Consider the following 54299-nt stretch of genomic DNA (forward strand, 5'->3'; position numbering starts at 1 on the left):
GTTGTAGAGTAAGTCTCGTGCCTAGCCGGGAACTTGGAGCGGTCGCCAATCGAGTCGAATTCGTCGATAAACAGAAGGCATGGCGCACTTGCCTTTGCAGCCGAGAAAGCTTGATACATAGCCTTCAGCATGTCGCCAAGGTCGCCGTCTTTATAGCTTTGCCACTTTGAAATAGACGCGGCTTCCAGATGCATCTCGCATTCTGCCGCAAGGGCTGCTGCAAATCTCGTTTTTCCAGTGCCTGGCGGGCCATACAGCAGGCATCCTTTGTCGACCTCGGACCATTGCAACCGTCCGTCGCGCCATTCTTGGATGTCTTTTTTCAATTCTCGTGCCCAGACGCCAGCGTCACCAAAGCCTTTGGAGATTTCCAGGTGCTTGACCTCGTCGCGGACCGGACGCTGGTGACTTTCATTCGAGAGCCGCAGGGCTGCTCTTTGAGCGGGTTGGCCGATCCGATAGATGGCTTCCATTCTTTCAGAAGGTTGCTGTGCAATCAGCGCGGCGTGATCATCGGAAACCTCCCCGCAGCCTCGAAGCCGTCCAAGTGCTCGAAGGTGGCGGCGGTCACACACGTTAAGGCGGTCCCGCAGTGTTGCCGCCAGCTCGAAATCTTCATGAATGGTTGAGCCTTCTTGTACGAAGATGATCAGCTTCTCTGATTTGAGGTGTTCGGTAGGGTCGATTTCCCAGCCACGCCTGCTCTTAGCTGCTGGATGCATGCAGTAGCGGACCTTGTCATCTTTAAAGATGATCTTGGCTGCTTCGTTCACGTCCACGAGCCGCCAGTTACTTGGCACTGTTAGTAGCGCAACGCAGGACGGCTCTGAAATTGGGCCGATGTTTCGCCGAAGGACGCTTACGAGAGCGCAGTAGGCCAGATACACCCGTGCGGACTTACGTGCGATGGCCGCGTTGTCGCGTTTCGCTCTAAGGAAGCTTGCTGATCGTGAACCCTTCAGCAGCCGCGATACCTCCTGAAGCTTGAAGATGTACTGGTCCAAATTGTTGGCTAAGGCCGTATCCATCGGGGGTTCCCTACACAGTGCCAAGGTCAGATGTCCAAAAGGCCTTCGTCGAAACGGTACCATCGGCTTAGCGTTCTCCCCAGCCGCCGCTTTCGATCGAGATAGAAGAGTTCACTGGTAACTCCCGGGCCATTTTTGATGTGTGGGTGCCCCGACATCTCCCCGATGAGGCAGGGAACCGCGCGGCTCGCAAGAATGCAGTTTCGGATAATGACTGCGTCGTTGGCCCCCGCGAACGAACCGGGGGCAGCGAGATTTTCCAAATCAGCAAGAAGTGACCGCAGTCGCGGGATAATTACGTCGGGCGGTGTGCCAAGCCATTTGTCATTCATTCGCGTTGCCTCTGATTCGCCATTGGAAGACCGTCAGAGAATAGAAGACTGATTCGTGACTCAAAATCAAAGGAAAATGACTGAAAATGCCATCAAACTGACTTACAGCGAATAATGTTGACATTTTCTAGTTTGGTCGTTTTCTCGGCCCTATGAACCCCGTATTTCCTTTGCTCCGAGCTGCTCGGTGTCTACTTGGCTGGAGCCATCTGGACGTGAGCGAGAAGTTCGACATAAAAGCGAAGACGATCCAGCTGATCGAACGAGGCAATTATAAACGCTTGCCGCGCGAGGCCTTGAGCTTGAAAGGTCATTATCAGACTGCGGGCGTGGAGTTCACATCGGCCGGTGTAGGATATGGCGAAGGGGTCCGCTGGCGCTCGCCCGGAACCCTTCTGGAGGACGGAAAGCCCGATTATTTTGGAAGTCGCATCGTTCGAGCGGCCCGTGGTCTTGCCGACCTCTCACAGCGAGACCTCGCTCAGGTTTCCGACGTAAGCCAAAGCTTCATCGCCCGGCTTGAAAATAACAAGTACGGGGCTGTCAACGAAGAAGCTCTTCGCAAGTTGATGGCAGGTCTCAGAGAGAGAAATGTCGAGATGACACCCGAGGCGGCCGGATCAGGCGCAGGAGTTCGTTGGATCGCTGATCCGGATTCACTCGTAATCCATGAATCAGAATAGCCATATCTCTGTAAATGTTTCCATTCCGATAGAGTCGCCCTATAGGGACTCAGAACTCTCTATGCTGCTTGCATGCTACCGGTACGCGTACCGAGCACTAAGCCGCTGTAATATCGATAAAATGTTGAATCGGTACGACCGGTACGCTTATAAAAGTGCTCTATCCTGCTGAGCTACGGGACCACTCCGTGTCATGCATACAAAAGGCTTGACGCGAAGCCAAGCCTTTTTGAAGTTCTTATCGAGCATAGATTTCACGCGCCCAAACGCTGTTCGGCAAGGCGGACCCAGTAGGAGATGCCGTGGCCCATGATTTCGTCGTTGAAATCATAGGCCGGGTTGTGAAGGCCCGCGCTGTCGCCGTTGCCGATGAAGATGAAAGCGCCGGGACGGGCGTTCAGCATGTAAGAGAAATCCTCGCCTCCCATCATTGGATCGATTTCAGAATTGACGTTCGCCGCGCCCGCTATGTCGGTCGCGATGGCGATCGCATGGGTGGTCTCCGTGTCGTGATTGACGGTGACGGGATAGTTGCGGTGGAAGCCGATATCGGCCTCTGCGCCATGGGCGGCGACCAGACCGTTTATAATCTGCTTGAGGCGCGTTTCCGCCAGATCGCGGACTTCGGCGTCGAGCGTGCGGACCGTGCCGGCGATCTGTGCGTCGTTCGGAATGACGTTGTGGGCAAAACCCGCGTTGAACTTGGTGACCGAGACAACAACCGAACGCAGGGGATCGGCGCTCCGCGAGGCGATCATCTGCAGGTTGGTGACGATCTGCGCGCCGATCGCGATCGGGTCGATCGTCCGGTGCGGCTGGGCCGCATGGCCGCCACGGCCCTTGATGGTCACCGTGAATTCGTCCGTCGCCGCCATGATCGGGCCTTTGCGGATGGCGAACTGACCGACGGAAAGGCCGGGCAGATTATGCATCCCATAGACCTCCTCGATATTAAAGCGCTCCATCATGCCGTCCTGGACCATCAGGTTACCGCCACCGCCGCCCTCTTCGGCCGGTTGGAAAATCACCGCGACGTTGCCGTTGAAGTTGCGCGTTTCTGCAAGATATTTGGCGGCTCCGAGTAGCATCGCCGTGTGCCCATCATGCCCACAGGCGTGCATCTTGCCCGGCGTCGTCGAGGCCCAGGGCTTGCCGGTGATCTCCGTCAGCGGCAGGGCGTCCATGTCGGCGCGCAGGCCGATCGCACGACTGCCTTTTCCCTTGCCCTTGATCAGGCCGACGACGCCGGTGCGGCCGATGCCGGTCACAATTTCGTCAACGCCGAATTCCTTGAGCTTGCCGGCAACGAAAGCCGCCGTGTTTTCGACCGCGAAAAGAAGCTCCGGCCGTGCATGGATGTGGCGGCGCCATTCGGTCGCTTCGGCTTGCAATTCAGCGGCTCTGTTCAAAATCGGCATACATAACTTCCTGTACGAAATTGGATTGTCCGGCGGCTTGCGGGATGTTGCGCCGCGAAAATAACTTATTCAATGACCTTTGCCATGTCATGGCCATATAAGCTAAATAGGTGAAGCTTTCGAGATTTCCGGACATCTTAGGGACGAACCGTGTCAACGCGCCAGAATCGTTTGATTTCATTCGCAGCCGCAGCCGCCGCTTCTCTTGTCCTTTCGGTCCCGCTGGCGCAGGCCAATCCGCAAATCCTCGTCGATGTTCAGAGCGGCCGGGTGCTGGAGCATGAAGAAGCCTTCCGCAAATGGTATCCGGCGTCGCTGACAAAGCTGATGACGGTCTATACGGTTTTCGACGCAATCCGTGCCGGCGAGATCAGCCTCGATACGCCGATCGTCATCAGCAAGCAGGCGGCAGCCCAGCCAGCCGCGAAAATGTATTACAAGCCAGGGCAGAAGCTGACGCTAGACAGCGCGCTGAAGATCCTGATGATCAAGTCGGCGAATGACGTCGCGGTTGCCGTGGCAGAGGCCGTCGCCGGTACCCAGGATGCCTTTGTCCTACGCATGAATTCCGAGGCAGCAAAGCTCGGCATGTCGGATTCGCATTTCGTCAATCCGAACGGCCTGCCGGGTAAGGGCCAATATACGACGGCGCGCGATCTCGCAGTCCTGACCGTGGTGCTGCGGCGCGATTTCCCGCAATATGCGGGTTATTTCGCGCTTGAAGGTTTCTCCAATGGCAAGACGAACACGCCGAACATCAACCTGTTGATCGGCCGTTTTGCCGGTGCTGACGGTATGAAGACCGGCTTTATCTGTGCCTCGGGATTCAATCAGATCGGCTCGGCGACCCGTAACGGCCGCACCCTGATTTCCGTCGTTCTCGGAACAGACAGTCTTGCAGCTCGCGCGGATGCGACGGCGAACCTGTTGCAGAAGGGCTTTGTGACGCAGTTTCCGGCAACCGATACCTTGGGTTCGTTGAAGCCATATGGACCGGGGCAGGATCAGGTCACCGACATAAGCGCCGATATCTGCAGCGCAAAAGGTGCCAAGGTGCGCAGCGAAACGCGCGACGAGGTCGGCCGCATGAAAGTGCAGTCGCCCTATATCCTGGAAATGGACCATGAGCCACGCTACGTCTTTGCCGGCCTCATCCCCGGCCAGGATGTTCCGCCGGACAAGATGGCGAAGGCTGACGCAATCGGCGACCTTGCTAATGTGCCGGTGCCGCTGCCGCGTCCGACCTCCTTCTAAGGTAAAGCCAGATGAGGATTCATGACAAAATCCCGGTCACTATCCTGACCGGCTTTCTTGGCGCCGGTAAGTCGACCCTCTTGAACCGGGTCCTGAAGGATCCGGCGATGAAGGATGCCGCCGTCATCATCAACGAATTCGGCGATGTCGGCATCGACCATCTGCTCGTCGAAAGCTCGGGCGATGCGATCATCGAGCTTTCGGACGGCTGCCTTTGCTGCACGGTGCGCGGTGAACTCGTCGATACGCTGGCAAATCTGATGGATGCGGTGCAGACTGGCCGGGTCAAGCCCGTGAAGCGTGTCGTGATCGAAACCACCGGCCTCGCTGATCCGGCGCCGGTCATGCAGGCGATTATGGGCAACCCGGTCATCGCCACCAATTTCGAACTCGACGGTGTCGTGACGGTCATCGATGCGGTCAATGGGCTGCAGACGCTCGACAATCACGAGGAGGCACGCAAGCAAGCCGCAGTCGCTGATCGCTTGATCGTATCGAAAAGGTCGATGGCGATCGCTGAGCTATTGTCCGCGCTGAAAACGCGGCTGCGCCAGCTTAATCCACGAGCGGCGCTCTTGGATGCAGATAGCGCGCAAGCCGGCAGCGTGGAGATGCTCGTAAACGGCCTGTACGATCCGGCGACGAAGATTGCCGATGTCCGCCGATGGCTTCGCGATGAGGATGAGCATGACGCCCATCACCATCATGACCACCACCAACACGCCCACCATGATCATGACCACCAGGACCCGCATGATGTGAGCCGTCACGACACCTCGATCCGATCGTTCTCGATCGTCGAAGACAAGCCGATCGAGCCGATGGCGCTGGAAATGTTCATCGACCTGTTGCGCTCCGCGCATGGCGAAAAGCTGTTGCGCATGAAGGCGATCATTGCAGTCTCAGACCGGCCGGAGAGACCCTTGGTCCTGCATGGCGTGCAGAATATCTTTCACCCGCCGATGCGTCTTCCGGCTTGGCCGGATCCGGCCGACCGGCGCACGCGCATGGTGCTGATTACCAAGGATCTGCCGGAGGATTTCGTGAAGACTCTCTTCGACGCTTTCCTCGGAAAACCGCGCATCGATACCCCGGATCGCACAGCACTCAACGATAATCCGCTCGCCATTCCCGGCATGAAGATTTGAGATTATCCCTTGCGGATCAGGAAACGGTGGCCGGTTTCGGTCTTCACCGTTTCCAGCAGTTCGTGGCCGTCTTCCTTACAGAAATGGGGAATGTCGATTCCCGCCAGCGGGTCGGTCGTTTCGACACGGAGCAGCGCGCCGCTTGCCATGGAGGAAAGCTTACGGCGGGTTTTCAGCACGGGCAGGGGGCATTTCAGGCCGCGCAGGTCATAGGAAACGGCGTCCAAGCCGCTTAGTTCCTGGCCCAGAATTTCCAGAACGGCTTCTTGGCGGCTTCGGCCGTTTCCTGCGGAGGAGGTTCCGGTGCGAAGGCCAGAGGATTCTGCGTGGGAACGGGAACATTGGCAGGCACAGCCGCTGCAACTGCCGTCGCGTTGTTCTCAGCGGGTGCAGCTGTCGGTGCCGGCGTTGCGGAGGCGGTAGCCGTGGGATTTGCCACGGGCGCAGCCCGCTTCGACATCATTTCTTCGAGTTCGGCCACGTTGACCATGCGTCCCGCTTCCAGCGAGGTGCCGGTCGGGGCATAAGCGAGTTCGCGGCCCTTGCGCTGCTTGGCGACGACGGCCTTCCGCTCGGCTTCGGTCGGGTCGTACCAAGCCATACCGTCGAATTTCTTTTCAGCCCTGGCGAAGTCGGCCGCGTATATCTTGTTATAGGAGGCAAGGGCTGACGCCAGTGCCGGAGGCGTGGACATCGCTGGGCACTGGCCCGCCGGATTCAAAGCGCCGCTGCCGTCAGCTAGCTGCTGGTTGAAGACATATTTCTTCTCGCAGACATTCACGTCCGGCGGACGCTTGGTGATCTCGAAATTGTCGTAACCGACCTTCAGCATCTTCCAGAAGTCATAGTTCTGGTTCAGGCGATGCTTGAACATATTTTCTGCCGTCATGCGGAAGGGAAAAGCCTGCAACTGAACCGTTGTCTGGCCGCCCTTGAAGGCATCGCGCGCGAAAGCATAGATCTCCAGAACCTGCTCGTCGGTCATCGAATAGCAGCCGGAAGACGAGCATGCGCCGTGGATCATCAGGTCGGAGCCTGTTCGGCCGTTGACGGCGTCGTAACGGTTTGGAAAGCCCGTGTTGATCGCCAGATAATATTTGGAGTTCGGGTTCAGGTTGGTCCTTGTCAGGTTGTAGAAACCTTCAGGCGCCTGCCGGTCGCCAGTCTTGACCTTCGGGCCTAGCCGGCCGGACCACGCGCAGATCTTGTAATCCGCGATCTTGTCGAAGCGGTTGTCCGTCTTTGCCTTCCAAACTTCGAGAGCACCCTCTTCCTTGAAGATACGGACCATGATCGGGGAATTGCGGTCCATGCCTTTCGCCCTCATATCCGCGAGGATACGCGCCGGCAAAGGCTGCTCGACCTTGTTCTTGACCTTCGACAGATCAGTATGGGTGACGTCCAAAGCGTCGTTGCAGCCGGCAAGAGCCAGCGCCATCAGCGAAACATAGGCAAAATGACGAATGCGCATTCCCAACAAGCCCATTAAATCGATACGACCCGATCCGCGTCCATGGAGTTCGGGTGTTCCCAGAATCATAGGCGGCTTATACTTCACAATTCCTTACCAGCCTATGACTTGCCCAAGGATATCCCGCAAGCGCGACTGTTACAGATAACATTATTGTGGCCAAGGTTTGGCCGCAATCCGGTCACGTATGTTGTGGGAGTTATGCGAGGTTCCGGCCCATGGCGAGGAATTTCTGCCTGCGATCGCTGCGCAGTTGTTCGCCGGAACGCGGCGAAAGTTCGGCAAGGGCGCTGGCGATGACATCGCCGGCGGCGGCGATGACGCTATCCGGATCGCGATGAGCGCCGCCGAGCGGTTCGGGAATGATGCCGTCGATGATGCCAAGCGACTTCAGGTCTTCAGCCGTGATCTTCATGTTGGTTGCTGCTTCCCTGGCGCGGGTGGAATCGCGCCAGAGAATAGAGGCTGCACCTTCCGGCGAAATTACGCTGTAGATCGAATGCTCGAGCATATAGACCTTGTTGCCGGTGGCGATCGCGATTGCGCCGCCGGAGCCGCCTTCGCCAATGATGACGGAGATAATCGGCACTTTCACGCCAAGGCACATTTCAGTTGAGCGGGCGATTGCTTCCGCCTGGCCGCGCTCTTCGGCGCCCACGCCCGGATAGGCGCCTGCGGTATCGACAAGCGTGATTACGGGAAGGCTGAAACGATCTGCCATTTCGAGAATGCGGATCGCCTTGCGGTAACCTTCCGGGCGGGCACTGCCGAAATTGTGCTTCAGGCGGCTCTTGGTGTCGCTGCCTTTCTCCTGGCCGATGACGGCAATCGGCTGGCCGCGAAAGCGTGCAAGGCCTGCCTGGATCGCCGCGTCCTCGGAGAACTTGCGGTCGCCGGCGAGCGGCGTGAATTCCTGGAAGAGCTTCTTTGCATAATCGACGAAGTGCGGGCGCTGCGGATGGCGCGCAACCTGCGTTTTCTGCCAGGCATTGAGCTTGGAATAGATATCGACCATCGCTTCGCGCACGCGAACTTCCAGCCTGCCGACCTCATCGGACGTATCGATGCTCTCGTCTTCGGAAGCGAGCTTCTTCAGTTCGATGATCTTGCCTTCGAGGTCGGAGATCGGCTTTTCGAAGTCGAGATAGTTGTGCATGAGGTGCGTTTCCGTTCCTTGTGCCCGGGGCATTCTTGCTGGCCTTGCCCCATGTCGCCGGTCCTATTCGTGCTTTTTCGCCTGTTTGGCAAGGGGGTGATGCGTCTGAACCAGTTGCTGCAGCCTTTCTTCAAGGACATGCGTGTAGATCTGTGTCGTAGAAATGTCGGAATGTCCGAGGAGTTCCTGAACCACACGAAGGTCGGCGCCGTTGGCAAGCAGATGGCTGGCAAAGGCGTGGCGCATGACGTGCGGCGAGATCAGGGACGGCGTCAATCCGGCACGGATTGCGAGGTTTTTCAAGTCACGCGCGAAGACCTGACGGGGCAGATAGCCTTCCTTGGAGGCTGCCGGAAAAAGCCATGGACTATCAACCGGATCCTTCGCCTTCGCGGTCACTTCCGCAAGCAACCGGCCATAGGCCTTGAGTGCCGCGATGGCCGATTGAGACAGCGGTACGAGCCGCTCCTTGTTGCCCTTGCCGCGAATGATCAGAAAACGGCCCTCCTGATCGAGGACGCGTGCCGGCAGCGAAACGAGTTCGCTGACGCGCATTCCTGTCGCATAAAGCAGTTCCAGCAGCGCCAGCATCCGCCGGCGCTGTAATTGGCCATCCGCGGGGTCGTCGGCCTCGGTCTCTGCACGGGTCAACAGCTGCGTCACCTCGTCGACACCCATTGTTTTTGGCAGAGCTCGCGCCTTCTTGGGAGCATCGAGGACACCTGTCGGGTCGTCGACCCGCAGGCCTTCGGCATACAGGAACTTGTAGAATTGCCGCATGGCTGCCAACCGGCGGGCTTGGGACGAAGACTTGAAACCGCGTTTTGAGAGCGAGGAGAGGTAGGCAGCGAGATCGCCGGAGGCTGCTTCGGTCAGCCGCACGCTTTTGCCGTTCAGGAATGCATGGAGATCATCGAGATCACGTTCATAGGATTGCAGCGTGTTTACGGCTGCACCTCGCTCCGCACTCATCATCTCGAGAAAGGCTTCCACGTGGGCGCGGCTCAAATCCCTCATCAGATCACTTCTTCGCCGGTTTGATCGTGCCGGTTGCCGGCGGATTGATCCGTTCCGACGGGACTCGGATCGTCACGTCGCGAGGCTGCGGCTCCACGAATGTCACAAGCGCCACCATGCCGCCATAGATCGCCCCGGCGATGATCGCCAGGACAGCCAGTAGACGGAAGAGGGTTGGCATTTCTTAACTCCATGAGCTCTGCCTCTTTTATGAAGAAGCGGGTTTGCGTGCAAGAAGCGGCTTTTGGACGATGTTTCCCTGGTCCGCGACTTGACGCTACACCCGCATTTGTCGATACCGTTTGCAAACAAAGTGTGAATGGACCGATGAGTGACCCAGTTCTGAAAGTGGGAGACAGCCTGAAAGACAGAGCTCGTGCCGCGCTCGGGTCCCGCAATCTGATCCTGGTTGGCCTCATGGGGGCCGGCAAATCCTCCGTCGGCCGTCTCGTCGCCCATCAGTTAGGCGTTCCCTTCATCGACAGCGACGTGGAGATCGAGCGCGTCTCGCGGATGACGATCTCGGAGCTTTTCGCAGCTTACGGCGAAGAGGAGTTCCGCGCGCTGGAAACGCGCGTGATGAAGCGGCTGCTGAAGAATGGTCCGCGCGTGATTTCCACCGGCGGCGGCGCTTTTGTCAATGAGCAGACGCGCAAGCACATCAAGAAGAGCGGCCTCTCCGTATGGCTGAAGGCCGATCTCGATGTGCTGTGGGAGCGGGTCAACAAGCGCGATACGCGCCCCCTCCTGAAGACCGAAAATCCGAAGCAAACGCTCAAAAACCTGATGAACGCGCGGTACCCGATTTATGCCGAAGCCGACATCACCGTGCTGTCGCGCGATGTGCGCAAGGAAATCATGGCCGACGAAGTCCTGAAAGCCATGATCGAAGCCCAAACCGAAAGTGCCGTTTCATGAATGCGATCACCTCTTCCTCCGAACGAAAGGTTCATGTACCGCTCGGCGAGCGTGCCTACGACATACTGATCGGGCCGCGGCTGATCGAACGCGCCGGGGCGGAAATCGCATCGAGGCTGAAAGGCCGCAAAGCTGCGATCGTCACGGATGAGCATGTCGCGCCGCTCTATCTCGAAGCTCTGGTTAGAAGTCTCGAATGCTCGGGCATCGTATCCGCGCAGCTTGTGCTGCCCGCCGGTGAGAAGACGAAGAGCTTCGAGCATCTGATGACCGTCTGCGATAAGGTGCTGGAGGCGCGCGTCGAGCGGAACGACTATGTGATTGCGCTTGGCGGCGGCGTCATCGGCGATCTCGCTGGCTTTGCCGCTGGCATCGTGCGTCGCGGTGTGCGCTTCGTGCAGGTGCCGACATCCCTGCTTTCGCAGGTAGATTCCTCCGTCGGCGGCAAGACGGGCATCAACAGCCGACACGGCAAGAACCTTGTCGGCGTCTTCCACCAGCCGGATCTGGTCCTTGCCGATACGGATGTCTTAAACTCGCTCAGCGAGCGCGAATTCCGCGCCGGCTATGCCGAAGTCGCGAAATACGGTCTCATCGACAAACCGGATTTTTTCGCTTGGCTTGAAGCAAACTGGAGCGCCGTCTTTGCCGGCGGCTCTGCGCGTATCGACGCGATTGCCACAAGCTGTCAGGCGAAATCAGATGTCGTGGTCGCCGACGAGCGCGAGAACGGTCCGCGCGCGCTTCTCAATCTCGGCCATACTTTTGGGCACGCTCTGGAGGCGGCCACGGCCTATGACAGCACCCGCCTGGTGCACGGCGAGGGCGTTTCGATCGGCATGGTTCTCGCGCATGAATTTTCGGCGCGCATGAACCTTGCGAGCCCTGATGATGCGAAGCGCGTCGAAAAGCATTTGAAAGTGGTCGGCCTGCCTACGTGCATGTCCGACATTCCGGGCTCCCTTCCGCCGGCTGAAAAGCTGCTCGACGCGATGGCGCAGGACAAGAAGGTGAAGAACGGCAAGTTCACCTTCATCCTGACGCACGGCATTGGCCAGTCCTTCATCGCCGATGACGTCCCGGCTTCCGAAGTGTTGAGCTTTCTCAAGGAAAAGCAGCCGCAATGACGCTTGAAGGCACGCTGGCATTTCTTTCGGTTTACTGGCCGGAAATTGTTTCCATCGTGGCCCTCGTGCTCCTGTCCGCTTTCTTCTCCGGCTCGGAAACGGCACTGACGGCGGCTTCGCGCAGCCGCATGCATACGCTGGAGGTCAATGGCGAAAAACGGGCCGGCCTCGTGCGTCAGCTGATCGAGCAACGCGACCGGTTGATCGGCGCGCTGCTGATCGGCAACAATCTCGCAACCATTCTGTCTTCGTCTCTGGCGACCAGCATATTCCTCGGTCTCTTTGGGCGTCCAGGTGTAGGGCTCGCAACCCTTGCGATGACTGTAATCCTCGTCATCTTCGCGGAAGTACTGCCGAAGAGCTGGGCGATTTCGTCGCCGGACCGTTTTTCGCTGGGCGTCGCCCTGCCGGTAAAGCTCTTCGTTGCGGTCGTGGGCCCGGTCTCGTCTTTCGTCAATGCGCTTGTCCGCTGGATTCTGGCGTTCTTCGGCATTAATTTTTCACGCGAAACGTCGATGCTAACAGCCCATGAGGAACTGCGCGGCGCCGTCGATTTCCTGCATCGCGAGGGTGCAGTGGTGAAGGCTGACCGGGACCGATTTGGCGGGATACTTGATCTCAGCCAGCTCGAACTCTCCGACATCATGGTCCACCGGACGGCCATGCGGGCGATCAATGCCGACGATGCGCCGGAAGCAGTGGTTCGCACGATCCTAGAGAGTCCTTACACGCGCATGCCGCTCTGGCGCGGTTCGATCGACAACATCATCGGCGTTGTCCATGCAAAAGACCTGCTGCGCGCTCTCGCCGAGCCGAATGTGGAGGCGGAAAATCTCGACATCGTCAAGATCGCGCAGAAGCCATGGTTCGTGCCGGACAGCACCAATCTCGAAGACCAGCTCAATGCCTTCCTGCGCCGCAAGCAGCATTTCGCCGTGGTTGTCGACGAGTACGGCGAAGTGCAGGGCATCGTGACGCTCGAGGACATCCTCGAGGAAATCGTCGGCGATATTTCCGATGAGCACGATATCGACATGCAGGGCGTTCGCCAGGAATCGGACGGCTCGATCATTGTCGACGGGAGCGTGCCGATCCGGGACCTGAACCGCGCGCTCGATTGGCAGTTGCCCGACGAAGAGGCGACGACGATCGCCGGCCTCGTCATCCATGAATCGATGACGATCCCGGAAGAGCGGCAGGCCTTCACTTTTTACGGCAAGCGTTTCATCGTCATGAAACGCGAGAAGAACCGCATCACCAGACTGCGCATCCGGCCCGCCGCGGAGAACGAGGTAAAGCCGCTCTAAATGCTATCCGGTCGCTCCCTGGCTGGTAAGCAGGCGCAGGATTTGCACTTCTTTCGGCAGCTCGATTAGAAATTCGCTGTCGCGATCGAGGTGATGGATCTTCGTGGGATCGGTGCCGGCAAAGGTGCTCATCGCCTCGATATTCTCCCAATAGGAGATCGTAACAAACTCGCTTTCCGTTTCCCGGTCTTCGCGAAATGTCTGGACGCCGAGTGCTTTCTCAATCAGCGGCTTGACGCCCGTTTCGTAGTTATAGGCTTCGTATTCATCAGCCTTGGCTCTTGGCGTGCATCCGCGCCAGATGCGGGCGATCGTCGGCTTCGTCATCCCTGCTTCCTCCTTGGTGAAAGGAGGACAAACGCCTATATGAGGGACGTGTTCCGCTACCAGCTAGTTGCTTCGCCGGGTGCGGCGAGCTCTACCGCGAGCGCATGCAGCCCGGCATCGAGTTCCGGCTTCAGCAGTTCGGTGACGGCGCGGTGGCGGGCGAGCCTCGTCATTCCTGCAAACTTGGCCGAGACGATGCGCACGCGAATGTGCGTTTCACCCGTACCAGTGAAACCTGGTTGATGGCCGGCATGCAGGTGGCTTTCGTTGATGACGCTCAGGCGCTCAGGCGCAAAAGCTTCGGTCAGTTTTTCTTCGATGCGGGTCAGAAGGGTCACGATTTCGTCCGGTTGCTTCGCAAAAAGGGGGTTCCCACCAAGCCAGCAACAATCGTGTTTGTCAATTCTTGTTGTCGCCTCTTCGCAGGCCCATAATTAGCGCCGTCATGAGACTCGATTCCAAATATTTCGACCGCATCCGTACCCGCCGCAAACGCGAGCAGGAAACCGAGCAGGCTCCTCCGGTCTGCCAGTGGGACGGCTGCGACAAAAAAGGCGTGCATCGCGCTCCCGTCGGACGCAATGCCGAAGGCCAGTTCTTTCTTTTCTGCTTCGAGCACGTCAAAGAGTACAACAAGGGCTACAATTATTTTTCCGGCCTTTCGGACGGCGAAATCGCGCGCTATCAGAAGGAAGCGGTTACCGGCCACCGCCCGACCTGGACCGTCGGCGTCAACAAGGCGGCGAAGGACAGCCCGCTGCATTCCGATATCCGTTCCGGCGCCTATAGCCGCGTGCGCGATCCCTTCGGTTTCGTAAGCGGCGCCAAGGGCAGCGGTCCGCGCTTTCCGGAACAACGCAAGCTGAAGAGTCTGGAGGCTAGGGCCTTCGATACGATGGGGCTGCAGGCAAATGCCACCTCTGCCGAGATCAAGACCCGCTACAAGGAACTGGTCAAGAAGCATCATCCCGATGCCAACGGCGGCGACCGCGGTTCCGAAGAGCGCTTCCGCGCCGTCATCCAGGCCTATCAATTGTTGAAGCAGAACGGTTTTTGTTAATTCCTGTCCTTGCTCTCCGCTTTCAATCGGGTATGGTCCAAATCGGCTGAGGCCGCAGGCAAACGCGGCATGCATCTGTGCGTTTTGCCATCGCCGCCTTTGCCAACCTTCCGGACGCGGCGTTTCTTGTCCGGGACTTTGTTCCAGAATGCTCGCACGCGGTCATTATCCCGCCGAGGTTTCGCTTCAGTCCCGGAGAAGTATCGCCGACGCTCCCACCTTGAACCGGCGCGGATCAAAGCTGCGGCGTCATGGTTGCGAAATGGCCTGAGATAGTATGGCCGGGTGGAAGCACCCGCCTTGGAGACATGATGAGCAAGATTGACCTTGATATTTCCGAGCTTCCAGACACCACCGTTTCGGTCAGGGAGGTCTTCGGGATTGATTCCGATATCCGCGTACCGGCTTACAGCAAGGGCGATGCCTACGTTCCGGATCTCGATACCGACTATCTCTTCGATCGCGAGACGACGCTCGCCATTCTTGCGGGCTTTGCGCATAATCGGCGCGTCATGATCTCCGGCTATCACGGCACTGGCAAATCCTCGCATATCGAGCAGGTCGCTGCCCGTCTCAACTGGCCGTGCGTGCGCATCAACCTCGACAGCCATGTCAGCCGTATCGATCTCGTCGGCAAGGATGCGATTGTCGTCAGGGACGGCCTTCAGGTCACGGAATTCAAGGACGGCATCCTGCCCTGGGCCTATCAGCACAATGTCGCGCTCGTCTTCGATGAATATGACGCCGGCCGTCCGGACGTCATGTTCGTCATTCAGCGCGTGCTGGAATCCTCCGGCCGCCTGACTCTGCTCGACCAGAGCCGCGTCATCCGTCCGCATCCGGCCTTCCGGCTGTTCGCGACGGCCAACACCATCGGCCTTGGCGATACGACCGGCCTCTATCACGGCACGCAGCAGATCAACCAGGCGCAGATGGACCGCTGGTCGATCGTGACGACGCTGAATTACCTGCCGCACGAACATGAAGTGAATATCGTCGCCGCCAAGGTGAAGAGCTTCGGGAAAGACAAGAACGGCCGAGACATCGTCTCCAAGATGGTCCGAGTTGCCGATCTGACGCGCGCTTCCTTCATGAATGGCGATCTCTCGACCGTCATGAGTCCGCGTACGGTCATCACCTGGGCCGAAAACGCTGATATCTTCGGCGATCTCGCCTTCGCCTTCCGCGTCACCTTCCTCAACAAGTGCGACGAACTGGAGCGTCCGCTGGTCGCCGAGCACTATCAGCGCGCCTTCGGTATCGAGCTCAAGGAAAGCGCAGCCAACATCGTGCTGGAGGCCTAAGGCCGGTCGATCATGGTGTCTCGTGGTGACAACTCGAAAGCAAAGCCGAACGGCCCGGTCGACGTCGAGCCGTTGCGGCGTGCGATAACCGGCTGCGTCCGGGCGATTGCGGGCGACGGCGAGGTCGAGGTGACGTTCGCCAACGAACGCCCTGGCATGACGGCTGAGCGTATTCGCCTGCCGGAACTTTCCAAGCGGCCGACGGCGCATGAGCTGGCGGTGACCCGCGGGCTCGGCGATTCCATGGCTCTTCGGCTTGCCTGCCACGATGAGAAGGTCCATGCGACGATGGCGCCGCAGGGTTCGGACGCGCGGGCGATTTTCGATGCCGTCGAACAGGCGCGCGTCGAATCGATCGGCACGCTGCGCATGGAGGGTGTGGCCGCGAACCTGCGTTCCATGGCCGAGGAGAAATACGCGAAAGCGAATTTCACCGGCATCGAGCGGCAGGAGGATGCGCCGATCGGCGAAGCTGTCGCCATGATGGTGCGCGAGAAACTGACCGGCCAGAAGCCGCCGGCCTCTGCGGGAAAGGTTCTCGATCTCTGGCGGCCCTTTATAGAGGAGAAGGCGGGCTCCGAACTCGACGACCTTGCAAGCGTCATCAATGACCAGCAGGCCTTCTCGAAGGCGATCCGCCACATGCTCTCCGCCATGGAAATGGCGGAAGAATACGGCGACGACGACAGCGAACCCGACCAGGACGACGAGCAGGATCAGCAAGACCAGCCGAATGGCGACGAGTCCGATCAAGACGAAGTGGATGACGACGCCGGCACGGACGCTGCTCCTGTTGAGGACAGCGAGGTCGCCGACGAGCAGATGGAGGACGGCGAGACCGAGGGCGCCGAGATCTCCGACGACGACATGATGGAAGAGGGCGAGGACGATTCGGAAACGCCGGGCGAAACCCGTCGTCCGAACACGCCTTTTGCCGATTTCAACGAGAAGGTCGATTATCACGTCTTTACCGAAGAGTTCGACGAGATCATCACTGCCGAGGAGCTTTGCGACGCTGCCGAACTGGAGCGCCTGCGCGCCTTCCTCGACAAGCAACTCGCGCACCTGCAGGGCGCTGTCGGCCGGCTCGCCAATCGACTGCAGCGCCGGCTGATGGCGCAGCAGAGCCGCTCCTGGGACTTCGACTTGGAAGAGGGCTATCTCGATACGGCCCGCCTGCAGCGCATCATCATTGATCCGATGCAGCCGCTGTCCTTCAAAATGGAGCGGGACACGCAGTTCCGCGATACGGTCGTGACGCTGCTGATCGACAATTCGGGCTCGATGCGCGGACGCCCGATCACCGTTGCAGCCACCTGCGCCGATATTCTGGCCCGCACGCTGGAGCGTTGCGGCGTCAAGGTCGAGATCCTTGGCTTCACGACCAAGGCCTGGAAGGGCGGGCAGGCGCGCGAGAGCTGGCTTGTCGGCGGCAAGCCGCAGACGCCCGGCCGCCTCAACGACCTGCGTCACATCATATACAAGTCTGCCGACGCGCCGTGGCGCCGCGCGCGCACCAATCTCGGCCTGATGATGCGCGAAGGGCTGCTCAAGGAAAACATCGACGGCGAAGCGCTGATTTGGGCGCATAACCGGCTTCTCGCGCGCCGCGAGCAGCGCCGCATCCTGATGATGATTTCGGATGGCGCGCCGGTCGATGATTCGACTCTGTCGGTCAATCCCGGCAACTACCTCGAGCGTCACCTGCGCGCTGTGATCGAACAGATCGAGACCCGTTCGCCGGTCGAACTGCTTGCGATCGGCATCGGCCACGACGTGACGCGCTATTATCGCCGTGCCGTGACCATCGTGGACGCGGATGAGCTTGCAGGTGCTATGACTGAGCAGCTTGCCTCACTCTTCGAAGATCAGGCAGCTCAGCCGCGCGGCGGCCGCCTGCGACGTGCAAGCTGATGCCGAAAGGAACCGGCGCTTGATGATCCGTTTGTCCTGCGCCGCTTTGCTTGCTCTTTGTCTCGCGGGGGATGCTTCGATTGCAGTTGCGGGCGAGAGCGTGGATGTCAGCAGCCGCGTCATTTCGACCTTCAAGATCGGCTCCAGCGAGACCAAGTTCGGGCCGCTGGAATTCCTTGGTGGGCTGGAGATGGTGTCTGGCAACCCGCTCTTCGGCTCGTGGTCGTCGATCCGTTTCAGACCGGATGGGAAGCATTTCGTCGGTGTGCTGGATACCGGCCACTGGCTGACCGGCAGCATTGAACGTGACCAGCAGGACAAGCTTTCCGGTGTGTCCGGCGTTGGAATCGCGCCCATGCGAAACGGAAGCGGGCGCACTTTCGAGGGCAAAGGGCACATGGACGCCGAGGGTCTTGTCCTCAAGGGTGACCAGGTTCTAGTCTCCTTCGAACAAGACCATCGGGTCGAGGTCTACCCCGATCCTGGGTTCGAGACCTCGTCATCGGTTGCCTCCATCCCGCTTCTCGTGCCGATGAGATCACTCCGAGGCGGCCGCGGCTTTGAGACGCTGGCGGCGGCTCCGCCCGAAAGCGCTCTGAAGGGAGCGACCGTCATTATCTCGGAAGAGAGCCGGGATCGGGGGGGAAATGTCCACGGCGCGATCCTCGACGGTCCGCTCAAGGGACGCTTCGCGGTGACGCACAACGGCGATTTCGACCCGACGGACGGTGCCTTTCTGCCGGACGGCGATCTTCTGCTTCTGGAGCGGCGTTTCAACATTGCCAATGGAATCGGCATGCGCATCCGCCGCATCGCCGCGGCAGAGATCAGGCCGGACGCCGTCGTTGATGGCAAAATTTTATTGACGGCCGATTTCGGTTACCAGATCGACAATATGGAAGGCTTGGATGCCTTTCAGGCGCCGGACGGCAGCACGCATGTGATCATTGTTTCCGATGACAACCACTCCATTCTGGAGCGAAACCTCATGCTGGAATTTCGTCTCACTGAGTAGAAGGCCCCGCTCGAAGGCGGGCCTTCTGGCCATCAGCTTGCCCGGACCGGCTGCATCGGCCGCAGCACGTTCATGAGTGCGCCGTAGGGAAGCAGCATGGCGAGACCCATGATCATCTTCACCGAGAAATCGCTGATCGCCCAGGAAATCCACCGCGGCGCCTGAGCGGCAAACGCACCAAGGACCGGGGCCTGTTCCAGCGCAAACGGATCGTTCGGGCCGAGGAAGACGAAGGAGGCGGCAAAGGCGAAGGAGAAGAAGATCGCCGTATCGAGCGCCGAGCCGATGAGCGAACCGACGAGCGGCGCACGCCACCAGGTCTGGCGGCGAAGGCGATTGAAGACGGCGATATCGAGAAGCTGGCCGGCGAGGTAAGCGGAGCCAGAGGCGATCGCGATGCGCGGCACTGACGTGAAGAAGGAAAGCCCGATGCCGACGACGAAGCCGGCGAACACGACCTTTCGCGCTGCCTGAGGGCCGAACTGGCGATTCGTGAGGTCGGTGATCAGGAAGGCGACCGGATAAGTGAATGCGCCCCAGGTCAGGATGTCGGCAAGGTTGATGCCTGCGATTTCGGCATTCAACGGGAACTGGACGAGGAAGTTGGAAGCCACGACGACGAGCGTCATCAGGGCGATATAGAGGAGGGTATAGCGGGTCTTCAGCATTTTTTTATCCTGGGTGATGCCACCAGTTGGATTATTGGGCCGGCAAAGCAAAAGGCTTGTCCGGTATTCGCCGTGCAAGCCTTTGAAGCCGTATGGAAGAAGGTGTCGAAGCTTATGCGGCTTCGGCGGTCTTCTTGACAATCTGACGGCGCAGCAGACGAGCGCGCATCGACAGTTCGTTTTCGCTTGCCTTGATCAAGAAGGCGTCGAGGCCACCGCGATGCTCGACGGAGCGCAGGGCAGCAGCCGAAACACGCAGACGGTAGCGCTGGCCGAGAGCGTCGGAGATCAGCGTAACCTGGCACAGGTTCGGCAGGAACCGACGCTTGGTCTTGTTGTTGGCATGGCTGACATTGTTACCAGTCAGGACGGCCTTGCCGGTCAATTCGCACACGCGGGACATTGAACACCTATTCTTGTTTTTCTAGGCCATCGAATTGCGATGCCCCGACAAACGCGGGTCTGCAATCCAACAGGCCATAATTGGAAAGTTGCGGTTCTATAGTCAGGCCGGCCGCCCGCGTCAAGCCAAACCTTGGCCTTTCCCGCAATTCCGTCAAAAAGCTCGTGTTTGCTTGGATAGCGGCAGGAGTATAGACCGTTTGTGCAGGGCATTGTCTGCCCGTGAAAAAGGCTCTCTTCATGGCTCATTTGGGCAAGCGGATTTTCCTATCGTCAATTGCAGCGCTGGTGTCCATTCCAGCCAGCGCGGCCGAAATCCGTCATCGCACGGAGTACAAGGTTGCCCTCGGGATTCTGCCGATTGCACGCGCCGCCTTCGTGACCCAAATCGGAAATGATCAGCGCTACCAGGTTTCAGGCAATATCAGCTCGGCGGGCCTTGCCGATCTTGTGACGAACATTGCTGCGAAGACCAGCGTCACCGGTGTCCTGCGCAACGACCGGCTGCAGGCGCAGCGCTACTACCTCTACTACAAGAGCGGCAAACGCGTGCGCACCTATGAAGTCCGCTATAGAAACGGCAATATCGTCTCAACGACGGTGAAACCGGAACGGCGCCAGCCGCGTAACTGGGTCGATGTCAAGCCGGGCGATATGCGCTCTGTCCTTGATCCCATCTCCGGATTGATCTTCCCGGCGGATACGAAGCTCTGCTCGCAGCGCTTGCCGATCTATGATGGCGAGATGCGCATGGACCTCGTGCTTTCGCCAAAGGGTTCCGAGGACTTCAAGACGGATGGATTCTCAGGCAAGGCGACGGTCTGCGGTGTGCGTTTCGTGCCGAAGTCTGGCTACAGGAAGGGCCGCAAGGATATCGACTACCTGAGCAGAAGCGGCAATATGGAAATCTGGTTTGCAAAGGCGGATGCCGCGAATGTATATGCTCCGGTCTATGTCCGCATTCCGACGCAATACGGAACGGTGACGATTACCGCGGTGAAATATCGCGCAAGCTGACGGAGTTGGTCTCCGTGAAGGGGGACAGGTGAAGCTTCGGGCGACATTGATCGGGTTCACGGCCATTTTGATGTGGTCGTTTCTGGCGCTCTTCACCGCAGCGTCCGGTAAGATGCCGCCGTTCCAACTTTCGGCGATCTGTTTTGCAATCGGGAGCGTCCCGGGCATCATCGTCCTGATCCTCAATCCGTCGCGCGTGGCGCTCCTGAAGCAGCCAGCCAAGGTCTGGATCATCGGCATCGCGGGTCTTTTCGGTTATCACTTCCTTTATTTCACGGCGCTCCGGAATGCGCCCGCGGTCGAGGCGGGGCTGATTGCCTATCTCTGGCCGTTGCTCATCGTTGTCGGCTCGGCGCTGCTGCCGGGCGAACGGCTGCGCTGGTATCATGTGGCAGGGGCGCTTGCAGGGCTCTGCGGCACATTCCTGATCGTGAGCCGCAACGGCATCGATTTCGACGGTGCATATGCCGCCGGTTATGGCGCGGCTTTTCTTTGCGCCTTCACTTGGTCCGGTTACTCGCTGCTGACGCGGCGCTTCGACGCGGTTTCGACCGATGTCGTCACCGGCTTCTGCCTTGCGACCTCCATTTTGTCGTTTCTCTGCCATCTCGGCCTGGAAATGACCGTCTGGCCGGAAACGGCCCTCGAATGGATCGCCGTCGCCGGTCTTGGGCTCTTCCCGGTCGGTGCAGCCTTCTATGCCTGGGATTACGGCGTCAAGAACGGCGACATCCAGATCCTCGGCGCGGCAAGCTATGCGGCGCCGCTGCTTTCGACGCTTATCCTGACGATATTCGGTTTTGCCGAGCCAAGCTGGCGTATCGCGCTTGCCTGCCTGCTGGTCACCGGCGGTGCGGTGCTTGCGGCTCAGGAAATGATTCGCCGCAAAAGCGTCGGGGAACAGACTGCAGCGGCTGAATAGGTCTCAGCCGCCCGGTTTCCAATTTGGCGGTGCCATTTCAAATTTCGAGAATTCGAACCCGGGCGCCACTGTGCAGCCAACAAGCGTGTATTCGCCGAGCGTTTCTGCTGATTGCCACCAATTTGCCGGAATGACCGCCTGCGGGCGCTCGCCGTTTGCCAAGTCTGTGCCCAGCCGCAAGGTTTCGCTTTTCGCGCCGTTTTCGGACCGGTGGAGCGCCAGCGGCGCACCGGCGTAGTAATGCCAGACCTCCGCCGCATCGTGAACGCGATGCCAATGCGAACGCTGCCCTGCCTTCAGCAGGTAATAAATCGCCGTCGAATGTCCGCGATCTCCACCGTTGTCGTCGCGAAACGTTTGTACGTACCAGCCGCCTTCCGGATGCGGCTGCATCGACAGCGCCGCGATAATCTCGTCGGGAACCATCAGAAATTGTCCTTGCGCCTGCGGATCTCCGCAAAGACTTCCTCATTCGTCTTGCTTTCCATCAGGAGATTGCGGCGGATCGCGGGATCCGCGGCACGAAGGAAAGGATTGGTTTCCTTTTCCAGGGCCAGAGTCGTCGGGATGGTGAACCTGCCTTCAGCGCGCAAAGCTTCGATCTCTGCTGCACGCGTCTTCAGCCGCTCGTTGGCCGGATCGATCGTCAAGGCGAAACGGGCGTTCGAAAGCGTATATTCATGGCCGAAATAGATTGCCGTTTCGTCCGGCAGAACGGCCAGCTTCTGAATTGAATGCCACATATCGGCGGCCGGACGCTCGAAGAGACGGCCACAGCCGAGCGCAAAGAGCGTATCGGCGGCAAAGAGCAGTTTGTCGTCCGCGAAGTGGTAACAGATATGGCCCGCGGTATGACCCGGCGTTTCGATGACGTTGACCGTGTGGTCACCGAAGAGGAAGCTGTCGCCATCGGCCATCGATTTGTCGAGGCCGGGAATTGCAATAGCTTCGTTGACCGGACCGATGATTTCACAGCCGAACTGCTCTTTCAGCGCCAAATTGCCTTCGACGTGATCAGTGTGGTGATGCGTGGTGAAGATGTGCGAAATCTTCCATCCGCGCCGCTTTGCGGCCGCTGCTACGGCTGCCTCTTCCGGTGCGTCGATCGACGCGGTCAGCCCGGACTCCGGATCATGCACGAGAACGCCAAAATTATCGGATCGGCAGAGAAAAACTTCTAATTCCAAGGCTTTCATTGTCCAAACGGCCTCTTTCCCACGAACTTGTCCGGAATGTAGAGGCTCCGGCCTTGAAGTCCAATCGCCCGCTGATAACATTTATCGCGATGCACACGGATATTGTCGATCTGCGCCAGTTCTATCATTCCGAGCTCGGGCGCCTTGCCGAGCACTCTATCGCTATGGCGCTGTCGTCGCTTTGGGTGCGGCTGCCGCAGGAGCGGCTCGTCGGCATCGGCTATGCCGTTCCATTCCTCGACCGGTTCGGTGCCGATACCGAGCGCACCTTCGCCTTCATGCCCGCCGGGCAGGGCGCCGTGAACTGGCCGGTGGGATCCTTGTCATCGACCGCTCTGATCTTCGATGAAGAATTGCCGCTTCCCGATTCGTCCATCGATCGTGTGCTGATGGTTCATTCGCTGGAATTCGCCGAAAGCCCGCGGGAAACCTTGAAAGAGCTCTGGCGCGTGCTTGCGCCCGGCGGACGGCTCGTCATCGTCGTGCCGAACCGACGCGGTGTCTGGGCGCGCATGGAGCATACGCCTTTCGGCTCCGGGCGCCCCTATTCGCGGGGTCAGCTCACGCATCTGCTGCGCGAGACGAATTTCACGCCCGGCGCGACGGCTGAGGCGCTCTTCTTCCCGCCATCGAAGCTTCGCACGGTTCTCAGCCTTCGCCGCGGCTTCGAACGCATCGGCCGCACGCTCTGGCCGGCCTTTTCCGGCGTCATCATCGTCGAGGCACAGAAGCGGCTCTATCAGGGACTGCCGGTTGCCGCACGGGCTTCGCGCCGCGTCTTCGTGCCGGTTCTTGCGCCGCATGGCGTCCCGACGACGCGCAGCTACTAAGTCTCACTCGACAAAGGCCGCGTTCCGCTTTATTGCCACAGGGCAATTTCGGGCCGGAATTTCCGGCGTTTTTTCAAGGTCGATCCCATGAGTGTTGAGATGAGCAAGCCTGTTCCGCGTCCCGGTATTCTGGACATTGCAGCCTATGTACCGGGCAAGGAACATGCACCAGGCGTTGCCCGCGTCTACAAGCTCTCCTCCAACGAAACGCCGCTTGGTGCGAGCCCGAAGGCGATCGACGCCTTCCGTGAGGCCGCGGGCCATCTCGAGCGCTATCCGGACGGCCAGGCGATCGAACTGCGCGAGGCGATCGCTGCGATTCACGGCTTGAATCCGGCTAACATCATGTGCGGCAACGGCTCGGACGAACTGCTCGGCTTGCTCTGCCACGTTTATCTCAGCCCCGGTGACGAAGGCATCATCACCGAGCACGGCTTCCTCGTTTACAAGATTCAGATCATGGGCGCGGGCGCGACGCCTGTCGTGGTCAAGGAGAAGGACTATACCGTCGATGTCGATGCGATCCTGGCGGCGGTAACCGACAAGACGAAGATCGTCTTCATCGCCAATCCCGGCAATCCGACCGGCACCTATATCCCGGTCAGCGAAGTTCGTCGGCTGCAGGCCGGCCTGCCGAACCATGTCGTCCTGGTGCTCGATGCGGCCTATGCCGAGTATGTCCGGCGCAACGACTACGAATCCGGTATCGAGGTCGTCTCCTCGAACGCGAACGTCGTCATGACCCGGACCTTCTCGAAGGTCTATGGGCTTGCCGCGCTCCGCGTCGGCTGGATGTATGCGCCTGCCGAGATCATCGACGCGCTGAACCGCGTGCGTGGCCCTTTCAATATGAACGCGCCGGCGATCGCGGCCGGTGCCGCAGCGATCCGCGATCAGGCCTTCATGCAGCAGGCTGCTTCCTTCAATCAGATGTGGATCGAGAAGGTCACCGGCGCGCTCGAAACGATCGGTCTCAAGGTCACGCCGTCGGTGACGAATTTCGTTCTCATTCATTTTCCGGATGCCGATGGCAAGCGTGCTACCGATGCCGACGAGTTCCTGACAAGCCGCGGCTACATCCTGCGAGCGGTTCGCAGCTACGGTTTCCCCAATTCACTTCGCATGAGCATCGGTCCGGAAGAAGCCAATCATGGCGTTATCGAAGCGCTCGGTGAATTCATGGGACGCCCGACATGACAGCGCAGTTTGATCGCATCGCGCTGATCGGCATCGGGCTGATCGGCTCCTCGATCGCCCATGACATCAAGCGGCTCGGGCTTGCCAATGAAGTCGTCGTTGCCACGCGCAGTGCTGAAACGCTGAAGCGCGCCGAGGAATTGCAGCTCGGCAGCCATTATACGACTTCGTCGGCCGAGGCTGCCAGGGATGCCGATCTCGTTATCGTGTCCGTGCCGGTTGGCGCCTCGGAAAGCGTTGCGAGGGAAATCGCAGGGACCCTAAAGCCTGGCGCGATCGTCACCGACGTCGGATCCACCAAGGCGTCGGTCATCGCGCAGATGCAGCCGCATATGCCGCCGCATGTGCACTTCATCCCCGGTCATCCGCTGGCCGGTACGGAGAAATCCGGACCCGATGCGGGTTTCCCCGGCCTTTTTGAAGGCCGTTGGTGCATCTTTACGCCAATTACGGGCACGGATGACAGCGCACTAAAAAAGCTCCGCAAGTTCTGGGAAAGCCTTGGCTCCAAGGTCGATGAGATGGACGCCGAGCACCACGACAAGGTGCTCGCCATCGTCTCGCACCTACCGCACATCATCGCTTACAATATTGTCGGCACGGCGGACGATCTGGAAGCCGTGACGGAATCGGAAGTCATCAAATATTCCGCCTCCGGCTTTCGTGACTTTACGCGCCTTGCGGCGTCCGATCCGACGATGTGGCGTGACGTCTGCCTGCACAACAAGGATGCGATCCTTGAAATGTTGGCGCGCTTTTCGGAAGACCTCGCCTATCTGCAGCGCGCCATCCGCTGGGGCGAGGGCGATAAGCTTTTCGAACTTTTCAGCCGCACCCGCGCCATCCGTCGCTCGATCGTTCAGGCGGGACAGGACGTGGACGCGCCGGACTTTGGCCGCCCCCACATGCAGGATACGAAGGCAAACTGAGCCTCAGATCGGCGGGATCGTGCCGAGTGGGATGAAGCCGCTTACGGTGGCATTGCCGTGCTGAACGAGGAGATCGACCGAAACCTTGTCACCGCCGACCGCGAGCGCCTTCAGAAGCTTGGCGGCGGTGTCGACGGTTTCGGAGATTTCCGGGAAGGCCTGTTTCAGGCTGTCGCGCCAAGGGCCGAGCTGCTCGATTTCGAGCTTGAATTTGCCGGACAGGAAGCCTTGCGCATCGAAGGAGAAAGGCCCGGTAAGCGTCATCACCTTGCCGTCGCCGATATCCGCCACGGCCTTGCGCAGCTCCCCGCTGGCCCCATAAAGCCCCTGCGGGTCGCTGCCGTCGATCATTCCACCCTTGCCTGCAAGGGTGATATCGGCGCTCGCCGCGAATTTCGGGAAGACCTGTGGCCAGTCCTTGATGACGGCATTTGCATCCTGGAGGGAGACGGCACCATCGAGATCGCCTGCATTCTGGCGCAGGTGGACTTCCGTGCGTCTCGCATCGATATTGACCGTCTGCCCAGTATAGGAGGAGACAGCGGTCGCCTTCAGGCCTTCGATGACCATTGAAGTCCGGTCGATGCCCCTCAGCCTCGTCACCAGACTGGATTGCAGATTGGCCCATTCAGCCGAGATCGAAAGGCCGTTTGCCGTACGGATTTCGGCCGGCGCATCGAGCTCCCAAACGATATGGCCCGGCGCGTAAACCTGCGCTGCGGAGCGAAGTTCGCCAAAGGAAGCGGAGACGCCGTTCGTGTTGTCGTCCACACTTACTTTCGAGCAATAGAGGCCGATGCGGAACGGGTAGCCGCGAAAGTCGATACCGGCGCATTCGCCGCTGACGCCCGCCGTGCTGCGCGGCGTAATCGCCTTCAGCACCGTCTCCTTGAGCTGTGAGGCCGCGTAGAACCAACCGCCGGTATAGATCGCGATGACCAGAACGATGCCCAAGCCGAGCAACCAGAATTTTCTGCCGCTGCCGGTTTGGCTTGACGCTGCCATGATGGTTCTCCAATGGTGAATCGCGAATGGGAATTTCGGTCTGGCGTGCGATATGGACGAATTTTGGGTGTTTGGCTACGGATCGCTGATGTGGAATCCGGGCTTCGAGTTTCTTGAGCGGTCCCAGGCCCTTGTTTACGGTTACCGGCGCTCCTTATGCGTCCATTCCTGGGTTCACCGCGGCACGCAGCAAAATCCGGGTCTCGTGCTCGGTCTCGATCGCGGCGGCTCTTGCCGCGGCATGGCGTTTCGCGTGGCCTTGGAGAAGCGGGACGAGGTAATGGACTATCTGCGTGCCCGCGAGCTCGTCACCAACGTCTATCGGGAGCGCCATGTGCGGCTATCGCTTTCCGGTCGGAGCAGCGTCAAGGCAGTTGCCTACATCGTTGATCGCGATCACGCCCAATATGCCGGCGCACTCGATGCCTCTGCAGCTGCCCACATGGTTCACGAGGCAAAGGGTCAGTCAGGCTCGAACGACGCCTACGTTTTCAATACGCTCTCGCATCTGCAGGAGATGGGGATTCGCGATCATTGGCTGGAACGGGTCGCCAACGAGGTCGAGCGGTTGCGGGCCACTTAGGCGGAGGCGGCCTTTGCCTTGCGTAATTGCGCCAGTCTCTCGGTGGCGGTCGGCGGCAGCGGCAGGTGCGGATTGCGCGCGGCGGTATCGATCAAAAGCTCGTCGCTCGCCTTCTCGGTCACATCGATCAGGTGCTGAAAGAACGCATCCGGATCGAGGCCCGGCGGGATGGCGGGCAGGATGCGAACCTTGAAATGGCCGGGACGGCGCACGGCGCTGCGGCGCGGCCAGAAAAGACCGGGATGCATGGCGACCGGCACGACCGGAATGCCGAGATCCCGATACATGCGGGCAATGCCGTACTTGTAGAGCGGTTCTGCGCCCGGAGGCCGGCGCGTGCCTTCCGGATAGATGATCAGCTGACGGCCTGTAGCAAGCTCTTCCTTGGTGCGCTTCAACACCTCGACCATCACCTTGCCCCGCGCACCGCGGTCGACCGGGATCATGCGTTGCTTTTTCGCGTACCAGCCGAAAAGCGGGATCCACATCAATTCGCGCTTGAGGATGTAAACCGGGTCGTTCAGCCAGGGCAACAGTGCATAGGTGTCCCAGAAGGACTGGTGCTTTGGGGCGAGGATGTAGCTTCCTTCCGGCAGGTTCTCGATGCCTTCGATTTCGAAGGTCGTCCCGACGATCTTTTCCATCAGCCAATGGTTCGAAAGCGCCCAGTTCTTGGGGATCGCATAGGCGGTCTTGCGGGGCACGATGAAGTAATAGGGCGAGAGCACGATCATCCGGATGATGAGGTTGGCGTAGAAGATCGTGTTGAAGAGGACGGAACGCAGCGCGATCATGAAGTTTTCCAAAGCCATTATCCGCGTGACCGCGGTTCGCCCTGCCTACACGATAATGGCTGCCATAAAAAGCGCCTGATGAAAATCAGCTCTGGCCCGTGATGCTTGCTGAGCGAAGGCCGGGATGGCGCCCGAAGCCGGTGATATTGCGTGCGCCTGCCAAAAGCACCTTGCCATATTCGGCGAGCATGACGCGAAGTGCATTCGGATCAGTGAACCAGGCCCGGGTCTTCAGATCCGAGTTGACGACCGGGTAGGGGATGAACTGCGTATCGGCGTCAACGTAGGCAAGTTCCGCGAGACTGCGTGGCATGTGGTAATTGTTGGTAACGACCAGAACGCTCTTGTAGCCTTTGGCATGGATCCAGTTCGCGGCCTCCTGCGCGTTGCCGATCGTGTCGATTGCGTCATAGCCGATGTCGACGCAGCAATTGAACAAATCGGCCGGGGCTGATGTGGTCTTTCGAATCTGTGCTCGGGTTGTCGACGGATGGACGCCCGATATGAGCAGCCGCTTGCCTGCGCCCTTTTCCAGCAGTTCGACGGCCTGATCGATGCGCTGATAGCCACCTGTCAAAACGACGATGGCATCGGCTTTCGGCTCGGCTGGAGGTTTCAAGGTCGTGATGGAATCGGCGAACCGTAGAAAACCAACGAAAAGCAGCGCAGTCGTCAGCACGAAGGCAAATCCGCCCCACCGCAGCATCCGGCGTAGAGGGCCGCGACGCGGGGCGCCGACACCGTAGCTTGCAAGCGCCGGCTCGGGACGAATCGGATTGCGTCTAGTGTGGCCCATGGTCATGAGTCGTAAATATATGCAGATTAAGGCAGGGAACAGACACTTTCGTGGCAAAAAGGACTGGGCCGTTCAATTCGCGATGCCATCGGTTCGCGTCGGATCGGAACGCAGCGTATCGATTTCATAGATTGTGCGCATGACGGTCAGCCGTGCTGTAAGCGTCGTCAGCAATGCGATGACGATCATTGTCGCGAAGATGCCGAGGTAACCGAGGGCTCCGACCGAGAAGGTGCCGAAGAGAGCCGTCGCCTGGTCGGTCTGCGGGGTCGCGATTGTACGGCTTTGCAGGATGCCTGCCGCAAGGAAGAAGAGAGCCGCCAGCGCGCTGCCGATTGCCGATCCCTTGAGGCTGATCTTGAGGAAATGCTTCTGGAATTCGGTTGCGACAAAGGAGCTTTCCGCGCCCACGAAATGCAGGACCTCGACGATATGGCGGTTGCCGGAAAGCGCGCCGCGTGTTGCAAAGACGACTGTCAGCACCATGGCTGTGAAGACGAGCAGCAGCACGCCGGTCCCGAGCATGACCGTCGTATGCGCCATTGAAACGAGACGATCGACCCATGTGCGGTGATCGTCGAGCGAGGCTTGGGGAATGCTCTCCTTTAACAGCGAGCGCATTGCGTCAAAATCGGGCGGGTTTGCCTCGTCGATGGTAATAATCACGAGGCGGGGGACAGGGAGCTCCTTGATATCAAGGCCGCTGCCGAGCCATGGCTCCAAAAGGCGCGCCGTTGCAGCCTCATCAACGATCTGGCCGCTCTTGGTGCCGACGAAGGTCATGGCGATATCGCGCGCCTGCGTCAACGCCTTTTCCATGTCGAGGCCGTCCTCCGGCCTGATCTGGATGGTGATCTCACGGGAGATCTGGCTCTCCCAGCTCGCCGCCGTCGAACGCACCATGCTGACACCGCCAAGCGTCAGGCAGGCGAGGAAGGCCATGATGGCGATGACCACCGTCAGTGCGTTGCCCTGAATGTTCGAGGGCGGCAGGATCGACGCCGTTGGCCGCACGCGCATCTCCGCCCGCTTCTGCTGGGTAAGGGGTGCGCCTTGCGCGCGGTTATTCGATGCAGGCTCAGTCATAGACGTCAAGATGCCCCTCCGAAAGAATCATACGGCGGGCTTCCACCTGGTCCATCAGCGTCAGATCGTGGGTTGCGATCACGACAGCCGTACCAAGGCGGTTGAGTTCGAGAAAGAGGTTCAGCAGGCGGCGTGCCATCGGTGGGTCGACGTTGCCGGTCGGCTCGTCGGCAAGCAGAACCTCGGGTCGGTCGATCAGCGCGCGGGCGATCGCCGCGCGCTGTTTCTCGCCGCCGGAAAGCACGGGCGGAAGCACATTGATGCGCTCGCCGAGCCCGACCCATTTCAGCAGTTCCAGCACGTCGGTCTTGTAGGAGCTCTCGTCCTTACCGCGCACGCGAAGCGGCAGCGCGACATTCTCATAGGTCGTCAGATGGTCGAGCAGGCGGAAATCCTGGAAGACGATACCGACGCGGCGGCGAAGCAGCGGCAGTTCCGGCCGCGGAATGTCGGAGATGTCGCGCCCGAACATACGGATCAGCCCGCGCGTCGGCTGCAGCGACATGAAAAGCAGGCGGAGAAGCGTCGTCTTGCCGGCGCCGGAGGGACCGGTCAGGAACTGGAAAGACTTTTTCGGAATATCGAAAGTGAGGTCCCGGAGGATCTCCGGCCCCATGCCATAGCGCAAACCGACATTCTCGAAATGGATCAACGGGCAGCCCAGTCTTTTGTGGTTTCACGCCATCGACTTGTTAACCAACACCATTAACAACCAGTAAATTTCGTCGGAAAGATGCCTGTCTGAAGGCAAGCTTAGCGAAGCATTAACCATTAAAATTTACGACTGAGCAGGATTCGTTTCAATGCCGGATTTCAGCCGTGCACTGAAACCATGTGAAGATGGGAGAGACCGTCAACATGGAAGCATCCTCCTTTAGGCGCCGGGCGCCGGGCTACGCCTACGATTTCTTGCCGCCGGAACCTGCCGCGCGCCAGCCCCGCTATCCGGGCCGTCCGGATGATGTCGCCGATGCCGAGTTCGTCGTTATCGGCGACCGGAGCCAAGGCTTCAACGTTAGAAGCTTCAATGACGATCGCAAGCGCACTGCTGCCGCTGCCAAACTATCTAGGCCGCCCACGGCTTTCTCGAAGGCGACTGCGTTCCTCGCGATTGCAGAAAAATGGCTGCAGCAGGCATCGCTCAAGAGCTTTGCAGCTTTGGTCTTCATGCTTTTTGTTCTTGTTTTCGGCCTGACGGGCGGTTTCGCGGGCCTGTCGGCCAGCAGTACCGCTGCGTTGACCTCGCCGCTTCACTTCACGCATGTCACGGTCACGCCGCGCGAGGCCAATGGTATGAGCATCCTGGCTATCAACGGCATCATCGAAAACGGCAGCGGTACGACACAGACCGTCCGGCCGATCCGCGCCGATCTGGTGAACGACGAACGACTGGTGGCCAGCATGGTCATCAACCCGCCGGCGGACGTCATCTATAGCGGCGAGAGCCGTGGCTTCTCGGCGCGCGTGCAGCACTATGGTGGAAAAATGCCAGAAGTCCGGCTTTCCTTCATGCCTTAGGGTGTTTCTGCCTCTCTAATGTGCTAACGGCTTACCCTTCGTTTTCATGGAGCAAGCCGTATGCCTGTCGTGCGCGGAAAAAATATCGAGCCGCTTTTCACTGCCGAGCAGATTGCCGAACGCAATCATGTGATGGCAAAGCAGATTGCCGAGGGACCTACAAAGGACCTGCTCGTCATCGCCGTGCTGAAGGGCTCGTTCATTTTCGCCGCCGACCTCATCCGCGCACTGCATGACAGCGGGCTCGCGCCCGAAGTCGAATTCATTACGCTTTCCAGCTACGGCACTGGAACGGTTTCGCAGGGCGTCCGAATCGTCAAAGATATCGACAGCGACGTGAAAGATCGCGACGTGTTGCTGATCGACGATATCCTCGAATCCGGCCGCACGCTGCTCTTCGCCAAGGAACTGCTCTACGAGCGCGGCGCGCGCAACGTCAGCATTGCTGTGCTGCTCGACAAGAGCGTCAAGCGCAAGGAAAAGCTCGAGGCAGACTATGTCGGGTTCGAATGCCCGGATTATTTCGTTGTCGGCTACGGCATGGATGCCGCCTATGCCTTCCGCGAACTGCCTTTCGTCGGCGTAGTTACCGGCGACGCCTGACCCCATCGGTGCCAAGACGGGTTGTTAACCATGCCGTCCATCCCTTTCGCCCGTTTACCGATCGAAAAGGAACGCCGTGCAATTTCCGTTCCGGGGCATGAAGACGGAGCGATGCACATCATGGCAAAAATTCTGATTACGGAAGACGAAGATTCGCTTCGCTCTTTCGTCGCCCGGGCCTTGCGCCTTGACGGTCATGAGACCGACGAAGCCGCCGATGGCGCCGAGGGGCTGGAAAAGCTGAAAGATGGGGTCTACGACCTGCTGCTTTCGGATATTCGCATGCCGGTCATGGATGGCATCGAGCTTGCGCATCAGGCGAAATCCGCATTTCCGGCGCTCAAAATCCTGCTGATGACGGGCTATGCCGAGCAGCGAGAACGGGCTGACGACCTTGCGGAAAAGATCGTCGACGTCGTGTCGAAGCCGTTTGCACTTCCGGACATCCGAAAGGCGGTTGCCCGGGCGCTGGCCGCGTGAGACGGCGGCACCTTCCACACGTCCTCATTCCTGCGCCTGTTACGGGAAGCCAGCGGCGCGTCGGCGTCGTGAATGAATCATCATTTGAAAGAGAGTCTTCCGCGCTCAAGGATTTGGGCGGCGCATTGCGATCCAAGTTCAGCTACTGAATATCCAGCAGCCGCTCCAGATAGCGGCGCTCCATCTCCTGCGTCGGATTGTTGCCGAGTTTTTCGCGGATCGCATCAAGGATTTCGCGGGCGCGCTGCACGTCGATTTCGTCGGGTACCTTCACCTGATCGCCGAAATCCGGGCCCTCTGCGCGGCGCGGGCGGCCGAGCGGATCGCGGCCGTTCTGGTTGCCCTGGCCAACCTGGCCTTGCGGTCCTTGACCCTGTTGGCCCTGCTGCGCCTGCATCATCTGGTTCATCATGTCCCGGGCGCCTTGGCGCAGCGCCTCTAGCGCGCGGCCCTGGCCCTGGAGGGCCGGTTCGCCGCGGCCTTCGCCGAGTTCGCGCCCGGCACCTTCCATTTCGCGCTGTGCCTGACCAAAGCCCGGGCCGGGCTTCATGCCCATTTCGCCAAGGCCCTTCTGCAGCTCGCCGAGCTGCTTGCCAAGCGCATCCTGCTGGGCGCGGAGCTGTTTCAGCGCCTCGCGCAATTGCTCCTCAGTCATCTGCTGGTCCAAAGGTGACTGCCCCTGTTCGCCGTTCTGCCCCTGCTGCTGATCCTGCGGCTGGCCATCCTGGTCCCGCATCATTTCATCGAGCAGCGGATCGTTCATACCCATATTCGGGTCGCCACGCTGCATACGATCCTTCAACTGCTGGTCCAGTTTGAAGGTCTGCTCCATCAGCTTCTGCTGATCGCGGAGGATCTGGCCGAGCTTGTCCATCTGCTGGCGCATCTGGCTGTTGTCGCCCTGCTGTTGCTGGCCTTGTTGCGGCCTGCCGGCCTGCAAGTTGTTCATCATGCGCTGCAGTTCGGAAAGCATCTGCTGAGCGGCATCGCGGTTGCCTGAGCGGGCCAGATTCTCGATCTGGTCCATCATACGCTCCAGATCCTGCTGACGGATGACGTTCTGCGCGTTCTGGTTCGGCTGCATCGGCGCATTCTGCATGCGCTGCGCCAGTTCCTTCATATATTCGTTCATCGCCTTGCGAAGCTCGTCCATGAGCTTCTTGATCTCCGGGTCCGGCGCATTGCGCTGAAGCGCGTCGGCGAGGTTCTGCTGGGCGTTGCGCAGGTTGCGTTCCGCAAGCGAAAGGTCGCCATCCTCCATGCCGATCGCGATATCCCAGAGATAGTCGGCCGTATCCTTCAACTGCTCGTCGCCCTTGGCGAGCTTCATGCGCGTCTGCGCCGATTGCAGCAGCAGATAGTTGGTGAGACTCGGAATCGTCTCTTCGGGGCGGATCGTCAGCGCCTCGTTGAGTGCGATCGCCTCCGGCATCTTGCGGGTATCGAGCGCGAAAACCTGACGCTCTTCCGCAACGGCTGCGGCGAGCGGTTCATTGAATGGGCGTGACGGCAGCGTCGTTTCGTGCGGCGGGCTACGGCCAGTCTGGCCCGCTGCGTCCTTGGCGACCAGCGTGACGCGTACGCGCTTTCCGGCAAGCGGATGTTCGGTGAGGTTCTTGCTGGTCACGGCCTTGGCATCACGCGCATTGCGGCGAGGAATGTCGAGCCGGAAATCGGGTAGCGGATAAAGCGGCTTTGCCTGCGGATCGGTTTCGATCGGCACGATCTCCGCACGCGCTTCCTGCACGCCGTAGTCGTCCTTGACGGTGAAGCCGATTTCCAGCGCGCCGTTCACGCTGCGTTTGGGCAATCCGTCGAAAGCAATTTCGGGCGTCTTGTCGGGAATGACATTGAAGCTCCAAGTACGGCCATTGACGAGCAACGCACCGTTTTCCTCAAGCTTCATCAGATGTGTCTGTGCGGCAAGCGCAGGCGCCGCAGGAGTCTGTGGCTGGGATTGTGATGCAGCAGGCTGCTGCTTTGCCTCCGCCGCGATTTCCTCCGCCTCGCCGCTCTCTTTCCTGAAAACGACCTTTTCGTCCGTCTGCCCGCCGCTGACGCGAACGGTCAGGTTCGAGAACTGCGGAATGTTGATCGCCCGCTCAGTGCCGGTTGCCGTCAGATAGACCGGAGCGCGGCCCGTATAGGAGGGCGGGGTGACCCATGCGTCGATGCGCACGGCCGGATTGGTCGCTACCGGCGCGGCGGGCGGCTGCAGGGCGTCGGTGATCGAGCCGCCGTTGGTCGAAAGCGAGTAACCGAAGGCCGTGACGAGAAGGAGGGCGGGAATGGCACGCAACGCGAAACGGTCGTGGGTTGCGATGTCCGGGCGGGGGAAGCCGGTATCGAGGGCTGCGATCTTCTTCGCCATGCGCGTCTGGTGTTCGCGCCAAAGCGCCCTTGCGAAGGGCGTGTCGAAGGCCGGTTCGTCTTCCTGCACCGTCACCGGCTGATGCGGCAGGCCGTTGCGTTCCTCAAGCAGCCGGTCGGCCTCGGCGACATTCGGCCAGCGGAGATTGCGAAACGGGATGAGTGCGGCGAGAAAGGCAACGCCAAAGGCGATCAGCAGCGTAATACGCGCGAAATCGGGAATGGAGCGGAAGAGCCCGAACCAGGACGCTGCGAAATAGAAGGCAACGACGGAAAGAACCGGGACGAGCGGCGGCAGTATCCGCTCGGAAACGAGTACGAGGCGCGCAAAGAACCGCTTTACCGCTACGAGCCTCGCGAGAGAGGGCCGAACGGCAAATTCACCATGTCTTTGCCTGCGGGGGCTTTTCGTCAATCCGGTCTCCGCCATTTGATGCTAGAGTAACAGAAGGCGCTTCCGGCGCTTGCTGGGCAATACGCTCGCATGAAGAAAGGATAACACTCTTTGTGGCGAAGGCGAGGGCAGGCGGCCGGCAAAGCCGGTTTTTCGCCCCTATTCGCCAAAAAGTGATGAGGCTGTCAGTCGAGCCAGGCAGGCACGGAGTCGAGGCCGATCAGTTCTTCATAGGTTCTGCGAGGCCGAATCACATGGAAATCGGCGCCTTTCACCAGCACTTCCGGCACCAGCAGACGGCTGTTGTAGGTGCCTGCCTGCACCGCGCCATAAGCGCCGCCGGAACTGACGGCAAAGAGATCGCCCGGCTTCGGCATCGCCATTTCGCGATCAAGTGCCAGATAGTCGCCGGTCTCGCAAACCGGACCTACGATATCAGCTTTGATGCGCGGCGCATTGGCGGCGGAGATCACGACAGGCCGGATTTCATGCCAGGCGTCGTAAAGCGTCGGGCGGATTAGGTCGTTCATGGCCGCATCGACGATAACGAAGGTCTTTTCACCGCCGTCCTTCACATAGATGACTTCCGCGACGAGAATGCCGGCGTTGCCAACGATCAGGCGGCCCGGTTCAGTCACGATCTTGCAGTTCAGCCCGCGGAGCTGGTTCTTGACGATCGCCGCGTAGGCATCCGGCAGCGGCGGCGGATTGTTGTCTTCCTTGTAAGGAATGCCGAGGCCGCCGCCAATATCGACATGGTGGATGTCGTGGCCGTCAGCACGCAGCGTGTCGACCAGTTCGCGCAGCAGCTTGAAGGCATCGTCGAAGGGCTGCAGCTCGGTGATTTGGCTGCCGATATGCATATCGATGCCGGTGACCTCGATGCCCGGCAGCTTGGCGGCGTGTGCATAGACGGCGCGGGCGCGCTCCCAGGAAATGCCGAACTTGTTTTCCTTCTTGCCGGTCGAAATCTTCGAATGCGTCTTCGCATCCACGTCCGGATTGATGCGGAAGGAGACAGGCGCCTTCTTGCCTGCCTTGACGGCGCGCTGATTGAGGATTTCGAGTTCAGGTTCGGATTCGACGTTGAAGCAGTAGATGCCAGCCTCTAGCGCGACGTCCATCTCACGGGGCGTCTTGCCGACGCCCGAGAACATGATGCGGCTTGCCGGGATGCCTGCGGCGAGCGCGCGGCGTAATTCGCCTTCGGACACGACGTCGATGCCGGCGCCGAGCTTGCCGAGAGTCTTCAGCACCGCCTGGTTCGAATTCGCTTTCATGGCATAGCAGACCATCGAGTCGATATCGCTGAAAGCTTCAGAAAAGACCCTGTAGTGACGCTCAAGCGTTGCGGTCGAATAGCAATAGAAAGGCGTGCCGATAGCCTTGGCGATCTCCGGAACGGGGACGTTTTCGGCGTAAAGGATGCCGTCGCGATATTCGAAGTGGTTCACGGAACGTGCCTATCAAAGCAAAGGATCGAGAAGGAAAGGTCTGTCGACGGCGCCCGGCTGTTTCGTCGGCTTCGACACGTCACCTTCCTTCGTTGCCATCGCGCTCGGCGGATCGAGATCGCCTTTGCGTCCGCATCCGGCAACGGCAAGGCCGACGACGGCAAAGACAACCGTCAGGCGGATGAGGTGCGGCAAGCTGGTCTGCATGGGATTCCTCTTGGAGCGGCGCTGATGGACATCTTCATAGCGAAGTTTATCCGCCTTGTGCACCCTGATTGTTTTGCTCAGTTGCGAGCCCGCCAATAGGCGATCTGCTTGCGCACTTCGGAGGGCGCAGTGCCACCGAAGCTCTTGCGGCTTGCAACCGAAGCCTCGACCGTCAGGACGTCGTAGACCTTGTCGGTTATCGCCGCATTGATCGCCTGGAGATCAGTAAGCAGCAGTTCGGCGAGGTCGCAGCCCTTGCTTTCAGCAAGCGCCACAGCACGGCCAGTCACATGATGGGCGTCGCGGAACGGAAGTCCCACCTCGCGCACCAGCCAGTCGGCAAGATCGGTGGCTGTTGAATAGCCGGAGCCGGCCGCGGCTTTCATGCGGGCGGTATTGACCGTCATGTCGCGGACCATTCCGGTCATGGCGGCGATCGCCAGCTCCAGGCTCTCGGCGGCGTCGAAGACCTGTTCCTTGTCTTCCTGCATGTCCTTGGAATAGGCGAGCGGCAGGCCCTTCATGATCGTCAGCAGCGCAACCAGCGAGCCGTTGATGCGGCCGGTCTTGGCACGCACCAGCTCGGCAGCATCCGGGTTCTTCTTCTGCGGCATGATGGAAGAGCCGGTCGAGAAGGCATCCGAGAGACGCACGAAACCGAATTGCGGCGTCGACCAGATCACAATCTCTTCGGCCAGACGCGACAGATGCATGCCGCAGATCGCAGCGATCGACAGGAACTCGATGGCGAAATCGCGGTCGGAGACGGTATCGATCGAGTTGCGGGTCGGCTCGCGGAAACCGAGCGCCTTTGCCGTCATGTGGCGGTCGATCGGGTAGCCGGTACCGGCCAGCGCTGCCGCGCCGATGGGACTCTCGTCCAGATGCTCGATGGCGTGGCGGACGCGCGAACGGTCGCGGCCGAACATTTCGACATAGGCCATGCAATGGTGGCCGAAGGTGACGGGCTGGGCAGTCTGCAGATGCGTGAAGCCCGGCATGACGCTTTCGGCATGTTCTTCGGCGCGGTCGAGGAAGGCTGCGATGAGGTTCGTCAGCATTGCTTCCGTCTTCTGCAGCTCTTCTTTCACCCAGAGGCGGAAGTCGAGCGCCACTTGGTCGTTGCGCGAACGGGCTGTGTGAAGGCGTCCGGCCGCCGGGCCGATCAGCGCGGCAAGGCGGGCTTCGACATTCATGTGAATGTCTTCGAGTTGGCGGGAGAATTCGAAATTGCCGCTTTCAATTTCTGACAGGATCGTGTTTAGCCCGTGAACGATCTTGTCCTTATCGTCCCCGGAAATGATGCCCTGGTGGGCAAGCATCGTCGCGTGGGCGATCGATCCGCGGATATCCTGGGCAAAGAGCTTCTTGTCGAATCCGATCGAGGCATTTATCTCCTCCATGATCGCGTCGGGGCCGGATGCGAAACGTCCGCCCCACATCTGGTTGGAGGATTTGGTGTCCTTTGTGCCGTCGGCCATGAAAGATGCCTGCCTTAAGGGTGCGTGCCCTGGAGAATGAAATGACGACAAGAAAGCTGTTCAGGCTGCCATCCTTGAAATTGATCGCGATAGCCACCGTCGCAGGCATAATTGCCGGTGCGGCAGCGGTTTACATTAAGGAGACCGGGTATGGCAATGCCGGCGGCGAAACGGTCTCTGCCGAGTGCACCGCCGCCAAGGATCTTGCTCAGAAGATTACGCCGCTCGCCAAAGGCGAGGTGGCGGCGATGGTTGCTGCCAACGCGCCGCGAAAGCTCCCGTCCGTCGCCTTTAACGGTCCAGACGGCAAGCCGATGACGCTCGAGAATTTCGCGGGCAAGACCGTGCTTCTCAATCTCTGGGCGACATGGTGCGTGCCCTGCCGCGAAGAAATGCCGGCGCTGAATGCGCTGGAGAAGGAGATGGGCAGCGACAAATTCCAAGTCGTCGCAGTCAATATCGATACCGGAGATGACGAGAAACCGAAGGCTTTCCTGAGCGAGACCGGGGTCGATTCCCTACAGTTCTATCGCGACAATACGATTGGTGTCTTCAACAGCCTGAAGAAAGAGGGGCTGGCTTTTGGCCTGCCGGTGACTTTGCTCATCGATGACAAAGGGTGCCTGGTTTCGGCAATGAACGGCCCTGCCGCATGGGATAGCGGCGATGCGAAGGCGCTGATCAAGGGTGCTACAGGATCTTAAAGTTACCGCGTCGGGATGGGGGTTTCGCCGCGGTAGTCGTAGAAGCCGCGGCCGGACTTGCGGCCGAGCCAGCCGGCCTCGACATACTTCACCAGCAGTGGGCAGGGGCGGTACTTGGAATCGGCCAGGCCGTCATGCAGTACCTGCATGATCGAGAGGCAGGTGTCGAGGCCGATGAAATCGGCAAGCTGAAGCGGGCCCATCGGGTGGTTGGCGCCGAGCTTCATCGCCGTGTCGATGGCATCGACAGTGCCGACACCTTCGTAGAGCGTGTAGATCGCCTCATTGATCATCGGCAGCAGGATACGGTTGACGATGAAGGCGGGAAAGTCTTCCGCAACCGTGATGGTCTTTTCCAGCGATGCGACGAATTCCTTTGCGGTCGAAAACGTGGTTTCGTCCGTTGCTATGCCGCGCACCAATTCCACCAGCTTCATCACCGGCACTGGGTTCATGAAATGGATGCCCATGAAGTGCTCGGGCCGGTCGGTTGCCGAAGCCAGACGGGTGATGGACAGCGAGGAGGTGTTCGTCGCAAGCAGCGCGCCCGGCTTCAGCACTGGACAGACCTGCGCGTAGATCTTGCGTTTTACGGCTTCCTCCTCTGTCGCCGCCTCGATAACGAGGTCGGAGGGAGCAAGGTCATTCAGATTGGCGGAGCCGGAGATGCGGGAAAGGGTCGCTTTGCGCTCCTCATCCGTCATCTTGCCGCTCGTTACCTGACGGGCGAGGTTGCCGTTGATGGTCGCAAGACCGGATTCAATGCGCTCCTGTGTCACGTCGTAAAGCTGGACCTTGTAGCCCGCAGCTGCTGAAACATGCGCGATGCCGCAACCCATCTGGCCCGCACCGACGATACCAATCGTTTTCAACACCGCACTCATCTCTAAACCCCCGCGGCAGCTTCCCCGCTCCGCCGTATTGTTCTAATGAAACTGCCGGGCAAAGGGATCGCCCGGCAGCAGTAGTAGCGCCATAAGAGATAATTTTCCAGTCATTCGCAAGTGCGAAAAGCTGGCAATCTGCCTGTTTAAAGAGCTTTCTGAAGTTCCGGCAGTGCCTCGAAGAGATCGGCGACGAGGCCGTAGTCGGCGACCTGGAAGATCGGGGCTTCCTCATCCTTGTTGATGGCGACGATGACCTTCGAGTCCTTCATGCCGGCGAGGTGCTGGATGGCGCCGGAAATACCGCAGGCGATGTAGAGCTCCGGGGCAACCACCTTGCCGGTCTGGCCGACCTGCCAGTCGTTCGGCGCATAGCCGGCATCGACGGCCGCGCGTGAAGCGCCGACGGCCGCACCAAGCTTGTCGGCGAGCGGCAGGATGACCTCCTTGAATTTCTCGGCGGAACCGAGAGCCCTACCGCCGGAGATGATGATCCTGGCCGACGTCAGTTCCGGACGGTCGGAGGCCGACAGCGCGTCCTTGACGAAAGTCGAAAGCCCAGGATCGGAAGCAGCCGGAATTGCCTCGACGGACGCCGAACCGCTTGTCTCCGCGGCGGCGAAGGAAGCCGTGCGCACGGTGATGACCTTCTTGGCATCGGTTGCCTGCACCGTCTGGATGGCGTTGCCGGCGTAGATCGGGCGCTTGAAGGTGTCCGGCGAGATGACCTCGATGATTTCCGAGACCTGCGCCACGTCGAGCAACGCGGCAACGCGCGGCAGCACGTTCTTGCCGGTCGAGGTCGCCGCCGCAATGATCGTGTCGTAGCTGCCGGCGAGCGACACGATGAGATCGGCCAGCGGTTCAGCCAGATTGTTGGCGAGCTCGTCGCTTTCGGCGAGCAGCACCTTGGAGACGCCGGAAAGCTTGGCGGCGGCATCGGCAGCCGCCTTGGCGCCCTTGCCGGCAACCAGCACAGTGACATCGCCGGCGATCTGGCTTGCAGCGGTCAGCGCCTTGGCGGTCTGGTCGGAAAGGCTCGAATTGTCGTGGTCAGCCAAAAGCAGAATGGCCATGGTCGTATTTCCTTTCTCGAACCTTAGAGGACGCCTGCTTCGGTCTTGAGCTTCTCGACGAGCTCGGCGACCGACTTGACCTTGACGCCCGCCTTGCGGCCGGACGGCTCTTCGGTCTTCAGCACCTTGAGGCGTGGGGCGGTGGAAACGCCGAAGTCGGCCGGGCTCTTCTTGTCGAGCGGCTTCTTCTTCGCCTTCATGATGTTCGGCAGCGAGGCGTATCGCGGCTCGTTGAGACGCAGGTCGGTGGTGACGACGGCGGGAAGCTTTATATCGATCGTCTGCAGGCCGCCATCCACTTCGCGGGTCACGGTCGCCTTGCCGTCGCCGATCTCGATCTTCGAGGCGAAGGTCGCCTGGGCGGTGCCGAGAAGAGCTGCCAGCATCTGGCCGGTCTGGTTCGAATCGTCGTCGATCGCCTGCTTGCCGACGATGATCAGACCCGGCTGTTCGGCGTCGGCGACGCCCTTGAGGATCTTCGCAACGGCAAGCGGCTCGACGGCATCGTCAGTCTCGACGAGGATCGCCCGGTCGGCGCCCATGGCGAGTGCTGTGCGCAGGGTTTCCTCGGCTTTGGCGGGGCCGATCGAAACAACGATCACTTCCTCGGCCTTGCCGGCTTCCTTCAGACGCAGCGCCTCTTCCACCGAAATCTCGTCGAACGGGTTCATCGACATCTTGACGTTGGAAAGCTCGACGCCCGTGCCGTCCTGCTTGACGCGGATCTTCACATTGTAATCAACCACCCGCTTCACGGGCACGAGAATCTTCATGGGGTCCTTCCTTCAACTCTTTCGCCAAGAAAATGCGCGCTTCGGCGCCGCTCCGATTGTCGAATGGCGACATGGATACGCGTTTTTCCTCCAAATACAACGCTTGCCAGTCGCAGACAGACAAATTGCGTCTGCAAATATATGACGTTTACGTTCACGTCAATATTCAGCGCTGCCTGATTTCTAACTTAGCGTCCGGACGCCCCATTGTCAGCGGCGGCAACTACTCGCCTCACCGCCGGCGTGCTGCGAACGGCGCGTGGCGTGACGATCTCACGATCGAACAGCGGTACGCCCTTTCGGCGCATGAAGAAGACGAGTGCGGCGCCGGCTGTGATACCGCCGGCATGGGCACCCCAGGAAACATTGCCGTCCAGATCGATGAACAGCATGAAAAACTGCTGGCCGATCCAGAGGAGCAGCGGCACGAAGGCGGGAAGCGGCAAAGGAACGCGCAAGAAGACAAGCACCCAGACTTTCACGCGTGGGTGAAGGACGACATAGGCTGCAACCACGCCGGAGATCGCGCCCGAGGCGCCGACCAGCGGCGCCTGTGATTCAGACACGAGCAGACCGTGGCAAAGCGCGCCGAAGGCGGCGCAAAAGAGATAGAAGATCAGGAAGCGGAAATGCCCCATGGCATCCTCGACATTATCGCCGAAGACCCAGAGGAAGATCATGTTGGAAGCGAGGTGCCAGAAGCCGGCATGCACAAAGGCATGGGTGATGTAGGTTAGCGGCTCCGGAACAATCGCGAGACCGGGAGCCAGTGTCGCGTAGTCGAAGGCGACCGCTGGAATGTAGCCGAGGCCGACCGCTGTGGCCTGAGCTGTCTGTTCCGGAGCGAAGAAGCCGGTGAAAAGCCAGACGGCGATATTCATTCCGATCAGGCCCAGCGTCACCCACTGGACCTTGATGTGCTTCAGCGTATTGGCATCGTGCAGCGGTATGAACATAAAGCCTGCCCCGGCTATCGTGATGGCCGGAGCCTACCTGTTTTTTCCGGGAACCCAAAGTACATCCGCGTTGCCGTGGCTATTCGCATGGCGTGCCGCAACGAAAAGGAAATCCGAAAGCCGGTTGACATATTTCAGGGCCGCTTCGCTGACGATTTCGCCTTCCGTGCGGGCGAGTTCGACCATCAGTCTTTCCGCGCGGCGCGCGATGGTGCGCGCCAGATGAAGATAGGCAGCTGCCGAATGACCGCCGGGCAGAACGAAGGATTTCAAGGGTTGCAGATCGGCATTCAATTCATCGATCTCGCTCTCGATCCGCGCCACCTGCGTATCGATGATGCGCAACGGCTCGTGCGCCGACGGCTTGCCGTCGTCGGGCGTCGCAAGGTCTGCGCCGAGGTCGAAGAGATCGTTCTGGATCAGTATCAGCATTCTCTCGAGCACCGGCATGCCCTGCATATGCAGTCTTGCGACGCCGATTGCGGAGTTGACTTCGTCGATCGTGCCGTAGGCTTCCACGCGCAGGTCGTATTTGAGACGGCGCGGTCCGGAAACAAGCGCCGTCGTGCCGTCGTCGCCAGTCTTCGTGTAGATTTTGTTGAGCGTTACCATTGCCTACCCTCTCTTCCCGGCCTTAACTAGGGCGGCCGCCGCCTGTCAGCCAGAGCGTCAGCATGATCAGGATCACAGCGATCGCTTGCAGCAGCACGCGGAGCTGCATCAGCTTGTTGGAAGTGTTCGCGTCGCCGCCCTTCATCATGTTGAAAAGGCCGCGGACCAGCACGAGCGCGACGACGCCCATGATGATGATCGCGAAAAGATAGGTGGCCGTGGACATGGCGGTCGGCTTTCTTGGTCAGTCGGTCCAGCGCATCAGGCGATAGAAGAGATCCGCCGGAAACAGCCTCTTCAGCAGCATGCCCTGTTTTGCCGGAGTCGTTACAGGATAATGTGGCTTCGGATTGTTCGAGTTCAATGCGTGTTGCAACACGGCAAAAACGGCGTCGGGTTGAAGTTTATGTCGGTTCTTCGGACCCGTCCCGTCAAGCCGTGCAAGTTGCCGGCGGTAATCTGCCGCATGCACGGAATTGCGGACGTCGATATGCTCCTTGAACTTGGCGAGCGCGTTGGCGGTAAAGCGTGAGGCAATCGGACCCGGCTCGATCAGGCTCACATGGATGCCGCTGCCTTGAAGCTCCATGCGCAAGGTGATGCTCAAGCCTTCGAGCGCGAACTTCGAAGCGGTGTAGGCGCCGCGGAAGCGATAGGGCACGACGCCGAGAATGGACGAGCATTGCACAATGCGGCCCGAACCATGCTTTCTCATCAGCGGCAGCACTTGCCGCGTCAACTCGTGCCAGCCGAAGAAATTCGTTTCGAACTGAACGCGCAGCACTTCGGTCGTCAAGTCCTCGACTGCGCCGGGCTGGCCGTAGGCGCCGTTGTTGAAAAGTGCGTCGATGCGCCCGCCACTTACCTCGGCTACATTGCGAACGAAATCAGTGATCGTGTCAGGCCGCGTATAATCCATCAGGAAGGCTTCGATTCCTTCTTCCTGGAGCGGTCCGAGGTCACCGTGCTTTCGCACTGTCGCAAAGACGCGCCAGTCGTCTGCCTTCAGGGCTCGCGCGCAATAGGCACCGATGCCGGACGAGCATCCGGTCACGATGATGGTGCGCTGCTCGGCCATGGAATGATTCCTGTACAAATTGGGACTCGTTTCCCATATTCGAACCGACGATACAATGAAGAATGCCTGGGGATCGAATGCCGAAGATAGTGCGGACGCTCTATGATGTGGCATATGACGCGATCTGCCACCTCATCGAGGATGACGGTTTCGCAATGGCGAGCCACGTCGCATTATCGATCTTGCTGGCGGTTTTCCCCTTTTTGATCTTCGGCACGACGCTCGCAAACTTCCTCGGCGCCGACCAGTTCTCCTCCACGGCCGTCCATCTTATTTTCGATACTTGGCCTGAAGCGATTGCCAAGCCCATAGCCGATCAGGTGTTGCAGGTTCTGACCATCCCGCGCGGCGGGTTGCTCACGGTCTCAGTGCTGGCGGCGGCCTACTTCGCCTCCAACGGCGTCGAGGCGTTGCGCATATCGCTCAACCGCGCCTACCGCGTGCAGGAGACGCGACCCTGGTATATCACGCGCCTTGCCAGCCTCGGTTACGTGCTGATCGCCGTGATCATTTTTGCCGCCATCAGCATCCTGCTCGTCGCCGTGCCGTTCGCGCTCGATTATGCCCGGCAGTGGTTTCCGCTCTTTGCCGACACGCTAGAGATTGTTTTCAGCTGGCGAATCTACGGAACGCTCTTTGTGCTGACGGTTGGCCTGCTTGTCGTTCACCTCTGGCTGCCTGCCGGCCGCAGACGGGTTTACGACGTCATTCCCGGGGTCTTGCTGACACTGCTTCTCTGGCTCGCTGGCGCGCTGATCTTCGCCTTTTACCTCGCCACCTTCGCGAACTATACGGCGACCTATGCGGGTCTGGCATCTGTGATGGTCGTGCTGATCTTCCTCTACATGGTGGGGGTGATCTTCATCGTCGGCGCAGAGATCAATGCGGCGCTGTTGAAATTCCGGGTGCGTGCGATCTTCGCACGCAATTTCCTGAGCGGGCAGGGCAGCAAGCCTTCAAAGACCGACAAGGTGCCGGATGTCGGCCGCCGATAGCCCTTTGCCCCGCAACTCCGCAAGCCCGGTATCGCCATTGCTTTTCGAGAGTTTGCGTCCGCTCGCATCCGTCACCAGCCGATGGTGGTGATAGATCGGCTGAGGCAGGTCGAGCAATACCTGCAGCAGCCGGTGGACCGATGTTGCATGAAAGAGGTCGAGCCCGCGCACGACATGCGTGACGTACTGCAGCGCATCGTCAATTACAACCGAGAGGTGATAGCTCGACGGCGCATCCGAGCGCGAAAGAACAACATCCCCCCACACCGATGGATCGGCGGCAATTTCCTCGGTCTCGCCGTCGCCGGTCTCGCTCCAATATAAAACATGGCCGGCAACCTGCAGTGCGCGCGTCATATCCAGACGCCAGGCGTGTTTCAGTCCGGAGGCAAACATCCTGCCCCGCTCGCCCTCACTTCGGTCGCGATCATCGGCTGGGTAGTGCGGCGAACCATCCGGGTCGCGCGGCCAGGGGCTGCCGCCGGTTTCGGAAGCGGACACTCTGGCTCTCACCTGGCCGCGCGTCAAAAACGAAGGATAGACCAGTCCACGTTTGATCAGACCATGCAACGCCGCATGATATTCCGCGAAATGGTCGGATTGCCGCCGGACGGGTTTCTCCCAGCTGATCCCGAGCCATTCGAGGTCGGCATAGATGCCCGCTTCGAATTCGGGTGTACAACGCGTCAGATCGATGTCTTCGATGCGCAGCAACAGGCGCCCGCCCGCGGCCGCGGCCATGTCCTGATTGAGGAAGGCCGAAAGCGCGTGGCCGAGATGCAGCGGGCCGTTGGGGCTGGGCGCAAAACGGAAAACGGGCTTTTGACGCTGAGTCGTGACCATGCTTTCTTCTGCCACGAATTCGAAACTATCGCGAGGCAACGTGCAGATCATCCGAAGCGACGAGGATATCCGTGAGGGACTAAAGCATCTGCTTCGCCTCGACCCGCGGCTCGCCGGTATTGCCGAGGAGGCGGGGCCGATTCCGCTGCGCCTTCACGAGCCGGGTTTTGCAGGCCTTGCGCATATCATTGTTTCGCAGATGGTTTCGCGTGCAAGCGCCGATGCCATCTGGCGACGGATGTCGCCTGCCGAAGGGTTGCTGACGGCAAAAAGCTATGTCGCGCTGCGACCGGATGCCTGGCGGGAATTCGGTCTGTCGCGTGCCAAGGCGACAACGCTCTCGAGCATCGCCGAAGCAGTCGTATCCGGCCGCCTTGATCTCGCACTTCTTTCCTCGAAGCCGCCGGCAGAGGCGCTTGCCGAGTTGACGGCGCTGAAGGGCGTCGGTCCCTGGACGGCAGAAGTCTATCTGATGTTTTGCGGCGGGCATGCGGATGTCTTCCCGTCGGGAGACGTCGCATTGCAGAACGCCGTCGCTGCAGCCTTTGGTCTCGCACAGCGCCCGCAGGCGAAAGCGCTCGCCTCACTTGCCACGGCCTGGTCTCCCTGGAGATCCGTTGCAGCAAGGCTTTTCTGGGCTTACTACGCTCAGAAACTCGGTCGCGGGCTCCTGCCAGTCGGCTGATGGGCTGTGCTCATCGAATTGCCGTTATTGACTGAATTTATTGGACTTCACAAGGCTGTCACAACCGGCCTAATATAAGGATGCAGATGCCGAATCGCTCAGGAGAGTCCCTTGACGATTGCAGTCTCCCCCCAGGCCCTGCCGGCGCTCGTCCTGAACGCTGACTACCGGCCTTTGAGTTATTATCCCTTGTCGCTCTGGTCCTGGCAGGACGCGATCAAGGCGGTTTTCCTTGACCGCGTGAATATCATCGCGGAATACGAACACTCGGTTTCCTCGCCGAGCTTCTCGATGCGGCTTCCAAGCGTCGTCTGCCTCAAGACTTACGTTCAGCCTTCGCGGAACCCGGCCTTCACCCGGTTCAATGTCTTTCTCCGCGACAAGTTCGAATGTCAGTATTGTGGCGAGCATGACGATCTGACTTTCGATCACGTCATCCCGCGTGCCCATGGTGGCGAGACGACCTGGCAAAATGTCGTGGCGGCCTGCTCTCCCTGCAATCTCAGGAAGGGCAGCAAGCTGCCGAAGCAGGCAGGCATGTTCCCCTCGCAGAAGCCGTATCAGCCGACCGTGCAGGATCTGCACAACAATGGCCGGCTTTTCCCGCCGAACTATCTGCATGACAGCTGGCTCGACTATCTCTACTGGGATACCGAACTGCAGCCCTGATCGCTGCTATTCCCTTGCTTATGCCGATTTGCGGACGCCGATGAACGCGAAGGCCGCAAGGATCAGGCTGGTGATCACGTTCCAGCCGGCAAAGGAAAGACCGAGCACGCGCAGCGCTGCATCCGTGCAGGACGGGCCGGTAACTGTGTTGAGTTCCGTTAGTAGGTCGCCGGCATTCTGTGTCATGCTGCTTGCACTGGTCGAGCAGGTCGCAGGTCCCGCCCAGAAATGCCATTCGACGCCGGCGTGATAAACCCCCATACCAGCACCGACCACCATTAGGATACCCGCCGCCAAAAGCAGCGCGCGGGCGACCCAGTTCGGCAGGCCGAAGAGCGACGCGAGCGCACCGAGTATCGCGATCGGAATGCCGTAGTAATAGGGTTGGCGCTGCAGCAGGCAAAGCGCACAGGGGATGTAGCCGCCGATATATTGGAAGCCGAGCGCGGTGCCGACGACCGCTGACATGCCGAGCGCCAGGAGCAGTGAATAGAAAACGACCGGGCGGGAAAGGGGCGAGGCGATGGCAGTCATGGCGGAACTCCGCGAGGTTGGCTCAGTGGGCAAGGTAGCGATAGACAATATAAAGCACGATGGCGACCACTGCACCGATGCTGACGATATGTCCCAGGCGCTTTTCGATGAAATGGCGGATCGGCTCGCCGTAGCGGCGGAGCAGCCAGGCCAGGAATAGGAAGCGCGCACCGCGGGCGACGATCGCCGAGACTATGAATAGCCATATATTGACGTGGATCACGCCGGACAGGATCGTCACGATCTTGATCGGCGGCAGGTGCGCCAGTCCCGACGTCACCAACAAAAGCAGGATCGTTTCGTAGGTGACATAGGATTTCATCTGCTCGAAGGCATCGAGCTTTCCGTAAAATTCCAGCACCGGCCGCGCCACGGTCTCGTAGGCATAGAAGCCAAGCGCCCAGCCGGCGATCCCACCGAGAACCGAGGCGACTGTAGCAACGATCGCATATCGATATGAGCGCTCCGGCTTGGCGAGCGCCATGGGCAGAAAAAGGACGTCGGCCGGGACGAGAAAGACGGAGCTTTCGACGAAGGCGATAACGGCGAGCCAGACTTCGGCCGATCTGCGGGCCGCAAGAGACATGGTCCAGTCGTAAAGTCTGCGGAGCATTCCATTCCTTTCGTGCTGCGGTGCAAAAGCTTTAGGGGGGCAGTCCGGCGCTGTAAATGCCAAGTGTGGCAATGATGCCAGCGTGCCACGAAAATTTTCGTGATCCGTATAGCGGCTGTGCTCCCAAGTCTTCGGGAGATTGCAAATCGGGAAATCCGCTGCAAGCTGTGGTGCTGCTCAACCACGCTTTCAGGCACCTGAAGATGCAGCGCGACTTTGCCGCTTCCGGCCGATCCGATCCCCGACGATTTTTAACGCGGACGCTTATTGGCCTTCGGTCGAAGGCTCACGTTGATCGGACTGCGCCTCGCGCTTCGCGTTCAGCGCGTTCATCTCCGTGCGCTCCCGTGCCATGTCGCTGACGGCAGATCTCAAAGCAGGGTGGCGGGCCGTGAACATGTTGAAGTCGCGGCGTTCCAGTACCAGGAACTGGCAAAAATCGATGGCAATAACATCGGCCGTCCGCCTCCCGCCGCTCAGGAGAGCCATTTCACCGAAAAATGCACCAGGTTCGAGACGGACGGCGCCGCCGGGAAGACGGACCTCCACGGCCCCGGACGAGAGAAAATACATGCCGTCGCCGCGGTCGCCCTTGCGCATGACGCGTTCACCGGGCAGCGCCGATTTGGGGCGGAAGAGGAGGAGCAGTTCTTCCTGCGAGTGCTCATCAACCTTGGCGAAAAGCGGAAAAGTCTCAATCAGTTGCTGAATCTCCAGCTGATGCTGGCGCTCCCGCGCTTCGTTGAGCGCCCTGATCTTTTCAAGCTCGCGGCTGAGTAGCTCATGCCGGCGCCGCCCGTAACGATTGCTGAGCACCGGCCATCTGCCGTGCACATAGGTGTGCAGTGCTTCGGCGCCGGCGCAGACGAGTGGATTGAGCGTGATCGAAATGATCGCGGAGGCGAGGATGACATCCTGTCCGTCGTTCGGCAACAATCCGAGGGAAACGCCGAGACCGGCAAGAATGAAGGAGAATTCGCCGATCTGCGCCAATCCGCCTGAGACGGTCAGCGCCATTCCGATCGGATAGCGAAGCAGCGTGACAATCGCAAAGGAGATGATTGCCTTGCCGACGATGATCAACGCCAGCGCGCTGATGACGACCATCGGCTGGCGTATCAGAATCGATGGATCGAACAGCATGCCGACCGACACGAAGAACAAGACCGAAAAGGCGTTCTGAAGCGGCAGAGAATCGGCCGCCGCCCGGTGACTGAGATTGGACTCGCTCATCACGACGCCCGCGAAGAAAGCGCCCAGGGCGAACGAGACGCCGAAGATTTCGGCGGAGCCGAAGGCGATGCCAAGCGCGATGGCGAGGACCGTCAGGGTGAAGAGTTCGCGCGAGCCGGTTCGGGCGACGAGCGTCAGGAGCCAGGGAACGATCTTCGGGCCGACAAAGATCGCCATGACCGCAAAAGCGCCGACCTTCAGCAAAGTCAGCGCGATCGCCAACGAAAGCGGCAGCCCAGCGCCGTGTGCAGCGTCGCTGGCGGCGTGGCCGCCGAGCAATTCCGCAAGGGCAGGCAGCAGCACCAGCGCCAGGACCATCGCCAGATCTTCGACGATCAGCCAGCCGACTGCGACGCGGCCGCTGGCGGAATTCAGGAGGTTTCGCTCCTCCAGAACCTTCAGCAGCACAACGGTGCTCGCCACCGACAGGCTGAGGCCGAAGACGATCCCGGCGCCGAGTCCCCAGCCCCACCATTGGGCGAGTCCGATACCGAGCAGCGTAGCAATGACGATCCGGATGATCGCGCCCGGCACGGCGATACCGCGCACTGCAAGCAGGTCAGCGGCGGAAAAATGGAGCCCGACGCCGAACATCAGCAGGATGACGCCCATCTCCGCCAACTGCCCGGCAAGCCCCGTGTCGGCCACGAAGCCGGGCGTGAACGGTCCCATGAGTATGCCTGCGACGAGATAGCCGACCAGCGGCGGCAGTCGCAGCCTGTCGGCCACATATCCCAGCACCGCCGCAAAGACGAAGCTGACGGCGACTGTGGCAATAAGCGTTACTTCCTGATGCACATCCGTCCCTTGATGTTCGTTGGCGGCTGCCACTTTGACCGAAGTGTGAGGGAAATTAAATGCTTGATTTGAGCTCTCGTGTCACCGGCAAATGCCGAGCTCCAGCGATACAGGGGTTCGCGCGGCGACACCAGTTTGGCGTCAGCTTCGGAGATCAATATAAGCGTACACTAAAACAGAAGACGCTGTCTCATTGGAGATTTCCATGCGAGAAATAGAAGCTGTTGATGTCGCGTTCAAAGGGTCTTTCGGCGCTGTCGAATTCGGATACGTCCGTGAGGTATTTCTTGAGGACGAAGCCTGCTGGGGTCTGTTCGATTCCGAAGGCGACGTGATCTTCGTCGGCGACGACCTGGACGAATGCCGATCCTTTGCTGCAAAGGAGGAGATCAGGATTCAGCTGATCCAGTAGGAGTCGTTGCGTGGTCCCGCACTTCTTGCAGCTCTTTTTGCAAGCACCGCCGCGTTAACTACGCATTCAGCGCGATAAGCACTGGACGTAGTCGTAACGACGAAGGCAATCCTGCTAGACCGCCGTGACGCTTGCCGCTCTGTCACTGGCTGGGACAAATGGCAGCATTATCAAGTAAAAACAAAGGCGCTCTTTGTCGGTGGTGCCCCATGCCGGAGTCGAACCAGCACTTCTTTCGAAACTCGATTTTGAGTCGAGCGCGTCTACCAATTCCGCCAATGGGGCAACGGATACCGACGAGCCGGGTGTCTAACATGCGATCGCCCGACCGCGCAAGACGGCGGGCGGGCTTATCTGGCTGATTTGATACGGCTTCCGACGCGCCATTCAAGTCTCCTGCGATCATTCAGCGGCGGCCGGTGCCTGTTCGGTCAGGCCGGACTTCTTCAACGTGATGGCGAGGATCGAGGCGAGCAGGCAGAAGGCGCCGGCAACGAAGAAGGCCGGCAGGTAGCTCGAAAGCTCGGTACGCGAAAGGCCGGCGCCATAAGCAGCGGTTGCAGCGCCCAGTTGATGACCAGCAAAGACCCAGCCGAAGACCATGCCGGCCTTTTCCCGGCCGAATCGGTCGGCCGCTATTTTGACGGTTGGCGGAACGGTGGCGATCCAGTCGAGGCCGTAGAAGACCGCGAAGATCGAAAGACCGTAGAAGCTGAAATCACTGAAGGGCAGGAAGAGCAGCGAGAGGCCGCGCAGACCGTAATACCAGAAGAGCAGCCAGCGGTTGTCAAAGCGGTCCGACAGCCAGCCTGAACCGATCGTGCCGAAGAAATCGAAGATGCCCATGACGGCCAGCACACTAGCCGCCGCGACCGGCAAGATGCCGAAGTCGCCGCAAAGCGTGACGAAATGGGTCTGGATCAGGCCGTTGGTGCTGAGGCCGCAGATGAAGAAGGTGGCGAACAGGATCCAGAAAGTCGAAGTGCCGGAGATGTCTTTCAAGACCGTGACCGGCATTTTCAGGGCGCCGATCAGCGTGCCGCGTGCCGGCGGTGACGTGACATGCGTCTCGCCGAGCGAGGGCAGGTTCACGTCCGAGGGCCGGTCGCGCATGAAGGCAAGCACGGCAAGTGCGGCAACCATGATCATGGCGCAGACGAAGAAGACCGTGGAGCGCCAGCCATAGCGTTCCGTCAGCTCCGCCATCAGCGGGAGGAAGACGAGTTGGCCGGTGGCCGAGCTTGCCGAAAGCATCCCGACGACAAGACCGCGATGTTTCGTGAACCAGCGGGCAGATATGGTTGCCGCCAGCACCATGGCCGTCAGGCCGGTGCCGAAACCGACGACGATGCCCCAGAGCAACAGAAGCTGCCAGAGCGATGTCATGAAGAGTGAGCCGACGAAGCCCGCGCCGATCAGCGCAAGTGCGAAGACGATGACCTTGCGCACGCCGAAATAGTTCATGAAGGCTGCTGCGAAGGGACCCATCAGCCCAAAGAGGAGAAGACGAATCGCAAGCGCGGAGGAAATCTGCGAGGTTTCCCAGCCGAACTCGTCCTGAAGCGGCTTGATGAGTACGCCGGGCGCGCCCATGGCGCCGGCTGTGACCAGCATGGTCAGGAAGGTCGCCCCGACGACGATCCATCCGTAGTGGATGTTGCGGCGTGCAAGGGTGGAGGCAAGCGCAGTAGAAACCATGGGGCAACTTCCATTCGTTGGATACATCAGATTTAGATGATGGCCATCATATTTCTTGCATATTGATGATGGGCATCATATAATTTGTCAAGAGACTATTTTCCGGAGCCGGCTCATGCGCGTCAGCCGCGAAAAATTCGCAGAAAATCGCCAGAAGATCCTGGAGGTCGCGGGCGTGATGTTCCGCGAAAATGGGTTTGATGGCGTCGGCGTTGCCGATATCATGAAAGCCTGCGGACTGACGCATGGCGGCTTCTATGGTCACTTCCAATCAAAGGAAGATCTGCAGCTGGAGGTCAGCCGCGCCCTGATCGCTAAGGTGGAGGCGCGGTGGAAGGCGCTGATTGCAGGTGCGCCTGATCGCCCCCTGGAAGCCCTCCTCGACCACTATGTTTCCTGGTTATCCGTCGACAATCCCGGCTCGAGTTGCGTCTTCGTGGCGCTGATGGAAGAGGTGAGCCGCAGCAGCGGTGCCGTGCGGGAGACATTCAATGATGGACTTTCCACACTTGTCGATATCCTGGCCGAGATCGTTCAGGGCGACACACCGGAAGAGCGCCGCGAGAACGGCTTTACGACGCTCTCGTCCATGATGGGGGCCGTCAGCCTGGCGCGCGCGGTCGAAAATCGCGAACTGGCCGGCCAGTTCCTGTCGACGATGCGGGAGAAGTTGGCACCGGCAAAATCCGTCGATGCCTAAGCGACGCGGTTAAGCTTATCTGCGTTATTTGAAGCCTTCCACGTGATGCGGCACATACGGCTCTTCGAGAGCGGCGACGTCCTCGGCGCTGAGCTTGACAGTCAATGCGCCAACAGCGTCCGAGAGATGATGCGGCTTTGATGCGCCGATGATCGGTGCGGTCACTGCGCTCTTCTGCAAGATCCAAGCGGTGGCGATCTGGGCACGAGAGACTCCATGCGCTTTCGCGAGCCGTCCGACTGTCTCGATGATTTTGCGGTCGGCATCTCCGGCCTGCCGATAGAGCGTCTTGCCGAATTCATCCGTTTCCGTGCGGGCGGTCTTCTCGTCCCAGTCGCGCGCCAGACGGCCGCGGGCAAGCGGACTCCAAGGGATGACAGCAATCTTCTGATCCTCGCAGAAAGGCAGCATCTCGCGTTCTTCCTCGCGATAGAGAAGATTTAGGTGATCCTGCATGCTGACGAATTGCGTCCAGCCGTTCAGCCGCGATGTATAGAGCATCTTCGCGAACTGCCAGGAATACATGGAGGAGGCGCCGATATAGCGTGCCTTGCCGGCCTTCACGACATCGTGCAATGCCTCCAGCGTTTCCTCGATTGGTGTCGTGTAATCGAAGCGGTGGATC

Annotated in this window: 60 protein-coding genes and 1 tRNA gene (2 of these 61 only partly in view); 25 read left to right on the plus strand and 36 right to left on the minus strand. The window is 59.8% G+C overall.

Annotated elements, in window-relative coordinates; all coding sequences use genetic code 11:
* Window positions 1–1028, minus strand: partial view of an AAA family ATPase gene (locus tag ACZ9BX_RS17680; protein WP_476219239.1) — the 5' portion only. It extends 961 nt beyond the left edge of the window; 1028 of the gene's 1989 nt are visible here — the first part of the coding sequence; its start codon is at window positions 1026–1028; the stop codon falls past the left edge of the window.
* Between the two features lie 484 nt (window positions 1029–1512).
* Between ACZ9BX_RS17680 and ACZ9BX_RS17685 the strand changes: the two genes are divergently transcribed.
* The gene (locus tag ACZ9BX_RS17685; RefSeq protein WP_476219240.1) at window positions 1513–2043 is read left to right on the plus strand and encodes a helix-turn-helix domain-containing protein; all 531 of its coding nucleotides are present in this window, start codon (window positions 1513–1515) and stop codon (window positions 2041–2043) included.
* Window positions 2044–2297: 254 nt separating this feature from the next.
* On the opposite strand, the gene ACZ9BX_RS17690 is transcribed toward ACZ9BX_RS17685, so the two are convergent.
* Entirely contained in the window at window positions 2298–3461 is a 1164-nt protein-coding gene (locus ACZ9BX_RS17690) for a M20 aminoacylase family protein (RefSeq protein ID WP_476219241.1), read from the minus strand.
* Between the two features lie 150 nt (window positions 3462–3611).
* Here ACZ9BX_RS17690 and ACZ9BX_RS17695 point away from each other — a divergent pair, with 150 nt between their 5' ends.
* Both ACZ9BX_RS17695 and ACZ9BX_RS17700 read left to right on the plus strand, forming a co-directional pair.
* Window positions 3612–4715 (plus strand): D-alanyl-D-alanine carboxypeptidase family protein, encoded by a 1104-nt coding sequence (locus ACZ9BX_RS17695; protein ID WP_476219242.1) that lies wholly within the window; start codon window positions 3612–3614, stop codon window positions 4713–4715.
* Between the two features lie 11 nt (window positions 4716–4726).
* The gene (locus tag ACZ9BX_RS17700) at window positions 4727–5863 is read left to right on the plus strand and encodes a CobW family GTP-binding protein (RefSeq protein ID WP_476219244.1); all 1137 of its coding nucleotides are present in this window, start codon (window positions 4727–4729) and stop codon (window positions 5861–5863) included.
* 2 nt (window positions 5864–5865) lie between these two features.
* Here the strand turns inward: ACZ9BX_RS17700 and ACZ9BX_RS17705 are convergent, their stop codons facing one another.
* The 5 genes from ACZ9BX_RS17705 to ACZ9BX_RS17725 all read right to left on the minus strand — a co-directional run bounded on the left by ACZ9BX_RS17705 (window position 5866) and on the right by ACZ9BX_RS17725 (window position 9688).
* Window positions 5866–6090 (minus strand): sulfurtransferase TusA family protein, encoded by a 225-nt coding sequence (locus ACZ9BX_RS17705; protein WP_476219245.1) that lies wholly within the window; start codon window positions 6088–6090, stop codon window positions 5866–5868.
* A 5-nt stretch (window positions 6091–6095) separates the two neighbouring features.
* Window positions 6096–7334, minus strand: a complete 1239-nt coding sequence (locus tag ACZ9BX_RS17710; RefSeq protein WP_476219246.1) for a L,D-transpeptidase family protein — start codon at window positions 7332–7334, stop codon at window positions 6096–6098.
* A 199-nt stretch (window positions 7335–7533) separates the two neighbouring features.
* Window positions 7534–8490 (minus strand): acetyl-CoA carboxylase carboxyltransferase subunit alpha, encoded by a 957-nt coding sequence (locus tag ACZ9BX_RS17715; RefSeq protein WP_476219248.1) that lies wholly within the window; start codon window positions 8488–8490, stop codon window positions 7534–7536.
* 63 nt (window positions 8491–8553) lie between these two features.
* On the minus strand, window positions 8554–9507 hold the full coding sequence (gene xerD, locus ACZ9BX_RS17720; RefSeq protein ID WP_476219250.1) for a site-specific tyrosine recombinase XerD: 954 nt from the start codon (window positions 9505–9507) through the stop codon (window positions 8554–8556).
* Between the two features lie 4 nt (window positions 9508–9511).
* Entirely contained in the window at window positions 9512–9688 is a 177-nt protein-coding gene (locus tag ACZ9BX_RS17725) for a hypothetical protein (protein WP_027512362.1), read from the minus strand.
* A gap of 146 nt (window positions 9689–9834) precedes the next feature.
* Here ACZ9BX_RS17725 and ACZ9BX_RS17730 point away from each other — a divergent pair, with 146 nt between their 5' ends.
* The 3 genes from ACZ9BX_RS17730 to ACZ9BX_RS17740 are packed head-to-tail and all read left to right on the plus strand — an operon-like array spanning window position 9835 to window position 12859.
* Window positions 9835–10425 carry a shikimate kinase gene (locus tag ACZ9BX_RS17730; RefSeq protein WP_476219252.1) on the plus strand — a complete coding sequence of 197 codons (591 nt, stop codon included), beginning with the start codon at window positions 9835–9837 and terminating at the stop codon, window positions 10423–10425.
* Entirely contained in the window at window positions 10422–11552 is a 1131-nt protein-coding gene (gene aroB / locus ACZ9BX_RS17735) for a 3-dehydroquinate synthase (protein WP_476219253.1), read from the plus strand. The genes ACZ9BX_RS17730 and aroB overlap by 4 nt, the downstream gene beginning before the upstream one ends.
* Window positions 11549–12859 carry an HlyC/CorC family transporter gene (locus tag ACZ9BX_RS17740; protein ID WP_476219255.1) on the plus strand — a complete coding sequence of 437 codons (1311 nt, stop codon included), beginning with the start codon at window positions 11549–11551 and terminating at the stop codon, window positions 12857–12859. The genes aroB and ACZ9BX_RS17740 overlap by 4 nt, the downstream gene beginning before the upstream one ends.
* 3 nt (window positions 12860–12862) lie before the next feature.
* Here ACZ9BX_RS17740 and ACZ9BX_RS17745 read toward each other — a convergent pair whose 3' ends face one another.
* Together ACZ9BX_RS17745 and ACZ9BX_RS17750 are read right to left on the minus strand one after the other, a co-directional pair.
* Window positions 12863–13186: a hypothetical protein gene (locus ACZ9BX_RS17745; protein ID WP_132567818.1), complete on the minus strand. Its 324-nt coding sequence runs from the start codon at window positions 13184–13186 to the stop codon at window positions 12863–12865.
* A gap of 56 nt (window positions 13187–13242) precedes the next feature.
* Complete coding sequence (locus ACZ9BX_RS17750; RefSeq protein ID WP_027512357.1) at window positions 13243–13527, minus strand: BolA family protein; 285 nt, start codon at window positions 13525–13527, stop codon at window positions 13243–13245.
* Between the two features lie 104 nt (window positions 13528–13631).
* Here ACZ9BX_RS17750 and ACZ9BX_RS17755 point away from each other — a divergent pair, with 104 nt between their 5' ends.
* From ACZ9BX_RS17755 to ACZ9BX_RS17770, 4 genes are all read left to right on the plus strand, one after another.
* On the plus strand, window positions 13632–14246 hold the full coding sequence (locus tag ACZ9BX_RS17755) for a J domain-containing protein (protein WP_476219256.1): 615 nt from the start codon (window positions 13632–13634) through the stop codon (window positions 14244–14246).
* Between the two features lie 311 nt (window positions 14247–14557).
* Window positions 14558–15550, plus strand: a complete 993-nt coding sequence (cobS, locus tag ACZ9BX_RS17760; protein ID WP_476219257.1) for a cobaltochelatase subunit CobS — start codon at window positions 14558–14560, stop codon at window positions 15548–15550.
* 12 nt (window positions 15551–15562) lie between these two features.
* A complete protein-coding gene (cobT, locus tag ACZ9BX_RS17765) occupies window positions 15563–17464 on the plus strand; it encodes a cobaltochelatase subunit CobT (RefSeq protein ID WP_476219258.1) in 1902 nt (633 codons plus the stop codon).
* A 22-nt stretch (window positions 17465–17486) separates the two neighbouring features.
* Window positions 17487–18479 carry an esterase-like activity of phytase family protein gene (locus ACZ9BX_RS17770; protein ID WP_476219260.1) on the plus strand — a complete coding sequence of 331 codons (993 nt, stop codon included), beginning with the start codon at window positions 17487–17489 and terminating at the stop codon, window positions 18477–18479.
* A gap of 32 nt (window positions 18480–18511) precedes the next feature.
* Here the strand turns inward: ACZ9BX_RS17770 and ACZ9BX_RS17775 are convergent, their stop codons facing one another.
* Both ACZ9BX_RS17775 and rpmB read right to left on the minus strand, forming a co-directional pair.
* Window positions 18512–19147, minus strand: a complete 636-nt coding sequence (locus ACZ9BX_RS17775; RefSeq protein WP_476219262.1) for a queuosine precursor transporter — start codon at window positions 19145–19147, stop codon at window positions 18512–18514.
* Window positions 19148–19259: 112 nt separating this feature from the next.
* On the minus strand, window positions 19260–19550 hold the full coding sequence (gene rpmB / locus ACZ9BX_RS17780; RefSeq protein WP_022718069.1) for a 50S ribosomal protein L28: 291 nt from the start codon (window positions 19548–19550) through the stop codon (window positions 19260–19262).
* A 239-nt stretch (window positions 19551–19789) separates the two neighbouring features.
* Between rpmB and ACZ9BX_RS17785 the strand changes: the two genes are divergently transcribed.
* A complete protein-coding gene (locus tag ACZ9BX_RS17785) occupies window positions 19790–20566 on the plus strand; it encodes a DUF3108 domain-containing protein (RefSeq protein WP_476219264.1) in 777 nt (258 codons plus the stop codon).
* A 28-nt stretch (window positions 20567–20594) separates the two neighbouring features.
* Window positions 20595–21488 (plus strand): aromatic amino acid exporter YddG, encoded by an 894-nt coding sequence (yddG, locus tag ACZ9BX_RS17790; RefSeq protein WP_476219266.1) that lies wholly within the window; start codon window positions 20595–20597, stop codon window positions 21486–21488.
* Between the two features lie 3 nt (window positions 21489–21491).
* Here the strand turns inward: yddG and ACZ9BX_RS17795 are convergent, their stop codons facing one another.
* Together ACZ9BX_RS17795 and gloB are read right to left on the minus strand one after the other, a co-directional pair.
* On the minus strand, window positions 21492–21914 hold the full coding sequence (locus ACZ9BX_RS17795) for a cupin domain-containing protein (RefSeq protein WP_132567831.1): 423 nt from the start codon (window positions 21912–21914) through the stop codon (window positions 21492–21494).
* Window positions 21914–22684 (minus strand): hydroxyacylglutathione hydrolase, encoded by a 771-nt coding sequence (gene gloB, locus ACZ9BX_RS17800; RefSeq protein ID WP_476219268.1) that lies wholly within the window; start codon window positions 22682–22684, stop codon window positions 21914–21916. Before gloB ends, ACZ9BX_RS17795 begins: the two co-directional genes overlap by 1 nt.
* 53 nt (window positions 22685–22737) lie before the next feature.
* On the opposite strand from gloB, the gene ACZ9BX_RS17805 reads away from it, so the two are divergent.
* The 3 genes from ACZ9BX_RS17805 (at window position 22738) to ACZ9BX_RS17815 (ending at window position 25640) form a co-directional block, all read left to right on the plus strand.
* Window positions 22738–23514 (plus strand): class I SAM-dependent methyltransferase, encoded by a 777-nt coding sequence (locus ACZ9BX_RS17805; protein ID WP_027512346.1) that lies wholly within the window; start codon window positions 22738–22740, stop codon window positions 23512–23514.
* 87 nt (window positions 23515–23601) lie between these two features.
* Complete coding sequence (gene hisC, locus ACZ9BX_RS17810; protein WP_476219271.1) at window positions 23602–24711, plus strand: histidinol-phosphate transaminase; 1110 nt, start codon at window positions 23602–23604, stop codon at window positions 24709–24711.
* Complete coding sequence (locus tag ACZ9BX_RS17815; protein WP_476219272.1) at window positions 24708–25640, plus strand: prephenate/arogenate dehydrogenase family protein; 933 nt, start codon at window positions 24708–24710, stop codon at window positions 25638–25640. The genes hisC and ACZ9BX_RS17815 overlap by 4 nt, the downstream gene beginning before the upstream one ends.
* Window positions 25641–25643: 3 nt before the next feature.
* Here the strand turns inward: ACZ9BX_RS17815 and ACZ9BX_RS17820 are convergent, their stop codons facing one another.
* Window positions 25644–26645 carry a DUF2125 domain-containing protein gene (locus ACZ9BX_RS17820; RefSeq protein ID WP_476219273.1) on the minus strand — a complete coding sequence of 334 codons (1002 nt, stop codon included), beginning with the start codon at window positions 26643–26645 and terminating at the stop codon, window positions 25644–25646.
* A 52-nt stretch (window positions 26646–26697) separates the two neighbouring features.
* Between ACZ9BX_RS17820 and ACZ9BX_RS17825 the strand changes: the two genes are divergently transcribed.
* Window positions 26698–27228, plus strand: coding sequence for a gamma-glutamylcyclotransferase (locus tag ACZ9BX_RS17825; RefSeq protein ID WP_476219274.1), 531 nt, complete (start codon window positions 26698–26700; stop codon window positions 27226–27228).
* Here ACZ9BX_RS17825 and ACZ9BX_RS17830 read toward each other — a convergent pair.
* From ACZ9BX_RS17830 to ftsE, 4 genes are all read right to left on the minus strand, one after another.
* Complete coding sequence (locus ACZ9BX_RS17830) at window positions 27225–28022, minus strand: lysophospholipid acyltransferase family protein (protein WP_476219276.1); 798 nt, start codon at window positions 28020–28022, stop codon at window positions 27225–27227. The two genes, ACZ9BX_RS17825 and ACZ9BX_RS17830, sit on opposite strands and share 4 nt — an antisense overlap.
* An 85-nt stretch (window positions 28023–28107) precedes the next feature.
* Window positions 28108–28824 carry a YdcF family protein gene (locus ACZ9BX_RS17835; RefSeq protein WP_027512340.1) on the minus strand — a complete coding sequence of 239 codons (717 nt, stop codon included), beginning with the start codon at window positions 28822–28824 and terminating at the stop codon, window positions 28108–28110.
* 66 nt (window positions 28825–28890) lie between these two features.
* Window positions 28891–29904: a cell division protein FtsX gene (locus ACZ9BX_RS17840; RefSeq protein ID WP_476220059.1), complete on the minus strand. Its 1014-nt coding sequence runs from the start codon at window positions 29902–29904 to the stop codon at window positions 28891–28893.
* Window positions 29897–30556: a cell division ATP-binding protein FtsE gene (ftsE, locus tag ACZ9BX_RS17845; protein WP_022718083.1), complete on the minus strand. Its 660-nt coding sequence runs from the start codon at window positions 30554–30556 to the stop codon at window positions 29897–29899. Before ftsE ends, ACZ9BX_RS17840 begins: the two co-directional genes overlap by 8 nt.
* 206 nt (window positions 30557–30762) lie before the next feature.
* Here ftsE and ACZ9BX_RS17850 point away from each other — a divergent pair, with 206 nt between their 5' ends.
* The 3 genes from ACZ9BX_RS17850 (at window position 30763) to ACZ9BX_RS17860 (ending at window position 32505) form a co-directional block, all read left to right on the plus strand.
* On the plus strand, window positions 30763–31422 hold the full coding sequence (locus ACZ9BX_RS17850; RefSeq protein WP_476219278.1) for a hypothetical protein: 660 nt from the start codon (window positions 30763–30765) through the stop codon (window positions 31420–31422).
* A 60-nt stretch (window positions 31423–31482) separates the two neighbouring features.
* Window positions 31483–32025, plus strand: coding sequence for a hypoxanthine phosphoribosyltransferase (gene hpt, locus ACZ9BX_RS17855; protein WP_027512337.1), 543 nt, complete (start codon window positions 31483–31485; stop codon window positions 32023–32025).
* 120 nt (window positions 32026–32145) lie between these two features.
* Window positions 32146–32505: a response regulator gene (locus ACZ9BX_RS17860; RefSeq protein WP_027512336.1), complete on the plus strand. Its 360-nt coding sequence runs from the start codon at window positions 32146–32148 to the stop codon at window positions 32503–32505.
* Between the two features lie 142 nt (window positions 32506–32647).
* Here ACZ9BX_RS17860 and ACZ9BX_RS17865 read toward each other — a convergent pair whose 3' ends face one another.
* The 4 genes from ACZ9BX_RS17865 to argH form a co-directional block, all read right to left on the minus strand.
* The gene (locus ACZ9BX_RS17865) at window positions 32648–35305 is read right to left on the minus strand and encodes a TIGR02302 family protein (RefSeq protein ID WP_476219282.1); all 2658 of its coding nucleotides are present in this window, start codon (window positions 35303–35305) and stop codon (window positions 32648–32650) included.
* A 149-nt stretch (window positions 35306–35454) separates the two neighbouring features.
* Complete coding sequence (gene lysA / locus ACZ9BX_RS17870) at window positions 35455–36723, minus strand: diaminopimelate decarboxylase (protein ID WP_476219284.1); 1269 nt, start codon at window positions 36721–36723, stop codon at window positions 35455–35457.
* Window positions 36724–36735: 12 nt separating this feature from the next.
* Window positions 36736–36930: an LPS translocon maturation chaperone LptM gene (gene lptM, locus ACZ9BX_RS17875; RefSeq protein WP_027512333.1), complete on the minus strand. Its 195-nt coding sequence runs from the start codon at window positions 36928–36930 to the stop codon at window positions 36736–36738.
* A gap of 77 nt (window positions 36931–37007) precedes the next feature.
* Window positions 37008–38411, minus strand: coding sequence for an argininosuccinate lyase (argH, locus tag ACZ9BX_RS17880; RefSeq protein ID WP_027512332.1), 1404 nt, complete (start codon window positions 38409–38411; stop codon window positions 37008–37010).
* 41 nt (window positions 38412–38452) lie between these two features.
* On the opposite strand from argH, the gene tlpA reads away from it, so the two are divergent.
* Window positions 38453–39115 (plus strand): thiol:disulfide interchange protein TlpA, encoded by a 663-nt coding sequence (tlpA, locus tag ACZ9BX_RS17885; RefSeq protein WP_476219287.1) that lies wholly within the window; start codon window positions 38453–38455, stop codon window positions 39113–39115.
* Between the two features lie 2 nt (window positions 39116–39117).
* Here tlpA and ACZ9BX_RS17890 read toward each other — a convergent pair whose 3' ends face one another.
* The 7 genes from ACZ9BX_RS17890 to ACZ9BX_RS17920 all read right to left on the minus strand — a co-directional run bounded on the left by ACZ9BX_RS17890 (window position 39118) and on the right by ACZ9BX_RS17920 (window position 44494).
* Window positions 39118–39999: a 3-hydroxybutyryl-CoA dehydrogenase gene (locus ACZ9BX_RS17890; RefSeq protein WP_027512330.1), complete on the minus strand. Its 882-nt coding sequence runs from the start codon at window positions 39997–39999 to the stop codon at window positions 39118–39120.
* A gap of 146 nt (window positions 40000–40145) precedes the next feature.
* Window positions 40146–41075, minus strand: a complete 930-nt coding sequence (locus tag ACZ9BX_RS17895; RefSeq protein WP_476219289.1) for an electron transfer flavoprotein subunit alpha/FixB family protein — start codon at window positions 41073–41075, stop codon at window positions 40146–40148.
* A gap of 23 nt (window positions 41076–41098) precedes the next feature.
* Entirely contained in the window at window positions 41099–41848 is a 750-nt protein-coding gene (locus tag ACZ9BX_RS17900; RefSeq protein WP_476219291.1) for an electron transfer flavoprotein subunit beta/FixA family protein, read from the minus strand.
* A gap of 188 nt (window positions 41849–42036) precedes the next feature.
* Entirely contained in the window at window positions 42037–42804 is a 768-nt protein-coding gene (locus ACZ9BX_RS17905; protein ID WP_476219292.1) for a rhomboid family intramembrane serine protease, read from the minus strand.
* Window positions 42805–42837: 33 nt separating this feature from the next.
* Complete coding sequence (locus ACZ9BX_RS17910) at window positions 42838–43416, minus strand: cob(I)yrinic acid a,c-diamide adenosyltransferase (RefSeq protein WP_476219294.1); 579 nt, start codon at window positions 43414–43416, stop codon at window positions 42838–42840.
* Between the two features lie 22 nt (window positions 43417–43438).
* Window positions 43439–43642, minus strand: a complete 204-nt coding sequence (locus ACZ9BX_RS17915; protein ID WP_476219296.1) for a twin transmembrane helix small protein — start codon at window positions 43640–43642, stop codon at window positions 43439–43441.
* A gap of 18 nt (window positions 43643–43660) precedes the next feature.
* On the minus strand, window positions 43661–44494 hold the full coding sequence (locus ACZ9BX_RS17920; RefSeq protein ID WP_476219297.1) for an SDR family oxidoreductase: 834 nt from the start codon (window positions 44492–44494) through the stop codon (window positions 43661–43663).
* Between the two features lie 77 nt (window positions 44495–44571).
* Here ACZ9BX_RS17920 and ACZ9BX_RS17925 point away from each other — a divergent pair, with 77 nt between their 5' ends.
* Complete coding sequence (locus ACZ9BX_RS17925; RefSeq protein ID WP_476219298.1) at window positions 44572–45489, plus strand: YihY/virulence factor BrkB family protein; 918 nt, start codon at window positions 44572–44574, stop codon at window positions 45487–45489.
* Here the strand turns inward: ACZ9BX_RS17925 and gluQRS are convergent.
* Entirely contained in the window at window positions 45451–46332 is an 882-nt protein-coding gene (gene gluQRS, locus ACZ9BX_RS17930) for a tRNA glutamyl-Q(34) synthetase GluQRS (RefSeq protein WP_476219304.1), read from the minus strand. The two genes, ACZ9BX_RS17925 and gluQRS, sit on opposite strands and share 39 nt — an antisense overlap.
* Between gluQRS and ACZ9BX_RS17935 the strand changes: the two genes are divergently transcribed.
* Entirely contained in the window at window positions 46331–47017 is a 687-nt protein-coding gene (locus ACZ9BX_RS17935; RefSeq protein WP_476219305.1) for a DNA-3-methyladenine glycosylase family protein, read from the plus strand. The genes gluQRS and ACZ9BX_RS17935 overlap by 2 nt on opposite strands.
* Before the next feature lie 111 nt (window positions 47018–47128).
* Window positions 47129–47686 (plus strand): HNH endonuclease, encoded by a 558-nt coding sequence (locus ACZ9BX_RS17940; protein WP_027512321.1) that lies wholly within the window; start codon window positions 47129–47131, stop codon window positions 47684–47686.
* Window positions 47687–47704: 18 nt separating this feature from the next.
* Here the strand turns inward: ACZ9BX_RS17940 and ACZ9BX_RS17945 are convergent, their stop codons facing one another.
* From ACZ9BX_RS17945 to ACZ9BX_RS17955, 3 genes are all read right to left on the minus strand, one after another.
* Complete coding sequence (locus ACZ9BX_RS17945; protein ID WP_132567879.1) at window positions 47705–48220, minus strand: disulfide bond formation protein B; 516 nt, start codon at window positions 48218–48220, stop codon at window positions 47705–47707.
* Window positions 48221–48242: 22 nt separating this feature from the next.
* The gene (locus ACZ9BX_RS17950; RefSeq protein WP_027512319.1) at window positions 48243–48833 is read right to left on the minus strand and encodes a YqaA family protein; all 591 of its coding nucleotides are present in this window, start codon (window positions 48831–48833) and stop codon (window positions 48243–48245) included.
* Between the two features lie 264 nt (window positions 48834–49097).
* Entirely contained in the window at window positions 49098–50864 is a 1767-nt protein-coding gene (locus ACZ9BX_RS17955) for a cation:proton antiporter domain-containing protein (RefSeq protein ID WP_476219308.1), read from the minus strand.
* A 205-nt stretch (window positions 50865–51069) separates the two neighbouring features.
* Here ACZ9BX_RS17955 and ACZ9BX_RS17960 point away from each other — a divergent pair, with 205 nt between their 5' ends.
* A complete protein-coding gene (locus ACZ9BX_RS17960; RefSeq protein WP_027512317.1) occupies window positions 51070–51276 on the plus strand; it encodes a hypothetical protein in 207 nt (68 codons plus the stop codon).
* Between the two features lie 200 nt (window positions 51277–51476).
* On the opposite strand, the gene ACZ9BX_RS17965 is transcribed toward ACZ9BX_RS17960, so the two are convergent.
* Both ACZ9BX_RS17965 and ACZ9BX_RS17970 read right to left on the minus strand, forming a co-directional pair.
* A tRNA-Leu gene (locus ACZ9BX_RS17965) sits at window positions 51477–51561 on the minus strand.
* A 117-nt stretch (window positions 51562–51678) separates the two neighbouring features.
* Window positions 51679–52974, minus strand: coding sequence for an MFS transporter (locus ACZ9BX_RS17970; protein WP_476219310.1), 1296 nt, complete (start codon window positions 52972–52974; stop codon window positions 51679–51681).
* Between the two features lie 115 nt (window positions 52975–53089).
* Between ACZ9BX_RS17970 and ACZ9BX_RS17975 the strand changes: the two genes are divergently transcribed.
* A complete protein-coding gene (locus ACZ9BX_RS17975) occupies window positions 53090–53674 on the plus strand; it encodes a TetR/AcrR family transcriptional regulator (RefSeq protein WP_027512315.1) in 585 nt (194 codons plus the stop codon).
* A 24-nt stretch (window positions 53675–53698) separates the two neighbouring features.
* Here ACZ9BX_RS17975 and ACZ9BX_RS17980 read toward each other — a convergent pair whose 3' ends face one another.
* Window positions 53699–54299, minus strand: partial view of an aldo/keto reductase gene (locus ACZ9BX_RS17980; protein WP_476219311.1) — the 3' portion only. 380 nt of this gene lie beyond the right edge of the window; only the last 601 of its 981 coding nucleotides appear in the window; its start codon lies beyond the right edge, outside the window; the stop codon is at window positions 53699–53701.

The organism is Rhizobium sp. USDA 3886 (assembly GCF_056279785.1).

Bases quoted from the DNA above. Each gene is read 5' to 3' on its own strand.
- ACZ9BX_RS17685 (WP_476219240.1), top strand. From the start codon at position 1,513: ATGAACCCCGTATTTCCTTTGCTCCGAGCTGCTCGGTGTCTACTTGGC.
- ACZ9BX_RS17690 (WP_476219241.1), bottom strand. From the start codon at position 3,461: ATGCCGATTTTGAACAGAGCCGCTGAATTGCAAGCCGAAGCGACCGAA.
- ACZ9BX_RS17700 (WP_476219244.1), top strand. From the start codon at position 4,727: ATGAGGATTCATGACAAAATCCCGGTCACTATCCTGACCGGCTTTCTT.
- ACZ9BX_RS17710 (WP_476219246.1), bottom strand. From the start codon at position 7,334: ATGCGCATTCGTCATTTTGCCTATGTTTCGCTGATGGCGCTGGCTCTT.
- ACZ9BX_RS17715 (WP_476219248.1), bottom strand. From the start codon at position 8,490: ATGCACAACTATCTCGACTTCGAAAAGCCGATCTCCGACCTCGAAGGC.
- xerD (WP_476219250.1), bottom strand. From the start codon at position 9,507: ATGAGGGATTTGAGCCGCGCCCACGTGGAAGCCTTTCTCGAGATGATG.
- ACZ9BX_RS17725 (WP_027512362.1), bottom strand. From the start codon at position 9,688: ATGCCAACCCTCTTCCGTCTACTGGCTGTCCTGGCGATCATCGCCGGG.
- ACZ9BX_RS17730 (WP_476219252.1), top strand. From the start codon at position 9,835: ATGAGTGACCCAGTTCTGAAAGTGGGAGACAGCCTGAAAGACAGAGCT.
- aroB (WP_476219253.1), top strand. From the start codon at position 10,422: ATGAATGCGATCACCTCTTCCTCCGAACGAAAGGTTCATGTACCGCTC.
- ACZ9BX_RS17740 (WP_476219255.1), top strand. From the start codon at position 11,549: ATGACGCTTGAAGGCACGCTGGCATTTCTTTCGGTTTACTGGCCGGAA.
- ACZ9BX_RS17745 (WP_132567818.1), bottom strand. From the start codon at position 13,186: ATGACGAAGCCGACGATCGCCCGCATCTGGCGCGGATGCACGCCAAGA.
- ACZ9BX_RS17755 (WP_476219256.1), top strand. From the start codon at position 13,632: ATGAGACTCGATTCCAAATATTTCGACCGCATCCGTACCCGCCGCAAA.
- cobS (WP_476219257.1), top strand. From the start codon at position 14,558: ATGAGCAAGATTGACCTTGATATTTCCGAGCTTCCAGACACCACCGTT.
- cobT (WP_476219258.1), top strand. From the start codon at position 15,563: ATGGTGTCTCGTGGTGACAACTCGAAAGCAAAGCCGAACGGCCCGGTC.
- ACZ9BX_RS17770 (WP_476219260.1), top strand. From the start codon at position 17,487: ATGATCCGTTTGTCCTGCGCCGCTTTGCTTGCTCTTTGTCTCGCGGGG.
- ACZ9BX_RS17775 (WP_476219262.1), bottom strand. From the start codon at position 19,147: ATGCTGAAGACCCGCTATACCCTCCTCTATATCGCCCTGATGACGCTC.
- rpmB (WP_022718069.1), bottom strand. From the start codon at position 19,550: ATGTCCCGCGTGTGCGAATTGACCGGCAAGGCCGTCCTGACTGGTAAC.
- ACZ9BX_RS17785 (WP_476219264.1), top strand. From the start codon at position 19,790: ATGGCTCATTTGGGCAAGCGGATTTTCCTATCGTCAATTGCAGCGCTG.
- ACZ9BX_RS17795 (WP_132567831.1), bottom strand. From the start codon at position 21,914: ATGGTTCCCGACGAGATTATCGCGGCGCTGTCGATGCAGCCGCATCCG.
- gloB (WP_476219268.1), bottom strand. From the start codon at position 22,684: ATGAAAGCCTTGGAATTAGAAGTTTTTCTCTGCCGATCCGATAATTTT.
- hisC (WP_476219271.1), top strand. From the start codon at position 23,602: ATGAGTGTTGAGATGAGCAAGCCTGTTCCGCGTCCCGGTATTCTGGAC.
- ACZ9BX_RS17815 (WP_476219272.1), top strand. From the start codon at position 24,708: ATGACAGCGCAGTTTGATCGCATCGCGCTGATCGGCATCGGGCTGATC.
- ACZ9BX_RS17820 (WP_476219273.1), bottom strand. From the start codon at position 26,645: ATGGCAGCGTCAAGCCAAACCGGCAGCGGCAGAAAATTCTGGTTGCTC.
- ACZ9BX_RS17825 (WP_476219274.1), top strand. From the start codon at position 26,698: ATGGACGAATTTTGGGTGTTTGGCTACGGATCGCTGATGTGGAATCCG.
- ACZ9BX_RS17830 (WP_476219276.1), bottom strand. From the start codon at position 28,022: ATGATCGCGCTGCGTTCCGTCCTCTTCAACACGATCTTCTACGCCAAC.
- ACZ9BX_RS17835 (WP_027512340.1), bottom strand. From the start codon at position 28,824: ATGACCATGGGCCACACTAGACGCAATCCGATTCGTCCCGAGCCGGCG.
- ACZ9BX_RS17840 (WP_476220059.1), bottom strand. From the start codon at position 29,904: ATGACTGAGCCTGCATCGAATAACCGCGCGCAAGGCGCACCCCTTACC.
- ACZ9BX_RS17850 (WP_476219278.1), top strand. From the start codon at position 30,763: ATGGAAGCATCCTCCTTTAGGCGCCGGGCGCCGGGCTACGCCTACGAT.
- hpt (WP_027512337.1), top strand. From the start codon at position 31,483: ATGCCTGTCGTGCGCGGAAAAAATATCGAGCCGCTTTTCACTGCCGAG.
- ACZ9BX_RS17860 (WP_027512336.1), top strand. From the start codon at position 32,146: ATGGCAAAAATTCTGATTACGGAAGACGAAGATTCGCTTCGCTCTTTC.
- ACZ9BX_RS17865 (WP_476219282.1), bottom strand. From the start codon at position 35,305: ATGGCGGAGACCGGATTGACGAAAAGCCCCCGCAGGCAAAGACATGGT.
- lptM (WP_027512333.1), bottom strand. From the start codon at position 36,930: ATGCAGACCAGCTTGCCGCACCTCATCCGCCTGACGGTTGTCTTTGCC.
- argH (WP_027512332.1), bottom strand. From the start codon at position 38,411: ATGGCCGACGGCACAAAGGACACCAAATCCTCCAACCAGATGTGGGGC.
- tlpA (WP_476219287.1), top strand. From the start codon at position 38,453: ATGACGACAAGAAAGCTGTTCAGGCTGCCATCCTTGAAATTGATCGCG.
- ACZ9BX_RS17890 (WP_027512330.1), bottom strand. From the start codon at position 39,999: ATGAGTGCGGTGTTGAAAACGATTGGTATCGTCGGTGCGGGCCAGATG.
- ACZ9BX_RS17895 (WP_476219289.1), bottom strand. From the start codon at position 41,075: ATGGCCATTCTGCTTTTGGCTGACCACGACAATTCGAGCCTTTCCGAC.
- ACZ9BX_RS17900 (WP_476219291.1), bottom strand. From the start codon at position 41,848: ATGAAGATTCTCGTGCCCGTGAAGCGGGTGGTTGATTACAATGTGAAG.
- ACZ9BX_RS17905 (WP_476219292.1), bottom strand. From the start codon at position 42,804: ATGTTCATACCGCTGCACGATGCCAATACGCTGAAGCACATCAAGGTC.
- ACZ9BX_RS17910 (WP_476219294.1), bottom strand. From the start codon at position 43,416: ATGGTAACGCTCAACAAAATCTACACGAAGACTGGCGACGACGGCACG.
- ACZ9BX_RS17915 (WP_476219296.1), bottom strand. From the start codon at position 43,642: ATGTCCACGGCCACCTATCTTTTCGCGATCATCATCATGGGCGTCGTC.
- ACZ9BX_RS17920 (WP_476219297.1), bottom strand. From the start codon at position 44,494: ATGGCCGAGCAGCGCACCATCATCGTGACCGGATGCTCGTCCGGCATC.
- ACZ9BX_RS17925 (WP_476219298.1), top strand. From the start codon at position 44,572: ATGCCGAAGATAGTGCGGACGCTCTATGATGTGGCATATGACGCGATC.
- ACZ9BX_RS17935 (WP_476219305.1), top strand. From the start codon at position 46,331: ATGCTTTCTTCTGCCACGAATTCGAAACTATCGCGAGGCAACGTGCAG.
- gluQRS (WP_476219304.1), bottom strand. From the start codon at position 46,332: ATGGTCACGACTCAGCGTCAAAAGCCCGTTTTCCGTTTTGCGCCCAGC.
- ACZ9BX_RS17945 (WP_132567879.1), bottom strand. From the start codon at position 48,220: ATGACTGCCATCGCCTCGCCCCTTTCCCGCCCGGTCGTTTTCTATTCA.
- ACZ9BX_RS17950 (WP_027512319.1), bottom strand. From the start codon at position 48,833: ATGCTCCGCAGACTTTACGACTGGACCATGTCTCTTGCGGCCCGCAGA.
- ACZ9BX_RS17960 (WP_027512317.1), top strand. From the start codon at position 51,070: ATGCGAGAAATAGAAGCTGTTGATGTCGCGTTCAAAGGGTCTTTCGGC.
- ACZ9BX_RS17970 (WP_476219310.1), bottom strand. From the start codon at position 52,974: ATGGTTTCTACTGCGCTTGCCTCCACCCTTGCACGCCGCAACATCCAC.
- ACZ9BX_RS17975 (WP_027512315.1), top strand. From the start codon at position 53,090: ATGCGCGTCAGCCGCGAAAAATTCGCAGAAAATCGCCAGAAGATCCTG.